This is a genomic window from Streptomyces sp. NPDC060049, assembly GCF_042736715.1.
Taxonomy (GTDB): domain Bacteria; phylum Actinomycetota; class Actinomycetes; order Streptomycetales; family Streptomycetaceae; genus Streptomyces.
Window position 1 is genome coordinate 114376 of record NZ_JBHWVV010000003.1, and the last position, 57671, is coordinate 172046.

Here is a 57671-nt window from a genome sequence, read left to right on the forward strand (position 1 = left end):
ACGAACGGCTTGAAGGTGGAGGCCACCTGGTAGTCGTGCCGGGTGGCGTTGTTGACGAACTGCTTGGTGTAGTCGATGCCGCCGTACATGGCGACGACCTTGCCGGTGGCCGGGTCGATGGAGACGGCGCCGGTGCGCACGACCCGGTCCGCCTTGCGCTTGCCGGGTTCGAGCTTGCCGACCACCTTGTCGTCGACGGCTTCGACGATGGCGTTCTGGCGGTCCTTGTCGATGGTCGTGGTGATGCGGTAGCCGCCCTCGGCGAGCGTCTTGTCGTCGAGGACCTCGTTCTCGACGATGTAGTCCTTGATGGCCTCCACGAGGTAGCCGCGCTGCCCCGACAGTCCGGAGGCCGGGCGGAACGTGCCGGGTTCGGGGAAGCGGACGGCGGGGCGTGCGGAGGCCGTCAGCCAGCCCTTCTTGACCATGCCGTCGAGTACGTAGTTCCAGCGGGCCAGGGCGCGTCCGCGGCCCTGGGGGTGGGCGACGACGTCGAAGACGCTGGGGGAGTTGAGGAGGGTGGCGAGGTAGGCGCCCTCGGCGGTGTCGAGCGTGCCGACGTCCTTGCCGTAGTACGCCTGGGAAGCGGCCTGGATGCCGTAGGCGTTGCGGCCGAAGTAGCTGGTGTTCAGGTATCCCTCGAGGATGTAGTTCTTCGACTTCTCGCGCCCGAGTTTGATCGCGATGAAGAACTCCTTCACCTTTCGCTTGATCGTCTGCTCCTGGCCCAGGTAGTAGTTCTTCACGTACTGCTGGGTGATGGTCGAACCGGACTGGGTGCCCTTGCCGGTCGCGGTGTTCCAGGCGGCGCGGAGCATCGCGGCGGGGTCCACGGCCCGTTCCGAGTAGAAGTCGCGGTCCTCGGCGGCCAGGACGGCCTCCTGGACGGTCCGGGGGATCTGGGAGAGCGGCACGTTGACGCGGTTGACCTCGCCGTCGCGGGCGAGTTGGGAGCCGTCGGCGTAGAGGTAGACGTTGGACTGCGCGACGGCCGCCGCGTTGGCGGGCGGGATGTCGACCAGCAGGTAGCCGGCGACGAGGGCGCCGCCGCACAGCAGGGCGAGCAGCAGGAAGCCGCCCAGGACCATGCGCCAGGTGGGGATGATCCGACGCCAACCGGTGTGCCTGCGCCCGGCCTTCTTCGCCGCCCTTGCCCGCCGCTTCTCCGCTTTCTCCGCCTTCCTCGTGTCCTTGGCGCTCGCCGCCGGTCCGGGCGGCGAGGCCGCGCCGGCCGCCCGGTGCCCGTCGGGGGCACCGGCGTTGTCGGGGGTGTCGGGATCGCGAGGAGTCCAGCCGGGGGGTGGTGACGGGTCGCTCATCTCCGGGACTCCTCGGCGCCGTACGAAATATCCACATCTGTACCTCATGCTGTCTACCCGATGGCCACCGGTTCCGCTCCGGACGGGCGTAAATCGTTCGCGCGGATCGCCCCTCCGCACTAAGCTCGCGCGCTTTGGCCGCCTAGGAACGAACGACGCAGCAACGGCGTGGGAAACGGAGTGGTGCGGTGCGTCAGACTCCGGCCCGGCGCACCGGGCTCTACGTGGCGGTCGCGGCAGGGGGCTTCCGCAGGTACGCCACCTATGGCACGGCGACCGCGGCCGGGGTGTTCACCAACACCGCCTTCGGTTTCATCCTCGCGTACACCTACATCGCGCTCTGGGACGAGCGGCCCGGCCTCGGCGGGTACGACCAGTCGCAGGCCCTCACCTTCATGTGGGTCAGCCAGGCGCTGCTCTCCGCCGGCGCGCTGATCGGCGGAGGCTTCCAGGAGGAGTTCCAGGAGCGGGTCCGTACGGGTGACATCGCCGTCGACCTGTACCGCCCGGCCGACCTGCAGATGTGGTGGCTCGCGGCCGACTTGGGCCGGGCGGGGTTCCAGCTCCTGGGCCGCGGGGTGGTCCCCCTGCTCGTGGGCGGACTGGCCTTCGACCTGGCGCTGCCCTCCGACCCGGTGCGCTGGCTGCTCTTCCTGACATCCGTGGCCCTCGGGCTGGTGGTGGGCTTCGGGCTGCGCTACCTGCTGGGGCTGGCGGCGTTCTGGCTGATGGACGGAGCGGGGATCAACATGATGGCCACGGTCGTCTCCATCTTCTTCTCCGGGATGCTGCTGCCGCTGACCGTGTTCCCGGGCGGCTTCGGGGAGTTCGTCCGCGTCCTGCCGTGGGCGGCCATGCTCCAGGTGCCGCTGGACGTCCTGCTCGGCGAGGGCGCGGGCGCCGGGAGCGCGGCGGGGGCGCTCGGTTTCCAGGCCGCCTGGGCGCTGGCCCTGCTGGGACTGGGCAGGGCGCTGCAGACGGCCGCGACGCGCAAGGTGGTGGTCCAGGGTGGCTGAGCGGCTGGCCGAGGCGATTCCCGTACGGGACCGGCCCGGGCGGGCGGCCGGGGTTCCCCGGCGCGGCCGGGCCGTGGAGGGCCTGCGCGGCTACGGCCTGATCGCCGCGATGTGGATCCGGTCGACGATGACGTACCGCACGTCCTTCTTCCTCTCCACCCTCGGGAACGCGGCGATCACCCTCCTGGACTTCGTCGCGATCTCCATCATGTTCTCCCACGTGGACGAGCTGGGCGGCTTCACGCTTCCCGAGATCGCCCTGCTGTACGGGTCCTGTTCGGCCTCCCTGGGCCTGGCCGACCTGCTGCTCGGCAACACCGACCGGGTCGGCAGCCGGATCCGCGACGGGTCGCTGGACACCATGCTGGTCCGCCCGGTCCCGCTGCTCGCCCAGGTCGCGGCCGACCGCTTCGCGCTGCGCCGGCTGGGACGGGTCGTACAGGGCCTCGCGGTGCTGGCGTGGGCGGTCGCGGAGCTGGACCACCTGCACTGGACGGCCGGGAAGGTGTTGCTCGTACCCGTGATGATCACCGCCGGGGCCGCGATCTTCGGAGCGGTGATGGTGGCCGGAGCGGCCTTCCAGTTCGTCGCGGGCGACGCGGCGGAGGTGCAGAACTCCTTCACCTACGGCGGCTGCACGATGCTCCAGTACCCGCCGACGGTCTTCGCGAAGGACCTGCTGCGCGGGGTGACCTTCATCGTCCCCCTCGCCTTCGTCAACTGGCTGCCCGCGCTGCGCGTGCTGGGCCGCCCCGATCCGCTGGGGCTGCCGGGGTGGGTGGCGTACGCGAGCCCGCTGGTGGCCTTCGCGGTGTTCGTCCCCGCGTCGCTGGCGTGGCGCGCGGGGGTCCGTTCGTACCGCAGCACGGGGAGCTGAGCCCACATGGCCGAAGCACTGATCTCGCTGGACGAGGTCGAGAAGGTCTTCGACGTACGGCGCCGCGTCGGACGGATGCGCCGGGAGAAACGGCAGGTGAGAGCCGTGGACGGGATCAGTTTCGAGGTGGCGCGCGGTGAGGTGGTCGGCTACATCGGGCCCAACGGCGCGGGCAAGTCGACCACCATCAAGATGTTGACCGGCATCCTCACCCCGAGCGGCGGCCGGCTGCGGGTCGCGGGCATCGACCCGGCGCGGGAGCGGATGCGCCTCGCCCACCGGATCGGCGTGGTGTTCGGGCAGCGCACGACCCTGTGGTGGGACCTGCCGCTGAAGGACTCGTACGGGCTGATGCGGCGGATGTACCGCATCCCGGCGGCGCGGTTCGCGCAGAACATGGAGCGCTGCGTGGACCGGCTCGACCTGGCCGAGCTGCTCGACGTACCGGTGCGCCAGCTCTCGCTGGGGCAGCGGATGCGCGGGGACATCGCGGCGGCGCTGCTGCACGACCCGGACGTGCTGTACCTGGACGAGCCGACGATCGGGCTGGACGTGGTCAGCAAGGCGAAGGTACGGGGCTTCCTGAGGCAGTTGAACGAGGAACTCGGGACCACGGTGCTGCTGACCACGCACGACCTCCAGGACATCGAGCAGCTGTGCGCGCGGGTGATGGTGATCGACCACGGGCGGCTCATGTACGACGGCTCGCTGGGCGGACTGCACACCGCGGGCGGGGCGGGGGAGAGCGAGCGGACGCTGGTGGTGGACCTGGAGCGGGAGCTCCCGCCGATCGAGGTGGCCGGGGCGCGGGTGGTCAAGGTGGAGGGGCCGCGGCAGTGGCTGGCGTTCCCGGCGCGTGCTTCGGCCGCTCCGCTGGTCGCGGCGGTGGCGGCGGAGTACCCGCTGATGGACCTGTCGGTGCGGGAGCCGGACATCGAGGACGTGATCGCGCGGATGTACGCGGGGCGGGGGTAGCTCGACGGGGAACGGGTGGGGCGTCGCGGGGCGGGCAGGCCGGGGACGGGTGCGGGGGGCGCGGGGCCGGGAAAAATCAGGGAGAACCCTGAGTCGGAGCCGGGTCCGGGCCATACAACTCTTACCGGCGACTGCTTAGGCTGATCCTCATGAGTGACGAGCGGCCTGAGAAGCCGTTGCCCCAGGAGCCGGTGCCGTCCGAGAAGCCGCTGCCGGATCTGAGGGCGTCGGACGCGGACCGCGAGCGCGTGGTGGACCGGCTGCGGGACGCCGTCGCCGAGGGCCGGCTCGACATGGACGAGTTCGAGGAGCGGCTGGAGGCGGCGTACAAGTCCCGCACGTACGCGGAACTGGAACCGCTCACCCGGGACCTGCCCGCCCTCGGCGCGACGGCCCCCGTGCCGGCCGCCCCGGTCGGGCTGACGAAGGCGGCGCCGGCGGGGTCGGAGTCCGCCTGGCCGGACCGGATCGTCGGCGGGGGAGGCGCGGCGGGCGGACCGGCCATGGCCGTCGCGGTCATGTCGGGCTTCCAGCGCAAGGGCAACTGGACCGTGCCCGCCCGTTTCCACGCGGTGGCGTTCTGGGGCGGCGGTGAGATAGACCTGCGCGAGGCGAACTTCGAGCGGCGCGAGGTCGTGATCAACTGCGTGGCCGTCATGGGCGGCATTCAGATCATCGTGCCGCCGGGCATCGAGGTCGACGTGCGCGGCATCGGCGTGATGGGCGGCTTCGACCAGCGCGACACCGCCGGTCCGGTGGAGCCGGGCGCTCCGAGGGTGGTCGTGACGGGCCTCGCCTTCTGGGGCGGCGTGGAGGTCAGGGTCAAGCGGCCGAAGCCGGCGTCGGTCTCGAAACCGAAGCGGCGCAAGGAGCTGTAGGCGCCGGCCGCGAGGAGCTCGCCGTACGGGTACGGCGCGCCGGGAACTCTCCGGGCCCGCCGGGAGTCGGATGCTTAGGCAGACAAAACCGGCGCCCGGGGGAAGGCAGGAGCACGTGGAGCAGGGCAGCACGACGACGGCGGCCAAGGCGGCGGGTACGTCGACCACGGCGCGGGGTGCGTTCGTGTTCAGCGAGGCGGACGAGGAGCGCGTGCGCGGCGTCCGACGGATGAAGCGGACCGCCACCGGCCTGCTGGTCCTGGTGGCACTGGTCTACGTCGCGGCGAAGTGGGCGGAGCGCGCCGGCGCGGGAGGCTGGGCCGGCTATGTCGCGGCCGCCGCCGAAGCGGGCATGGTCGGCGCGCTCGCGGACTGGTTCGCCGTCACCGCCCTCTTCCGGCGGCCGCTCGGCCTGCCCATCCCGCACACCGCGATCATCCCGACCAAGAAGGACCAGCTCGGCGTCTCCCTCGGGGAGTTCGTCGGAGAGAACTTCCTCTCCGCCGACGTGGTCAAGACCCGGCTCCACGCCCTCGGCATCGGCGGCCGGCTCGGCTCCTGGCTGGCCGAGCCCGCGCACGCCGACCGCGTCACGGCGGAGCTGGCCACCGCCCTGCGCGGGGCGCTGACGGTCCTGCGGGACTCCGACGTGCAGGCCGTCGTGGGCGAGGCGATCACCCGGCGGGCCGAGACGGCGGAGATCGCGCCGGGGATCGGCAAGACCCTGGAGAGGGTCGTCGCGGACGGCGGCCACCGCCGGGTCGTGGACCTCGTGTGCGCGCGGGCGCACGACTGGCTGGTCACGCACGCGGAGTCGGTGGAGGCGGCGGTACAGGGCGGGGCGCCCGGCTGGACCCCGCGGTTCGTGGACCGCAAGATCGGTGACCGCGTGTACAAGGAGCTGCTCCGCTTCGTCCAGGAAATGCGCGACATGCCGGAGCACCCGGCTCGCGGCGCGGTGGACCGGTTCCTCGCGGACTTCGCGGCCGACCTCCAGTCGGACACGGAGACCCGGGCGCGGGTGGAGCGGCTCAAGTCCGAGCTGCTGGCGCGCGACGAGGTGCAGGACGTGATCGCCTCCACCTGGACGGCGGTCCGCTCGATGATCATCTCGGCGGCGGAGGACGAGCAGAGCGCGCTGCGCCTGAGGGTGCGCTCCTCACTGATGTCGCTGGGGGCCAGGCTCGCCACGGACGGCAGGCTGCAGGACAAGGTGGAGGGCTGGATCGAGGGCGCGGTGGTCTATGTCGTCACCACCTACCGGACCGAGATCACCTCGCTGATCACGGACACGGTGGCGGGCTGGGACGCCGAGCACACCTCCCGCAAGATCGAGGCCCACATCGGCCGCGACCTCCAGTTCATCCGCATCAACGGCACGGTGGTCGGCGCGCTGGCGGGCCTGATGATCTACACCGTGTCGCAGGCGGCGGGCGGGTAGGCGCCGGCCATTGGGGGCGCCGCGACGGCTGGTGAGCCCCGCGGGGTCCGGCCGGGGCAGCTCCCCGCCGTGCCGCCGTGCCGACGCGCCGGGGGTCGCCGCCGTGCCGGGGCTGCCGGGTCCTGCGGGGGACGCCCGTCGTGCCGGTACGGCCGGGGCCTGCTGAGGGTCACCGCCGTACTGGCCCTGCCGGGTCCCGCGGGGGTCGCCGCCGCGCCGACGCGCCGGGGGGCGCCGTCGTGCCGGTACCGCCGGGTCCCGCTGGGTTCACGCCCCTGCCCGCCCGGGGGCATCGCCGTGCCGGGCCTGCCGGGGCTCACTGGTCCCGCGTCGGGTCAGCCGCGGTCGGCGACGGCCCAGGAGGCGGCGGCCACCACGCCCGCGGCCCCGAGGACGGCCGGCCACGCGCCGACCTTCTTCGCCAGCGGGTGCGCACCCGCGAAGCCGGCGAGGTAGAGCGCGCCGAGTCCGGCAGCGGCGGGGGCGCCGCCGCGCTTGTGCCACTCCCGCCCGGCCACGACGCCCGCGGCGCCGAGTACGACACCGCCGAGCGGCCGCTTCTTGGTCCACCGGGCGACGGCGTACCCGCCGACCAGACCGGCGGCCGCCACTACAGAACTCGGTACCCGCGCCATGCCCAACTCCCTCACGTCATCAGCTCGTACGTCCATACGCCGATACATCCCTACACCCACACCCGCACCCGCACGGACCCACACGCTCACGGGCCCGCACGTCCGCACGTCCGCACGCCCGCACGTCCATCCGTCCGCAGCCCGCAGGCCGCAGCCCGTGCCCGTGCCCGCGCCCGTGCCCGTGCCCGCGCAGGGTCACGCCTGCTCGCCCTACGAGGCTAACTCGGCCCCTTGGCCACCCGTCGGGCACCCATCCCGCCCAGCACCAGCACGGCCCCGCCGATCACCGGATCCGGTACCGCGTCCCGCACGCCGCGCGGCAGCGCCGCCACCACGCCCAGGACGAGGAGGAACGCGAGCCCGCACCCGGCGGTGGCCCGAAGCAGTCTGTCCACGCGCTGCTCAACGCGGCCACCCGGCCGCCCGACACGGACCGTGCCGAGGGGATTTGTCGCACACTCTCCGCATCCGTGCGATGTCTGCTAATGGAACCTGATGGGCATAAATTCAATCTCCCACCCAAAGGGGCAAACCACCTCAGCCCCTTGGAGCTCGCCCACCCCACCACTCCCCACACTTTCCGATCAACACCAGGAGCAAGGACATCGTGATCTGCTACGGACAGGCCGTCCTCGACCTCGCGGACGAACTGGTCGACGCCTACGCCGACGTCTTCTCCGCCCCGCCGTGGAACGAAGACGAAGAAACCATTCGTCAGTTCGCTGCCCGCCTCCCGGCCGACGCCCGGCGCCGTGGTTTCCGTACCGCCCTCGCCCAGTCCGCCACCGGCATCGACGGCTTCGCGACGGGCTGGATCACCCCGGCGGCCTTCCCGAAGAACCGCGCGTACGCCCAGGTCGCGGCGCAGCTCGGACCGGCCCGGGTGAAGGAGCTCCTGGCCGGAGCCCTGGAGATAGACGAACTGGCCGTACGTCCCTACGCCCGCGGCCGCGGCACCGGCCGGACCCTGCTCACCGAGATCACCACCGACGCCCCCGACCGCCGTGCGTGGCTGCTGACCAGCCGCCTGGCGAGGGACACGGTGGCCACGTACCGCCGCTTGGGCTGGCACGAGGTCCAGGCCCTGCCCGGCACGGAGACGGGCGTGATCGTCTTCCTGTCCCCGGACCACCCGAACCGGACGGCGTAGGCCGCCGCCACCGGATACCGCAAGGCCCGCCGTCCCCCCGGAGCCCGGCGGCTCTGCGGCACGCCCCAACCCACCCGGCACCTGCAGGCAACGGCTGTGCCCGTGCTGCCGCGGCACGGGGTCGAGCGCCGGCAGACCTCCGCCCCGCGACGGGCGGCCTGAGCCCGCCCGGCACCTGTAGGCGGCGGCTGTGCCCGTGCTGCCGCGACACGGGGTCGAGCGTCGGCAGACCTCCGCCCCGCGACGGGTCGCCCGGACCCGCTCGACACCTGTAGGCGACGGTTGTGCCCGTGCTGCCGCGGCACGGGGTCGAGCGTCGGCAGACCTCCGCCCCGCGACGGGTCGCCCGGACCCGCCCGGCACCTGTAGGCGACGGTTGTGCCCGTGCTGCCGCGACACGGGGTCGAGCACCGGCAGACCTCCGCCCCGCGACGGGTCGCCCGGACCCGCCCGGCACCTGTAGGCGGCGGCTGTGCCCGTGCTGCCGCGACACGGGGCCGAGCACCGGCAGACCTCCGCCCCGCGACGGGTCGCCCGATCACGGCCCGGGGCACCGCGGGCAATCCCAGAACACGCCCGGCCGGGGGAGTTCGGGCCGCGCGCCCGGGGCATACCGCGGCCATGAATCCCACCACGCGCACCACCCGCACCCCGCACTCGACGCACTCAACGCCCTCGACGCACTCCGCGAAGACCCCGCCCACCCCACCCGTAACGTGCACCACCCCCACGGCCCGGCCGATGCCCACGGCCGGCACCACACTCACGGCGCGCCCGGTTCCCAAGGCCGGCCCGACGCCCACGGCCCGCACCGCCGCCGTCACGACTCGTACCACCCCCACGCCCCCCACGCCCCCCAGGCCCCCCACCACCCGCACCGCGTCCACCGCCCGCCGCCAGCTCAACCTCGCCACGCGCCACCAGCTCACCACCCAGGCCGGCATCCCGCCGGGCACGATCACCTCGCGCACCCGCCCCGGCGGCCCCTGGCAGCGTCTGCTCCCCCGCGTCTACCTCCTTCAGACCGGGCCTCCCGACCACCGCCAACGTGCCCTCGCAGCCGTCCTCTACGCCGCCGAGCCCGCTTCGGACCCGCTCTCCGGCCAGACGGCCGCCCTCACCGGCGGCGCCGCCCTCGCCCTCCTCGGCATCCGCGAAGCCCCGTACACGCCTGCCGACGTCCTGATCCGCGCCCCGCGCCGGCTCGCCGGGTGTGCGCAGGTGCGCCCCGTACCCACCACCCGCTGGCCCCGCACCATCACGGTCTCCGGCGTCCCGACCACCCGACCGGTCCGCGCGGCCGCCGACTTCGCCGCCCGCTGCGAGGTTCCCGACCGGATCCGCTCGGTCCTCGCCCAGGTGGTCCAGTCCGGCTGGTGCCACCCGAACGACCTGCACGCCGAACTCCGCTCGGCCCGCCTCCTGCGCCGCCCCGCGATCCTGGAGGCGGCGGCGGAGCTGGTCGCCGGAGTCCGCTCGATCGCCGAGGCCCAGGCCCGCGACACCCTGACCGCCACCGACCTCCCGATCCCCCTGTGGAACGCCCGCCTCTACACCCCGGACGGCTCTTTCCTGGCGAGCCCGGACGCGTACTGGCCCGACGAGGGCGTGGCCCTGGAGATCGACTCGGCGGAGTACCACTACACGCGCGACTCCTGGCACGCCACCCTCCGCCGCCGCCTGCGCCTGGAAACCCACGGCATCCTGGTGGTCAGCGCCACCCCTTCGATGATTCGGGACACGCCGGCCGAAGTCCTGGCCGCCCTCCGCACCCTCCTCACCCTGACCACCCAACGCCCCACCCCACCCACGGCCCTCGCCCGCGGCCACGTTCAACTGGAGCTTCCCGTGCCGCGACAATGACAGCGTGGAAGCCCTTGAGAGCACTCCAGGCGACCGGGCTCGTATGAGCCGGCAGAAGAGCAAGAACACTGGGATCGAGATGACCTTGCGGCGTGCATTGCACGCGTCGGGGTTGCGGTACCGCGTGCATCGGCGACCGGTGATGGGAGTGCGGCGCGAGGCCGACCTCGTCTTCGGCCCTACGCGGGTCGCGGTCTTCGTCGATGGCTGTTTCTGGCACGGCTGCCCCGAACACGCGACGTGGCCGCGCCGGAACGCCGAGTTCTGGCGGGTCAAGATCGAGGGCAACAGGGCGCGAGACCGAGACACCGACGCCCGCCTCGCCGAGGCCGGCTGGTTGTCGCTCCGCGTTTGGGAACACGAGCGTCCGGAGGAGGCCGCCGCGCGCATCGCCGAGGTGGTCGAGAGGCGGCGGGTCGGTCGCGGGCCCGCCGCTCGGCGAGCCGACCGCACCCTCAATATTTGACATCTCCTGATACGTCAAAAATGGGCTGTTAGGGTGACCGTGACATACGCAGTCACCAGCCTGACCAGCGGAGGAAGACGTATGGAGCAGCCCGGTGAGGAGTTCGGCCCGTGGCTCTCGCGTCAGTTGAACCGCATGGACATGACGCAATCGGATCTTGGCGAACGGCTGGGGCTGACCAGGGCAGCCGTCTCTGCTTGGATCAATGGACGGGCCGAGCCGCGCGACGAGACCAAACGTGCCATCGCCGAGGTTTTCGGGACGGATGCAGCATCGGTGCGCAGTCGGACCACTGATGTGTCCCCCGGACAACCTCGCCGATGGCACCACCGTCAGGCTCATGCCGACGGAGGCCGTGAATACGGCAACGCAGCCACGTTCGCGTTCGACGCCGACATGTCCGTGCTGGCCAGGGAGGCCACCCAGAACTCTCTCGACGAGCGCCTCGATCCGAGTTCTCCCGTGCGGATGCTCTACACCCTGCACGAACTGAGCGGGGAGTTCCTGACGGATTTCTTGACCGCTCTCCGCTGGGATGATCTGCGGCCGCACTACGACCAAGCGGCGTCGGCCGAGCAGAAGGTGTCGAGGAGTCTGCGGGCCGCCCTGGACGAACTGGAGACGCGGAAGACCCTACTTCTGCTTCGAGTCGACGATTACAACGCCAATGGCCTCACCGGCCCCGAGTATCAGGACGGGCGCTTCGCCGCCGTCGTCAGGCGTCAGCTCGACAGCCACAAGGAGGCAGGCGGTCGGGCCGGTGGGTCGTACGGCCTGGGCAAGGCAACGCTGTGGGCCGCCAGCAGATTCGGCCTCGTGCTGATCAACTCCACACTCTCCGAGCCGCATGAGGGGCGCACGGAGCGACGCGTCATCGGTCGGTTGGATCTCCCTTGGAGGCAGGTCGGCGGGGAGTCCTTTGCCGGTCCGGCGTGGTTCGGTGAGCCCGACTCCGAGCCCGCTCACAAAGACGTGTCGCGTTCCTGGTGGGCGAGTGAGGACGTGGTCCGCAGTCTCCACCTTGAACGGCGAGACGGTACTCCGGGCACGTCGTTCCTCGTGGTGGGCGCCCACGATGCGTCAGGAGACGCCGAAGAGCTTCAGGATCTCCACGCGAAATTGGTTCGATCTCTCGGCGATGGTTTCTGGGCGGCCATGATCGGAGGGCGCGACGCGGGCCCTCTGCTCGACGTCCGTGTAAGTACCCTCCGCAACGGCCGCGTGGTCATGGGGGAAGAGCGCGTCGACCCGCATTCTCGGCACCCTGCCTTGAGCCGCGCCTTGCAGTCTCACCTCGACGGCAGCGTGGTCGACTCGCTCACCTCCGGGGACCAAGTGGCTCGGGTCGAGGTCCCGCTGATCGTGACGCCCCTCAAAGGCCGTGGGCGGGCTCGGGACAAGGGCAGGGAACACCGCGCCGTTCTATTGCTCACGCCGGCGGCCGATACGGACGAGAAGCACAGCCGCGTCGTGTGTATGCGTGGCAACCGCATGACCATCACGGAACACCGGCCGCGTGAGTTGCCACTCGGCACCACGCCGTTCCAAGCAGTCCTCCTCGCCGGCTACGCGACGGATCGCACGGGAGAGGACGTGGACCTCGCCGAGGCGTTCCTCCGGGCCTCGGAGCCACCCGAACACGACCGTTGGGACCGCACCGAAGAACTGACTTCCCTCTACGAGCGCGGTGCCGTCAGCCGGCTCAAGGAGTTTCGCGGTGACGTGGACAAGGCGGTACGAAGCCTTGTGGGGAGGCGGGACGTCAGCCGGGTCGGGGGTCCGGCCGCATTGAGGGACCTTTTGAAGCTTGCTGTGCCCGCAGCGGCGCAGCGCAGGACCCAGAGCTTCCCCTTGGTGGAGAGCGTCGACGCGCGGATCGTGGAATCCGGCGCCTGGAGCATGACCGTGGAAATCAAGCTGCCCGACGCGGAGGACTCCTGGCTGCTGACGCCGGTGGCGAAGTTCGACGTGCGTTCCGGGGGTAGGGCGGTCGTCGATTGGGCAGAGCTCGTCGCGGCCGTCGACTGCCGTGTGGAGAAGGGCGATCTGGTGGTCGATCCGGGCGTGCGCACCGCTGTGTTCCACGGTGTGACAGATCCACGAACCCATCCGGTGCACGGCGGTTTCGCACGCCTCGTGGTGGAAGTCCAGAAGGCTCGCGGGGGTACGAAGTGACTGCGGTGTTTCCCTATCCGACGGTCTTCGGAGACATCGCCCTGAAGGTCGTATCCGTCTCCGTCGACGGTGCGGAACTTCCGTACGCGATGATTTCCGCCTCGGACCGAGCGGTGGCCCTTCACCAGTCCGGGCGGGTCGAATGGGACCGCGCCCGGCTCCGGGTCGCCGTAACGGCTCCGAACGATGAACTGCTCGCGGGACCTTGGTCGGACGTTACTTTCCTTGCGGTGCTGTCGGAGAAGGCCACCAACACCCGGTCCACGACGGTCCTTGCGCGGGGTGCGGACGGAACCGTCCAGGGGACGGTCGAGCTGGATCGGGCGTGCCACGTCAATCGTGCGACGTTGAGCGTTCTCGTGGTGGCGACCGTTGCCGGCGTCCCGGGCCGCCTCGTGGGTGCTTCTGCGCAGGACTGGGTCGTCGACCTCAAGGCGTCGACCCCGGTGCGGCAGCGGGAGATCGACATCGTCGAAGTGGATTTCAAGGAAGGTCCACACGAGTGGTTGAGGCCGTACAAGGAATCCGCCTGGATCGTCGAGACGGCCGGGGACATCCCCACCGTCTACCTCAATACCGGTGCCGTAGAAGGATTGGTCGAGGCACTCGGCGGCACTGGTGGAAGCGCGGCGGTGAGGACCCTGCGCGACCTCACCGCAAGCCAAATCGCCCAGGACGCCTGGACGGCGATGTTCCACACCGCGATCAGCGACTTGGACGTCGACGAGGACGGGACCCCCTTGATGCCCACCGGTTGGCGAGAGGCGGTCCTGCGCGTGATGCTTCCCGACGTTCTCCCCGGGCGGCAGCTCACCGACTCCCTGTACGAGCTCACCGAACGGCGTACGAAGGGTCATGGATGGGCTGAGGTACAGACGGGTGTGCAGTTCGCGGCGGGTCGACGCAGCCGCAACACGAGGAATCTGACCAACGCGGTGCGTTCGGTACACGGTGAGGAAGAGACAGGAGCCTCCCGGTGAGTGGCATGAGTCGTCAGGAAGTTCCCCCGGTGCTCGGTCTCCTGTCCGATGCCGCAGTGGCCAAGCACCTGAGCCGCGCGGTGCAGACGGGGCAGGCGAAACCGCCGCAAGTGGCCCTGCGCAAAGCGTCCGAGGAACTCGCGTATGCCTGCCGGTGGCGTACGGCACCCGTACGCGATCTCGTGGATCAGGCGATGAGCCGCTACGACGGCAATCGCACGGCGGCGGACGGATGGCTGGCGCCTCGACTGCACGCGACGCTGCGCATGACGCGGGCGGAGGCCGCCGACAACCGTCTCTGGAACCACCTGGCCATGCTTGTGGCTCCGGACTACGTCGCGTGGAGACACCGGAGGTCGGACACCGATGCGGGTCGGGGGGCGGCGACCGTCACTCGCTTTTCCGGCCCGCACTACACGCAGGCCTTCTCGCGACTGTGGTGGGCGGCCGAACTCTTCCGGGACGGGGCGGATTACCGCCCCGTCGAGTTCGCCTGTCGCCTGCAGGACATACTCCAGACGACCATGCGCCTTGACGTCATTGATCACCGTCCCACGGCGCAAGCGATCTTGAAGGTTCTCGAGCAGCGCGTCTCGGCGGGCGCGCGTCGTCCGGGAGATCAGGTCAACGCCCTCTCGGCTGCGGTGAACGCGGCCGGCAGCACATTGGTGTACGAGGTGCTCGCCCCTGACGCAGGACCGGAGATCGACGCTCTCCGCGACTGGATCGACGAGTCGGAGCAGGCGGCGGCCGTTCCTTGGGAGCGGCTGCCCGAGGGGCCTGAGGACGGTACCGTGCGGCGGGCTTCCGTCGACGCATTGGTTCCGATCTTCGATCGACTCCTTGCCGAGGCCCCACTGCGAGACCGGGAGACGGGTAAGGAGCCCGAGGAGCCCGTCTCCTCGGGAGTAAGTCTGGCCAAGCCTTCGGACCGAATGTGAAACGCGATGCCGACGGGTCTCACATGCGAGGTGCCAGGTAGGTATGGATGGCTTTGGCCAGTGTGGAGCCGAGGCCTACGGGTACGGCATTGCCGATCTGGCGTGCGATCTGAACTTTCGTCCCGAACCACTTGAAGGTTTCGGGAAACCCTTGGATAAGGGCCGCCTCGTAGTGTGTGATGGGGCGGTCCTCCGTGGGATGGAGGTAGCGCCCCTTTTCCGGCTTGTAGAATTCGGTGCGAATGGTGACCGAGGGTGTGTGCTTGCGAAGACGCCCCATCACGTCTCCGGAGCCTGAATTGTGCTTGTCCCAGCTCTGTGTCGAGAGGTAGAACTCGGGTCCCTCGAGCTTCTCGTAGCCGTCCTCCGTGGAGAGGCAGATGCTCCCAGCCGGATCCAAGCGGTAAAAGACGCCCCGGAGATCGTTTCGATTCCCGTTTTCCGGAATTGCCATGTACCTCGCCCGAGAAAGATCCTCGGGATTACGGCCGAAGTGGAGATCCGTCGTGCGGTAATGCCCCGGAACGCCCTGGACGAGAGCGTTCCCACCTCGGGATCCGGGCATCTGCGTGAGCAGTGGGCGCTTCGCGGACCGGGTGAAAACTGTGGAAGCAGGCTCCCAGCGGGGCTTGATCGCGGAACCGTCGAACAGTGGTTCTTGCTTGGGGTCGGCACCGATCAGGCGCCCGTTCTTCGCGTGCGTCGGCTCGGGGTGCGTGAGCGGGGTTCCGAAATCCTTGTGCGTGCAGATCACGATCACGCGGCGCCGGGCTTGCGGCACCCCGTAGTCGGCCGCGTTCATCATCGCCGGCACCACGGTGTAGTCGTACAGAGGGTGTCCCGGTGTTTCGGAAGCCGTCCGAAGGTCGTCGAACTGGGGAGACTTCAGGAAGCGGTCCACATTCTCGATCACGAAAACCTTGGGGTGGACCCGCGCCACCACCTTGACGTATTCCTGCCACAGTTCGTTTCGCGGGTCGTCCGGGTTCTGCTTGCCGAGCCCGGAGAAGCCCTGGCACGGAGGCCCGCCCATGATCACGTCGACTTCCCCCTTGAAGGGGGTTGCGTCGAAGCTCGCGATGTCACCCGGGTACACGTGTGAACCACCGAAGTTGGCCGCGTAGGTCGAGGCCGCCGCTTCGTCGAACTCCACTGCCGCGACCGAAGTGAAGGGGCTCGCGCCGTTGGGCTTGTATCCGGCAAATCCGGCGGAAAACCCTCCAGCCCCGGCAAAAAGGTCCATAACCCGGATCGGTCCAGGCTGAGACGGCTGGGACTGGTTTTTGCTCATGAGGGTCAAGTGTAGTCACCGGTGTCACTCGTATCGCGGGGTTCTTCGATGGTCAGGCGCGCAACGCTGAGGCGATCGCAGCTCCGAGGGCGCGGCCAACGGGGGGCGGAGAAGCGTGCCCGATCTGGCGGTATCGAGCGGTCTTGCGGCCCGCGATTCGCCAGTCGGGCGGGAAGCCTTGCAACAGGGCCGCCTGGTCCACGGTCAGCGGCATCATTCCGGGTCGGCCGAGCGTCGGATCCCAATGGAAGTCCTCGGCGGGGACGTCGTCGGCAACGGTCGCGCCGTCGATGCCCATGCGCGCCCAGGCTCCCTTCGACCCCGTCGGACCCAGATCGGCGCCGCCCCGAGCCCAGGACCCACCCACCAGAGTGGGGGCGGGTCCATCGGCCTGCGCCGCCCAGCGGGCGGCATCGGGCCAGCCGCGCTCGGACATGGAATCGATCAGGGTCTCACCCACTGAGAGGTGCCTGTTCACGGTCGCCGGCGGCTGGACGAACGCATCCATGGCATCGCCTTTGAACGCGACGAGGATGCCCTGACGCCTGGTCTGGGGAACGCCGTAATCGGCCGCGTTGATCACGAACCACTTGTGCCGATAGCCGAGGTGGGACAGTTCCTCGGCCACGTAGACGCGGATCGCCTCATACGTCGACTTGGTCGCGAGATCAGGCACGTTCTCGACGAGCAAAGCCTTGGGCTGTACCCCGTGCAAGAGCATCATGGTCGCGCGGAGCAACTCGAGCTCTACCTCGCTGTCCCGTCGACCGACGGTGGCTGTGGCTTTCACACGGGGCAGGCCCGCGGACAGCAGGTCGACATCGTACGTCTGCTGGTGCTCGAAGGGGTCGAAGGCCAAGAGGTCCGTTTCCAGAACCTTCCAGTGAGGGCGGTTCCGCCTCAGCGTCTCGACCGACACATCGCGGTTGTCGAGAAGCAGCACCGGGTCGAATCCGGCCTGCTCGAGTCCCAGCGCGAGACCGCCCGCGCCCGAGCAGACGTCCAGGGAGCGCATTCGTTCCACTGGGTTCACGTACACCTCCTCCCGGCTTCTCATCTCGGCCCTTGCCGTCTACGCCCTGTCGATGATCGCACTGGCCTCCGAGGAGACCGTCGTGAACTGGACAACCCGGCCGTTGGCGCTCTGCGCCGTTGCCGGTGCGACGAAGGCGAAGCCCATGACGATCTTGTCTCCGTCGATGCGCCCCTCGGAGTCGATGGACTCGCGGTGATTTCGTTCGATCATTGGATAGAGGACGAGCGCACCTCGACGATCCGTGACGAGCCTCTCGGTCGCGCGGTCCCCGGAATCCGGCAGGGCGCCCGCGATCCGGTATGCGACCCCACGGTGCTTCCTGTCGCTGATGGCGCCGAAAAGAGGGTGCCGGTCCTTGCGACGGTCACGTGCGAACCAGGAGTAGCTCCGGCCGGCGACGCCCAACCGCAAGGTCTTGTTGTCGGCGGCCACGTGCTGAGGTGCGAGGACGAGCCAGTCGTCGATCTTTCCGGGGACGGCCTGAGTGATCTCTTCGAGGTATCGAAGGTGAGGAATGAAGGGATCGGAGGTCTCCCAACGCAGTTTCCTGAACACTGCCAGCAGCTTCTCCGCGGAAACGATGCCGCTCAGAGCCGGGAACCGATGTGTGGTCCCCTCTTCGGCGAAGTGGTAGGCGTACGTCGTCGGTACCGCGCCCAGAGACTCAAGAATCGGCAGCCACAGGGCCGTGTTTTCTCCCAGGCCCTTCTGGGGGTAAGCGGTGGGTTCTTCCCAGCGTCCCGCCGATCGTACGAGTTCGAGCTTGGCGTTGTACATCTTGTTGGGGCTCGTCGGCTTCAGCCACGGAGCATGCTGGGAGACGAGGGGAGGAATTTGATCGGGCGTGACCTGAGGGCGTCCGTCGACCATGACGGAATAGCGTTCCAGTTCCGATCGGAATGCTTCTTCGTCCCGGCAGATCGCTTGGAATCCATCGTAAAGATCGAACTCCGACCCCCCGATCGTCTCCTTCCGTCCGAGATACAGACGAACGAGGTCGCGATACCCCTTGCGGAATCCGAACCAGCGGCCCATCTGCATGAGGGTGGAAGCGTTTCCGGCCCTCCGGCGGAAAAAGGAGACGGTGAGTCCCTCGACTGTGAACCCCCGGGCGAGCTTTTGTCCTCCGATGAGGATCTTCCAGATCGGTCGCTTGTCGAAGTCTGCCTCGCCCGTCTCGAGATCGCGATCACCGTTCACGACGATGATCGGTCGTTCGTCACCCCCGATGCGGACGACCGCCGGACCCACGTAGGGAAGGAGCTCGTCGTACGAGGCGGGAACGGCATGTCCGTCGGAGCGGACCGCGGACACCAGGGAGACGTCGGTGTCGAACAGCCGGCGCAGTCGGGCGTGACCTTGGGGCCCCATGTAGCCGGATTCGTTCCACAGTCCGAGGACTCGATCGTGCAATGAGCGATGGACATCGGTCCGCACCGACTCGTGGATCAGCATCGTGTGATGCTGGAAGAACCCGTTCCCGAGGTCTCCCTTCTCCTCGCGATACAACTTCATCGCGGCAGTCAGGACGAACATGTCCATGGCCTGTTGCATGCACGTATCGTCGTCGGCGTCGTCGACGATGTCGCGTACGTGGGCCTTCTCGTTCGAGTTGGCGAAGGTTCGCTCGCCGTCCTCCAATACGGAATCGAGATCATGGAAGTCTCGAGCTCCCATGTACCCGTCGGGCCGGGGCAGGGAGATGATGAAATCCTTGGGGAAGATGTCCTCGGTATCGCTGGGGTCGACGAAGACGTTCGCGAACGGTGTCGCGGTGTAGCCCACGTACTGAGCCCTGGGCAGCATCTTCAAGAGCTTGGAGATTTGTTCGTTGATGGCGCTTCGCTGAGCTGCATCCGGCCTCGAGGTGTTGACGGATGCTTCGTCCGACTCGTCGTCGATGATCAGGACCGGGATCTCCGAGAGTGGTGTCCTGATCTTCCCGAGGTCTTTGACGAGCTTGGCCAATACGGTCTTGTTCTTCTTGACCACCATGAGGCTCGCGGACGAGCGGTGCAGGTTCTCCCGGTCGTACAACGGCCGCGCCGGCTCACGCTTCTCGAACTCAAGTGCGGTGATGCCTTGGAAGAGGCTTTTGTAGTCGTTCTTCCGAGTCGTCATGCGGACGATGTCAAAGGCTCCCAACGCCGATGGCATGCCGCCGAAGGTAATGAACTTGCCCGCCTTCCACGCCGGGTCGTCGGCGTAGTCCGACTCCATTTCGTCAGCGCCCCGCAGGATGTTCTCCCTGCCTACGAGCTCCATGTCGAGCCGGCGTTGCGTTTGGGCCCGCAACATGTTGAGCGTGCCGCCCAGGACGATCACCAGGCGATATCCGGCATCGACGGCCTTGGCCATGACTCCGGTGAAGTTGGCGGTCTTTCCTGACTGGACGTAACCGACGACGAGGCCCTTCGATTGGTAGACCTCTGCGTCCGTGGGATCGGCGAGCCGTTCGACGACTTGATCCGTCGCGACATCGAGGCCGGCGATGGCGTGTGCGGGCCAGCCCTTGTCGGCGAGGAGCTTGCGGTACGCCGGCCAGTAGTGAGGGCGGCTCCGCTGTGACTCAGGGGTGTACCAAGGCTTGAACTTCTCGCTGATCACGAGGGGACCGGCCGTCTTGGCGACGGGGATGAGCTCGTCGAGCAATTTGTGTGTCGCATCGTCCAGCTTGAGCAGTCGGTAGACCTCGGCGCGGCGCTCGTCCGTTCGCGGTGACGCGTCAGCCCAAGCGGGATGTTCCGCGTAGTCCCACTTGGTGAGCTGTCGGCGCCACAGCTCCACCAGCTGGTCGGTAGCTCTGGCCTCGCGCAGGGCGGCCTGAAAATCGCTTTCGGACGCAAAAACCTCGGCTTCCAGGGCCATGTCTTCGGCTTGATAGACCAGGGCGCGGGCCAGGTTCTTGGGCTTGCTGCCGTCGAGGTCCGCGAGCACGGCGCTGTGCAGTTCGAGCCTGAGGGTGTCGTTGCCTGTCATCGGGAATCCTCGTTCGTCACGGAAGACGGAAGTCTGTGAGATCGACCGGGGCTCCCGGCGCGGGGGGCAGGTGGTCGACGTGTATGCAGTAGTTGATCGAGGAGACGTGCTCCCTCACCGCAGCCGGAAGCATGTCCGTGGTCATTCTCGGCAGACGGTCGGCCGGAACGAACAGAGGCTCCGTGCGTAGGGTCCAACGTTCGTCGTCTTGCTCGCTCGGAGACCATCCCGCGGAACCGAGGGCGCTTTCGATGGACATCGCGGCGATACGGCCCGCGGCGCAGGCGTCGCGGAGGACCGCGGCGGCGGATTCACCGAGGGAGCGCCCGCCGATTCCTCCGCGCGTCAGCTGGAGCGAGGCGAACCAGAGCGGACGTCCCTCGGTTTCCTCGAGTTGCCTGACTCCGTGAACGGTGTGACGCCGCTCTTCGGACGTCGTCGTCTTCACCTCGATATCCGTCGCGGCGAGTCCGAAGTCGTGCTGCTCGCCCCGGGGCCCCGTCCAGGACCGGGCAGCGGCCTCCCAGCCGTGGGCACGGGCCACAGTCCGCAGAACGGCGAGTTCACCGTGCAGGCCGATGCGCTTCTCCAGGCCGAGTCCGCGAGGCCGATCGAGCAGTTCCCCCCAGGCGTGAATGGTTTCGTCGAGTGCCTGCTCCAGTGTGCGCTTGCCGGAGACGATTCGACCGGCCACGGCCATCAGGAGATCGTGGAAGTCACGCATGAGGGAAACCTGAGTGGTGGTGATTCGGGCCATGCGCGTGCCATGTTGGCTTATCTGGTCGATTGTCACGGCGGGCAGCACGGAACGTGGCGGCCTCTGATGGCGATCCAGTTCCACGGTGAGCGAGATGTCCCGACCGCTATGGCCGATCTCGTAGCGGACCAAACGCCGCGCTCCGGTGTCGGAGAGCCGATAGCTCGTGGCCTGTCCTGCGCCGAGGTAGTGCTCGACCGTCGACCAGCCGAGTTCCGGCGCGGTGGAACGGTCAGTCATCGTCGCCCATCCGTTCGAGCTCCACTCGGGCGGCGGCGACCAGAACGGACTGCCACAGATGCAGGTTGTCCTTCTCGCGGCTGCCGCTGTACTCCTTCTCGAACACCTGGTGGAGGAGGAGATAGACGAGAGCCTTGAGAGTCGGGGCGTCGTTCAGTCCACCGCGTCGCCCGCCCAGGATCGCCGTCCGGTAGTGCTGGTTGAGGACGATCGTGCGGTCCTCGCGGTCGATATCGAAGAAGACGCCGTTGTCCAGCTTCTGCCAACGGACCGAGATGGGTTCCTCGCCCGGAAGCAGGGGGAGCTCGTCCTCGATCGTCTCGCGTACGGTCGGGTCGAAACCCTTCCCCGGGCCGATGACCGGTTTCCGTGTGGTGCCCGCCCGCTTGCGCGCGTCCCGATAGACCGAGTCGGCCTCCGCCACGTACCCGGTGAATCGTCGACCCTCGGCGTCCACGGCTTCGTCCAAGGCGGCAATGAACTCGGGAGAGACCTCCACTCCCTCCTTCTTCACGGTGAGACGAAAGACGTCCGCTGTGTCGGCGGGGAGGTCGATCGCAACCCGTGCCAGCGACAAGTGCTGTTCAGGTTGGCGGAAATTGTTCCATCCGCCCGCCTGCACCAACCTGTTGTGGCGGTAGAAGTAGAACCCCTGGCGTTCGAGCCCGGTGCCCACGGCCTTGTACCCGTCCAGAGTCGATTTGGCCGGCCAGATGTGCGCGTCGAGTGACACTCGGGGGATCGAAGGGCAGTCGACGATGAAGCGGCGAGGATGGTCCGGGTGGCCGGACACCGGATACGCGAAGGGATCCAGCGGCTCGACGCCGAAATTCATGTACTCGGTTCCCGTGTTCACATCCTCGACTGCGATGGTGATGTTGAAGTCGTCCAGGGCCAGGAAGCGATGGAGATACAGACCGAGCTGGAGTCCGAGACGATTGATGGTGCGCAGCAGGTACCGGTTGGTCTGTCCGCCCCCGCCGTACCGGGGAAAGTCCTTCACTCCATCCCAGCGGATGACGGTTCCCTGCCAGATGATCGGCCGCTGCGAGTAGCGGTCGATCAGCGTCTGGGCATAGTCGCCCGCGACGATGTCGCACTCGTACCCGCTTACGGCTCGCTCCATGAGCCAGCGCCGCCCGACGGCCCTCGTCCGTCGTGTTTTGCTCACCACGGTCACCGCGGAGGCATGGCTCAAGGAGGCCGACTTCAATCCGGTGCCGAACATTCCCAGGGACTGCGCGTCGTATCCGCGGCGGCCGCCGACGGTCATGGCGACGTCGAGTTCCTCCTCGGTCATCCCCTTGCCGTCGTCGATGACCAGAAGGCTGACCAGGCGGTCCTCGTCACGCAAGAAGTGGATGACGACATCGCGCGCGCCGGCGTCGATGGAATTGTCGACAAGGTCGGCGATGGCGATCTCGAAGCCGTATCCCTGACTGCTGAGCGCTTCCATGTACCGGGAGTCCGGTGGGAGGTGCTTGCTTCCCGTCGTGGGTACATCGAACTGCCAGTCGTCGGTCATTTCCTGCCTTGGAGATTCGTCATGGGGAGTGACAAAGCGTAACGGCGGTCACGACCGATGGACAGGGGTCCCCATGGCCCGAAAGCACGGTTCGGCGAGGTGGTCAGCTCGCCCCGTGGCACTCCCCGTACGGCTTGCCCGATGTGCACCAGCACGGGGTCGTGGGCTGTGGGGGCCACGGGGTGGCCTTGCCTCTCGCCGCCAGGGTCGTGGCGTATTCGACCAGGAGGGACGGGGAGGACGGGGAGGTCTTCTCGGAGGCCGCGAAAGCCTCGTACGAGGGGACGCTCGCGGTGACGATGCCCAGGTTGGTGGTGCCCGAGGCGGCCAGGCTGCGCAGGGAGGCTTCGACCTGGGCCAGGTGGGCGTCGTGGGAGGGGTACTCCGCGGCCAGGGCGGGGTACGAGGTGAGGAGTTCCGCGAGCTCGCGCGCCGGCCAGTGGAGGATCGCCACCGGGAACGGGCGGGAGAGCGCGGCGCGGCGGTCGCCGAGTTCGGCGCGCAGACGGGCGATCTCGGCGCGCAGTTCGGCGGGGTCGTCGGAGCCGAGGGCCCAGATGCGCTTGGGGTCGTGGAGCTCGTCCAGCGGGATCGGGCCGATGTGACGGGTGTCCGCGACCATGTCCCAGTCGTCGTGCGGGAGTCCGAGGAGGCGGCGTACGCGGTGGCGGCCCGTGAGGAGCGCGGTGGTCGCCGGGGTGAGGGGGGCGTTGTCCGGGGCGAGGAGGGTCGCCGCCTCCGTGAAGCACTCGTGGGAGGCTTCCAGCTCGTCGTGGGCTTCGAGTGCTTCGGCGATGACTTCCCAGGGGGCGGGGTCCGAGGGGGCCGCCGCGCGGATGCCGGAGATCAGGGCGCGGGCCTCGGGCTCGTGTCCGTACTCCCAGAGGTTGGCCGCCTGGAGGGCCTTGATCAGGGAGGGGTCGGCCGGTGAGGCGGAGAGGAGCTGGTCGTACAGCGCGCTGGCACGCTCTCGCGCGTCGGCCAGTTCGAGGTGGGCCGCGGCCTGGAGGAGCAAGGGCTCCTGGTCCTCGGGGTAACGGGTCGCCGTGCGGATGAGGCGCTCGGCTTCGGCGATGTGCTCGGCAGGCGTGTCGGGGCGCATGGTTCACACCGTACTGCGGCTGGTCAGTTGACGGGGGAGGACTTAAGGTGCCGCCCGTGCGAGATCACGTGCGTGTCGTGGTGCAGGGGAAGGGCCGGCGGGCGGGCCGGGCCGGTCTCGCGGGGATCTTGTGGGCGGCGGGCGAACTGGCCGTCACCGTCGGCGTGGTGGTGTTGTTGCTGGTGGTGCACCAGGTGTGGTGGACCAACCGGCAGGCCCTGGCCGCCGCGCACGAGCGGGTCAAGGAGCTGGAGAGCGACTGGTCCGCCGCCCCTCCCGACTCCGACCCCGGTTCCGGTCCCGGTTCGGTCCCCGCCGAGGCTTCCGCGGGGCCTTCCGAGGAGCCCGCCGCTGCGTCCTCTCCCGAGGAGCGGCCCCCCGTCGCCCCCGCGCCGGGCGCCGCCAAGCCGGCGCCGCGGGAGTCCGCGTACGGCGTCCTGCGCATTCCCCGCCTCGGCGTCGCCGTGCCCATCGCCCAGGGGGTCGACAAGCGGTCGGTGCTGGACAAGGGGTACGCCGGGCACTACGCCGGGACCGCGCAGCCCGGGGCGCAGGGGAACTTCGCGCTCGCAGGGCACCGCAACACGCACGGGGAGCCCTTCCGCTACATCAACCGGCTGAAGGCGGGTGACGAGCTGATCGTCGACGTGCGCGGGCGCAGGTACGTGTACGTCGTCGGCAAGACGCTGGCGGAGACGAGCGAACGCGACACGGGGGTGATCGCGCCCGTCCCGCGCAGCATCGTCAAGCCGGACGCCGGCTACGGGGAGCCCGGCGCCTACATCACGCTCACCACCTGCACGCCCGAGTACACCTCCAAGTACCGGCTCGTGGTGTGGGGGACGCTCAAGTCGACGAGGTAGAGGTGCGGCACACCTCCCGAGTGGCGGGTTGGTGCTCACTGGGGATCGTGCTCACGCACGGCCGGACGGCCGGACGGCCGGACGACCTGACGAGGCGGTACGGGCCCGTGAGTCGCTGCCCGGGGGGATCTCGCGTCTGCCCCCGTTGTCGGTGGGGCGGGCTAGTATCGATCGCGAATACCTGATCTCGTACGGGCGTTCGTGCGCGGGAGTGGAAGGGGGGGTCTGCATGGCTGGAGAACGAAGCGGTGGCGGGACCTCGCCGTCCTTCTCGCTCTTCGCTGCCTGCTCTGCCTCCTCCGCCCTCACCCGGAGCGCGGGTTCGCGGATGATCGCCGTGCTGGTCCCGCTGATTCCGCTGGTGCTGCTCGGGGGAGTCCTCGGGCTGTTCGCCGGGGAGAGCGGGCTGGGCGCCGTGCTGGGCGTCCTCGCGGTCACCGTCGCCGCGGGCGCCGAGACCCTGGCCGCCGCCGCGCGTCTCGTCCGGCCGGTGCCGCCGCACCGAATACGCACCGCGATCCGTGATCGCGAGCAGCGCACGGCGTTCCTGCCGCAGCGCGATCCCGACGCCTCGGGCCGGTCGCGGCCCAGGGCGCCCGGCCGTCTCGTCCCGACGGCCGCGTAGGGGCGCGCAGTTCCTCTCGCCTTCCGCTGACTGATCACTGTCGTCGCCCCTCGCGGGTCGTCACGCCGAAAACGCATCTCTTTCGACGTTCGACGAGACCCTTCGGAGGGCCCGCGTGTCCGTTTTCACTCATCTTGTTGCCCAGCTGGGCCGGCTCCTGGAGCCGGTGCTGGCAGAGTCCGCGACCGCTGCCGCGATCGTGCTGTTCACCGTCCTCGTGCGGCTCGCGCTGCACCCGCTGAGCCGGGCCGCCTTCCGGGGGCAAACCCCGGCGGCGGGCTGCCTGCCCGTGCTGCTCCAACTGCCTGTCTTCTTCGTGATGTACCGGGCGTTCTCCTCGGCGGAGATCGGCGGCGCCGCCAACGAGCTGCTCGGGCACCGGCTGTTCGCCGCGCCGCTCGGGGACCGGTGGGGCGACGCGCTCGGGGAAGGCGGCCTGTTCGGGGCGCCGGGGCTGGTGTTCCTCGGGCTGTTCGCGGCCATCGGGGCGGTGGCCGCCTGGAGCGCGGCACGCGGACGCAAGGCCGCGGCGCTGACGGCTGCCGTGGGGGAGGATGCGCGTGGAGGAGCCGAGCCCGCCGCCGGGCGCCGCGCTGCCGGCAAGTCCGCTGCCGGGGGCCGTGGTGGGGGCGTGCCCGTCGGGGTGATGGCCGAGGTGAGCGCGGAGCAGCGCGAGGTCATGCGCAAGCTGGGCGGCGTCCTGCCCCTGCTGTCCTTCGGGACGTTGATCACCGCCGCTCTGGTGCCGCTCGCCGCCGGGCTGTACTTGGTCACCACCACTGCGTGGTCGGTGGCCGAGCGGGTCTGGCTCCAGCGCCGCAAGGAGAGGGCCGAGGCGAGGGCCGAGGCGAGGGCCGAGGAGGCCGAGGGCAAGGCCGCCGGAGCCGAGCGTTCCAGTCTGTGAACAGGGTCTTGCGGATTGAGTCGACTTCTTGGAGGATCAGCCAATCCTCCGATGGCCGCAACCCATCGGCCGGCCCGCGGCGTGCCCATGGGCCGACCACCCACGACCACGGGAGAATGCCCATGAAGCTGCTGCGTGTAGGACCCGTCGGGTCGGAGCGCCCCGCGCTGCTCGACCAGGACGGGACCCTGCGGGACCTTTCGGGCCTGATCACGGATGTGGACGGCGCGCTGCTCGCCGACGACTCCGTGCTGTCCCGGATACGGGACGCGGCCGGGTCCGGTGAGCTCCCGGCGCTCGACGCCGAGGGCCTTCGGATCGGGTCCGCCGTCGGCCGCATAGGCAAGGTCGTGGGCATCGGCCTGAACTACCACGGGCACGCGGCCGAGGTCGGCGCCGAGGCGCCGGCCGAGCCGATCCTGTTCCTCAAAGCTTCCGACACGGTGGTGGGCCCCGACGAGACCGTGCTGATCCCGCGCGGGAGCGTCAAGACCGACTGGGAGGCCGAGCTCGGCGTCGTCATCGGCAGCACCGCCCGCTACCTGGCCTCCGCCGAGGAGGGCCTCGCGCACGTCGGCGGATACGTACTGGTCAACGACGTGACCGAGCGCGCCTTCCAGAACGAGCGCGGCGGCACCTGGGACAAGGGCAAGAACTGCGAGACCTTCACGCCGCTGGGCCCCTGGCTGGTGACCGCGGACGAGATCCCGGACCCGCAGGCACTCGACGTCAAGCTGTGGGTCAACGGCGAGCTCAAGCAGGACGGTCATACCTCGGACCAGATCTTCCCGGTCGGCGAGGTCGTGCGGTACGTGAGCCAGTTCATGACCCTGTACCCGGGTGACGTCCTGATCACGGGCACCCCCGCCGGTGTGGCCGCGGGCCAGCCGGAGCCGAAGCCGTTCCTGCGGGCCGGTGACGTGGTGGAGCTGGAGATCGACGGCCTCGGCCGCCAGCGCCAGGAGTTCAAGAGCGCGTAGGCACGCGGCCCGCGCGCACGGGAGAGGCGGTGCCGTCGTCGACGGCGCCGCCTCTTTCCGTCAGTCCCTCTTCCCGTCTTCCCGTCAGCCCTGGCCGACCCGCACCGTCACCCCGTCCCGTGACGATCGCCGCGCCGCCTCCAGCACGTCCAGGCAGTGCGCCGCCTCGAGCGCCGTGACCGGCGCCGGGCCGCCGCCGCGCAGCGCCGCGGCAACTGCCGCGTAGTACGCCGGGTAGTCGCCCGGTGCCGTACGCACCGGCGTCCCGCCTCCGGTCAGCGGCGACTCCCCGGAGCCCAGCAGGCCCCACAGGTGCTCGGGCTCCTCGCCCCACGTGCGCCCGGGGTCGCCCGGCCGCATCCCCTCGCGCAGCGCGTTCTCCTGCGGGTCGAGCCCGTACTTGACGTAGCCCGCGCTGGAGCCGAGCACCCGGAACCGCGGACCCAGCTGGGCCGTGGTCGCGCTGACGTACAGGTGCGAGCGGACCCCGCTCGCGTGCGTGAGGGCGATGAAGGTGTCGTCGTCGGCTTCGGCGCCCGGGCGGCGTACGTCGGCCTCCGCGTAGACCCGTACGGCCGGGCCGAAGAGCACCAGCGCCTGGTCGACCACATGGCTCCCGAGGTCGTACAGCAGACCGCCGACCTCCTCCGGCGCGCCGGACTCGCGCCAGCCGCCCTTGAGCTGCGGGCGCCAGCGCTCGAAGCGGGACTCGAAGCGCTGGATCTCGCCGAGTTCGCCGTCGGCGAGGAGGCGGCGCAGGGTGAGGAAGTCGTTGTCCCAGCGGCGGTTCTGGAAGACGGACAGGAAGGTCCCGGTCCGCTCGGAGAGGGCGGCCAGCTCGCGCGCCTCGGCGGCGGTGGCGGCGAGCGGCTTGTCCACGACCACCGGGACGCCGGCGGTGAGGGCGGCGGTGGCGAGCGGGACGTGCGTCTTGTTGGGGGAGGCGATGACGACGAGGTCGAGGGCGGGGGACCGGTCGCCGCTCCACAGCTCGGCGGCGCTGCCTGCGATCCGGACGTCCGGGTAGGCCTCGCGCGCCTGGGCGGCGCGACCGGGGTCCGAGGTGACGACGGTGTCGAGGACGAGGCCGTCGGTCGCGGACACGAGGGGCGCGTGGAAGACGGAACCGGCCAGTCCGTAGCCGACGAGTCCGACGCGGAGGGGAGTGGCGGAGGCGGTGTCGTTCATGGCGAACACTTTGGCAACAGTGTTGCCTAAGTGCAAGGAGGGTGGACAATGACCAGGTGGACAGGGGTAGCGGGGGCAAAGGAAGCGGCGTGAACCTGCCGCTGCTGCGCGGGCACAACGACGCGCTCGTACTGGACCTGCTGCGCGCCGCCGGCCCGTCCGGCCTGGGCCGCGCGGACCTCGCGGGCCGTACGGGACTCACCCCGCAGGCCGTCAGCAAGATCACGGCACGGCTGCGGGACGAGGGGCTGGTGACCGACGCCGGACGCGAGGCCTCCACGGGCGGCAAGCCGCGCACGCTGCTGAAGCTGGTGCGGGAGGCGCGGTACGCGGTCGGGGTCCATCTCGATCGCGACGAGCTCACCGCGGTACGGGTGGACCTGGCCGGTCGCGTCGTCGCCGACTGGCGGGGCCCGTTGGACTTCGGAGCCGGTCCGGACGTCGTGGTGGAAGAGGCCGTACGGGCGGTCGCGCGGGTGTGCGGTGACGCGGGCGCGGGCGCGGGCGCGGGCGGGGTCGGGGTCGGGCCTGCCGGTGCCGGCCCCGGTGCCGGCGCGGCCGGCGGGCCGGTCCTCGGTGTCGGAGTGGCCGCGCCGGGGCCGCTGGACTGGCGGACCGGGGTGCTGGGACGGGTGACGGGCTACCCGCAATGGGAGGGCTTCCCGTTGGGGGAGGTGCTGCAAGGGCGGCTCGGGGTCCCCGTACGGGTCGACAAGGACACCAACGCGGGGGTGGCGGCAGCCGGGTTCGACGGAGCCGCTCCGGACGAGGCCGTGGCGTACGTACACGTGGGTACCGGACTGGGAGCGGGCCTCCGGCTGGGCGGCGCCGGCGGCGTCTACCGGGGTCGGCGCTCGGCGGCGGGGGAGTTCGGCCACCAGGTGCTGCGACTCGACGGGCCGCCCTGCCGCTGCGGGGGGCGCGGCTGCGCGGAGGTGCTGTGCCTGGACGCGGTGGCGGAGGACAGGGTCGAGGAAGCGGCACGGATCGTGGGGGAGGCTGCGGCGAACCTGGTCGCGCTGCTGGATGTGGACCGGGTGTTGCTCGGAGGGCGGGCGGTGGCGGCTGCGCCGGGGGTGTTCGTGGACGGCGTGCGGAGGGTGGTGGCGGCGAGGTCCCTGGGCGGGGGCGAGCTCGTCCGGGTCGGCCTCGCGGAGGCGGGTGTGGCGGAGGGGGCGGCGGAGCTGGTGCTCGCGCGGCTGTTCGGGCGCGGGGGCTGACCGCTGCGAGTCGGGTAGCGCTCGGGCCGGGCCGCGGCGGCGGGTGCGGACGGCCGGGCCATTGGCTGCGGGTGCGGACGGCCGGGCTGTGGCGGTGGGCGTCGCGGGCCGGGCCGGTGCTGCGATGGCGGGGAGGTGCCGACGGCCGGGCCGTGACCGCGGGTGTCGCGGGTCGGGTCGCTGCTGCGATGGCGCGGAGGTGCCGACGGCCGAGGCGTGGCTGCGGGCGTCGCCTGCCGGTCCGGTGCTGCGATGCTGCCGGTTGGTCCGGTGCTGCGATGCTGCCGGTCGGTCCGGTGCTGCGATGCTGCCTGCCGGTCCGGTGCTGCGATGCCGCCGGCCAGGCCGGGGCTGCGGGTGATATGAGGCGGCCTCGCCCCTGACCAGGCCGTGGCTGCGGGTGATGCGAGGCAGCCTGACCCCTGACCCCTGACCCCTGACCCTGGCCCCTGGCCCCTGACCCCTGACCCCTGGCCCCTGACCCTGACCCCTGACCCTGACCCCCTGACCGGCCCCCCAGTGCCATGGGATCGGCTGAATGGGGGGAAATCCGGAAAGATCGGGCGCGGCGCTGGACAGGGGGTCGCGGGGGCGTGGGAGGGTGCGGGCAGGGCCGGGGTGATTGTCACCTCGTCCGACTATCGTCCCGTCCGTCGGCGAGTAGCGAAGGTCTGCCATGCGACTGCGCGAAGCCCTAGCCCTCTCCGCCGTGCTCGCCGCCGTCACCGCGGCCGCCCCCACCGCGGCCGCGGACATCGGCAACGGGAGCGGGGCGCGCCCAGCCCCCGCGCTGCCCTCCCGGGTCGAAGCCGCCTGCGGCGACGGGAAGAGCACGCAGTTCCCCATCGGTGCGCGGATCCGGGGCGGCCCGGCCGTCTACCGGACCGGTGCCGACGCGCAGACCTGGTACCTCGACCTCACCAACACCACCGCCGGCGAGTGCACGGCCGTCCACCCCGTCGTCGTCTTCACCGACCAGGCCCGCGCCCTGCGACCCGCGCACTTCCGGATGGAGTTCGACGCACCGGGCGCACCGAGCGGCGCCTTCCCCGTCAGCCTCGAACACACCGACCGGGACGAGATCATCGCCGTCTTCGACGGAGGCGACGCCTTCTCCGGCTTCACCGTCGGCCCCGGCCGTACGGTGACCGTCACCGTCCGGCTCGCCTTCGCCCCCGGCACCCCGCACGGCGAGGCCCTGGCCGACGCCGCCCTCGTCCAGCGCAAGGGCGACGACGGCGACTGGGTCGGCGAGGCCGGCGGCTACCGCTTCGACATCGAGGGGCCCGACGCGGGCGAGAGCGGGGAAGCCGCGGCCCTGGCCCGTACCGGCGGCCCCGCCCGGCCGGCCTGGGTGTACGGGGCCGGCGCCGCGACCGCCCTGACCGGTGGCGGCGGACTCCTGCTCGGGGCCCGCCGGATGCGCAATGCGGGCCGCACCGCGAAAAACGCCCGGTCCGCCTCGTAGCCTGCCCCGCCGTCCGCCGTCCGCCGTCCGCCGTCCGCCGTCCGCCGTCCGCCGTCCGCCGTCCGCCGTCCGCAGCTCGCGGAACCTCGGGACGACGTCCGCCCGTTCGCGGGGTGGACGGCCGAGGCCGCGGACCGGCGCGGGCCGACGGCGTCGGCCGGGGCGACTCCGGCCGTTCCCCACCAGTCGTACGAAGCCCTGCCCCGGGCAAGCCTGACCCTCCGTCCGGAGCCCCGGGCGGCTTCGCGGGCCCGGTCGCACGAGCGCCCCGTACCGTACCCGGCCGTCCGTGATCCTTACCTCCCGTGATCCCTGCCTCCCGTGAACCCCGCCGTCCGCGCACACGGGCACGGGCGGGGTCACCGGAGGGGCCGGACGGGCCTTCGCCGCCGACGAGTTCCGGTGCCGAGGCCGGCGGGGCCAGCGGCGCGAGCCTTCGCTACGGCGGCAGCGACCGGTGCCGACCGTCGACGGCGTCAGGCTCGGCCGACCCGCCGTAGGGGCCGCTTGTCCGGGCCGTGGACGCCCTCCACCTCCACCGCCCGTCCCGGATAGGGTGGTACAGACCAGAGGCCCCAAAGGTCAGAGGCCCCGCAGAGCGGAGAACAGTCCCGTGGCAGAGCGCAAGCCGATCGAATCCTGGCTCACCGACATGGACGGGGTCCTCATTCACGAGGGCATTCCGATCCCCGGCGCCGACGCCTTCATCAACCGGCTGCGCGAGTCCGGCAAGCCCTTCCTGGTCCTGACCAACAACTCCATCTACACCCCGCGCGACCTCCAGGCCCGCCTCAGCAGGATGGGCCTGGAAGTCCCCGTCGAGAACATCTGGACTTCGGCGCTGGCCACCGCGAAGTTCCTCGACGACCAGCGCCCGGGCGGCACCGCGTACGTCATCGGCGAGGCGGGCCTGACCACCGCCCTGCACGACATCGGCTACATCCTGACCGACCACGAGCCGGACTACGTGGTCCTCGGCGAGACCCGCACCTACAGCTTCGAGGCCATGACGAAGGCGGTCCGCCTGATCAACGCGGGCGCGCGTTTCATCTGCACCAACCCGGACGAGACCGGGCCCTCCGCGGAGGGGCCGCTGCCCGCCACCGGCGCGGTCGCCGCGCTGATCACCAAGGCGACCGGCAAGCAGCCCTACTTCGCGGGCAAGCCCAATCCGCTGATGATGCGGACCGGCCTGAACGCGATCGGCGCGCACTCCCACAGCAGCGCGATGATCGGCGACCGGATGGACACCGACATCCTGGCGGGGCTCGAGGCGGGCATGCAGACCTTCCTCGTACTGACCGGCCTGACGTCCGTCGAGGACACCGAGAGGTTCCCCTACCGGCCGACCACGACGGTCGACTCGATCGCCGACCTGGTCGATCTGGTTTAGGTCGTACGGCTGACACGTACGGGCCAAGAGAGCGCCGCTCCGGATGCGGAGCGGCGCGCCGCGCGTGAATCTCCTTGGTGAGGAGGTTCACCATGCGCAGTGTCCTGACCGCTCTCCGTGTCACCGGGGTGGCCGTCGCCCTGACGGCCCTGTCCGCCGTGACCGCACCCGTCGCCTTCGCGGAGGAGCCGAAGCACGGCAGCGTCTCCGTCGATCCCAACCCGGCCGAGCCCGGGGCGCAGGTCAAACTGCGCGTCCGCGGCTGTGACGACGACTGGGCCATCGCCCAGTCCTCCGTCTTCGTCTCCGAGGTCCGGCTGTCCACCGGCCGCGACGACCGCCGCACCCTGTGGGGCGACGCGTTGATCCGCTCGTGGGCAGAGCCGGGTCGCCACGACATCCGCGTCAAGTGCGGCGGCCACGGCGACCGCGAGTGGGGTTCGATCGAGATCGAGCGCCGCCGCGAGCACCATCCCAATCCGCACCACACGCCGATCTGGCCGGTCCACGCGGGCGGCGGCGGCATGGCCGAGGAGCTCGCGGCGAAGTCGAAGGCGGTGGACGTGGCGAAGGCGGCGGACCGGGCCGGGAGCGGCGCCCGGGCGCAGGCCGCCGGCGCCGCACCGGCCGCCGCGGCGAAGAAGAGCCACGACGACGACGGCCCCGGCCTGCCTCACACGCTGATCGGCGCCGTGCTCGCCGCCGCGGCGACGCTGGCGGTCGCCGGCCGGGCGCTGACCCTGCGTCGCCGCCGCAGCGGCCAGTGAGCGGGTGAGCGGGTGAGCGCGTGAGCGGGGAGCCGAAGGGCTCCGGCGGCTCCCGGCTGCTGACCTTCGCCGCCTGGTCGGTGCTGGTGCTCGGCCTGTGGCTGTGGGGCCGCGAGATCACCGGGGTGTCGATACCCGTCCCCGGTCAGGCCGGCGGACCGGCCGTCCCCGGCCTGCCCGCGGCGCACGGCCCGATGGGGCCGGCCGCGCCCGCGCGGGTCGACGTGCCGTCCCTGGGCGTCCAGGCCCCGGTGATCACCCGGGACCTGGACGCCCAGGGGGCGATCGAGGCGCCCCCGTACGAGAACCCCGGCACCGTGGGCTGGTGGCGCGGCGGCGCCCAGCCGGGTGCGGCGGGGACGGCGCTGATGGTCGGACACGTGGACACGCAGTCGAAGCCGGCGGTGTTCTACGGCCTGAGCTCGGCGAAGCCGGGCGACAAGGTGCGCGTGGTGCGGGCGGACGGCTCCGTCGCCGAGTTCACGGTCGAGGACGTACGGGTCCACGACCGCGCGGGCTTCGACCCGGCGACGGCCTACGGCCCCAAGGTCCGCGGCCGCGCCGAGCTGAGGCTGGTGACCTGCGGTGGCGCGTACGACAAAGCGGCCAAGCAGTACACGGCGAACGTGGTGGTGTCGGCGTACCTGACGGGAGTCGGAGTCCGCCCGGGGGCGGCGGTGTAGGCCGGTCCGGTGCGCGCACACGAAGAAGCCCCTCGCGGTTTTCCCCGCGAGGGGCTTCTTTCGTCTGTGCGCCGCCAGGGACTCGAACCCCGGACCCGCTGATTAAGAGTCAGCTGCTCTAACCAACTGAGCTAGCGGCGCTTGGTGACAGGGAAAACTCTACCCCACCCGTGCCGGTGCTCGTGACAAGCTGCGCGCGTTCTGTCCGATTAACCCATGTTTGGGAGGTTTATCGTGCACGATATGTCTGGGTCAGGCCGGATCTGATGCCCCGCCAGATGCGGTCCCGGCCGCCGCCCAGTGGACGAGCAGGGGAGTGGACGGAACCGCATGACGATGCAGCCTCCGACGCACGTGGACGAAGCGACGCAGACAGCCACGGCCACGCCGGCGCCGATGCCGATGCCCGCCTTCGAGGAGTACGAGCCCGCCGGCGACTGCCCGTGCCGCGGCTGCGCCCAGCGCCGGCGCACGCTCGCCCGCTCCCGGGCCATACCGCTGCGTGACGGCGGCCACCCCGCCGCGCGCGGAGCCCGCCGGGCGCTGGTCCTGGCCACCGCCGCGGGGGTGGTCCTCGGCGGCGGCGGAGCGGCGGCCGCGGTGACCACACCGGGCCCCGGCGGCACGGTGGCGCTGGACGACCCGGGCTCGCCGCAGGGCGACCGGGCACCGCTGCACGGACCGAAGAAGGGCAAGCCCGCCAAACCGGCCGGCCGACCCGGAGCGCCCTCGGCGGTGAAGCGCGTCGACCGGGCGACGATCGTCAACCGGGCGAAGCTGTGGCTGGACGCGCAGGTCCCCTACAGCATGTCCGAGTACTGGTCGGACGGTTACCGCCAGGACTGCTCCGGCTACGTCTCCATGGCCTGGAACCTCGGCACGAACGAGTGGACCGGCAGCCTCGACAAGTTCGCGACCCGGATCACGAAGGAAGAGCTGCTCCCCGGGGACATGCTGCTCTTCCACAATCCGGCCGACCCCAACAAGGGCTCGCACGTGGTGCTCTTCGGCGGCTGGGCGGACGAGACGCGGACGCATTACGTCGCCTACGAGCAGACGCGGCCGACGACACGGCGCCAGGCCACGCCCTACGGCTACTGGAACAACTCCGTGAAGTACGTCCCGTACCGGTTCAACGGGGTGCCGGGCGGAGTCGTTCCCGCCCCCCCGGCCGGCGACCCCCCCGCCGGCGACCCGCCGGCGCCGGGCGGCACGCCCGCCGTCTCCGCGACCTTCCCCGGGGCGTCGAAGTTCGGGCCGGGCGCGAACAACGCCTACGTCGCCCAGCTCGGCCGGATGCTCTCCGACCGGGGCGGCCTCCGCTTCTACCCGCAGGGCGTCAGCACCCGGTGGACCGACTCCGACCGGCAGGCGACCCAGGCCTTCCAGCGCGCCCAGGGCTGGACGGGCGCCGAGGCCGACGGCATCCCCGGCGCGCAGACCTGGCGGCTGCTCGCCCAGAACCAGGGCAAGGACATCCCGCCGACGGCGGGCGTACGGGGCCCGGCGGGCAAACCCGCCTACCCGGGAGCCGCGACGTTCCGTCGGGGCGTCTCCCACCCGTCCATCACCGCCCTCGGCCGCCAGTTGGTGAAGAAGGGCTTCGGCAAGAACTACACGTCCGGGCCGGGCCCCCGCTGGGGCGAGACCGACCGCCGCAACGTCGAGGCCTTCCAACGCGCCCAAGGCTGGCGCGGCGCCGAGGCCGACGGCTATCCGGGCCCGGAAACCTGGCGCCGGCTGTTCGCATGACGGAGGCAACGATGTACCCCACGCGCACCACCTCGACCACGGGCACCTTCCACATCCCCCCACGCCCGGCCCCGACCCCGGCCCCGTCCGACCGCACCGCCACCGAGTGGTCCGCCCCGACGTCCTGGCCGGCGCCCCCGACACCACCCGCCGCCCACCAGGTCACGCCCCCCGGCCCCGTCCCGGCCACGGCCGACGACCACCCGGCACGGACGTGGGCCCGTGCCCGAGACCCGCAGGGCCCGGCCGCGGCGGACATCACGCACGGGCACCCCGTCACCGAGGCTGCCGTGGCCGCCGTGGCCGCGCACCGCGAAGCGGGCGGCCCGGTCGCGGCGCAGGCCCCGCGGAGCGACGTACCAGCCGCGGAGGCGACCCGGTCGACGCAGGCAAGCACCGAGGGCAGGGACCCGCAGGGTCACCTCCCCGCAGGCGCCCCGCACGGGCGGGCGGCCACCGAGCCGGCGCCGGGCTCCGTGCGCGTAGGCCACGCGGGCCGGGACGCCGACGGGCCGGCCGCGGCCGTTGGCGCGGGCGACGGCGTACTCGGCGTACTCGACGTACCCGGTGTGGGCGCGGGCCGGCCCACGGAGGCCCCGGTCGGTCGGCGGGACGCCGACGGGCCGATCGCGGTCGACTGCGTATCCGGTGCATCCGGTGCATCCGGCGCGGACGCGAGTATGGCGGGGCAGGTGCGCGCAGAAGGCCGGGACGCGGGCGGTCCGGTGGCGTCGGGTGCCGGGCACGGGCGACCCTCGTGGGCGGCGGAGGCCGCGCGCCGCGACGTACCGGCGGCACGGGTGGACATCCCGCACCCGCAGGAGGAGTCGGCCCACGCCGCCGCCGGCCTTCGGTCGCGGCACCCCGGCGCCGAAACCGCCCGCCCCCACCCGCAGGACTCGGACCGCCCCCACCCGCGGGACACTGCCCGGCCCCCCGCCCCGCCGGTCACCGGACCGGCCTGGCAGCGCCCCGGCGCGGGGGCCGCCCGGCAGGATGACCTGCCCGTCGGGGCTCCCGCCCCCGAGCCCGCCGCCCACCCGTCCGCCGCGGCGGACCGCGTACCGCCGCCCGGGGCATCCGGGGCCGGCCGACAGTCGGGCCACGGCGGTCCGTCCGCCGCGCACGACCTGACGGTGCCGGCGCCGTCACCGGCACCGGTCGGCGGCGGAGCCGAACCGGCCGGTGCCACCACCGCGCCGCCCGCGCGGGCCGAGTACCGGCCCGCCGCCGCGCACACGTCCTCCGGCGAGCCCCAGGGCGACGACGCCTTCGCGCGGCAGCCCAGCCCGGCGCCCGGACCCGGCTTCCCGGACGTGGTGGCTCGGGCGGAGCACGGCTTCGCGGACGGGGAGCACGGCTTCCCGGACGTGGTGGCTCGGGCGGAGCGCGGCTTCGCGGACGAGGAGCGCGGCTTCCCGGACGTGGCGGCTCGGGCGGAGCACGGCTTCGCGGACGGGGAGCGCGGCTTCCCGGGCCCGGAGGCGTGGGCCGAGCACGGCTCCGCCGGTGACGAGCCCGGTGTCCAAGGCGCGGCAGCACGCGCCGACTTCCGCTCCGTCGCCGCGGATCCTGCCTCGCGTGCCGTAGCCGCCTCGCGGCGGCCCGAGCCGCCCGTGGGGGCGGACCACGCCCGTGTGTCCGGGCCCGACCCGGAGGGAGCGCGCGGCGGTGAGCGCGCCGCGCAGGATCCGGAGTGGCCGGTGCTGGTGCCCGTGCCCGCCGGGGAGCCGGACGCTGCCGTGCCGGCGCGAGGTGGGTTCCGCAACGCCGACGCCGACGCCGACGCCCGCGTCGGCGAGTCGGCCGATGCGGACGCCGGCTCCGTTCCCGGGTCCGGGCTTCGGGCCCGTGCGGGCGGTGATCCGGCCGACCGGGCCTACGTGCGGGACCAGTTCCGGTCCGTGCCCGTGCCCGCCGGAGCAGTCCGGGAACCGGTCGGCGCGGGCGGTATGCCGGCCCCGGACCGGAGCCAGGGCGCCGCCCACGGTGGACACGGCCGTTCGGGCAGCGCAGCTGACGGCGCTCCGCCGCGTGGTGCCGCCGGGCTCGTCTTCGACATCGAAGCGGGGCGTCCGGCCGACTCCTACGCCGGTCCCGCCGAGCAGCCCGCCGTGCCGGACCGCAAGGCCGCCGGTGCCTCGGGGCTCGCCTCCCCGGGCCGTCGCGACGGCGAGCCGCCCGCCGGGCCGGACCGCGGCCGGACCGATGCCGTTGCCCCGGGCCGTCGCGACGGCGAACAGCCCGCCGGGCCGGACCGCAAGGCCGCCGGTGCCGTTGCCCCGGGGCTCGCCTCCCCGGGCCGTCGCGACGGTGAACAGCCCGCCGGGCCGGACCGCGGCCGGACCGATGCCGTTGCCCCGGGGCTCGCCGCCCCGGGCCGTCGCGACGGCGAGCAGCCCGCCGGGCCGGCCACGCGCGAGGGTCAGGCCGCCGCCGCCGGCGGTCCCTCGGCCGCGGCCGAGGCCGAGGACGCCGCCCCCGGGTCACGGCGCGGAGCGGACGCGGAGTCCGCGTACGGTGCCGGTGCCGGTGCCCCGGAGTCTTCCCGGACCGTACCGGGGCCCGGGCACGCGCCCGGGGCCGCTGAGGTCGTCGCGCGGGCCGTGGCGCGGATGGACGACGATACGCAGGACCTGCCCCGGGTCGCGGCGGTCCGCGGGGTCGCGGTGAGCCAGGTGCCGGTGCACCTGCCGTTCCGGGGCGCCGCCCAGCCGCAGGCGCCGCGAGGGCTCGGGGCGACCCGCGCCGGGGCTCCGGCCCGAGCGGGTGTCGCGGCCGCCCGGTCCGCGCCCGGCCGCCGCGTACCGCGCGGGGACGACCGGCTCCGCGAGCACCGCGGCCCGGTGCTGCCGGGCTGGATCGGCGTGGCCGTCGGCGCCCTCGCCTTGGCCGGCTGCGTCGGCGTGCTCTGGCGGGCCGGGGCCGTCCCCGACGCCCTCGCCCTGGCGTTCGGCGCGGAGCCCCGCCCCTATCGCGGTCTGCAGGCCCGGTTCTGGCCCCCGCTCGCCTTCCTCGGCGTCGTCGTCCTGCTCGCCCTCGGTGGACTGGGTAGGAGCCGGGCCGGCCACGCCTGGGTGCTCACGCTCTTCGGCCGTTACCGGGGCACCGTACGCCGCTCCGGCCTGACCTGGATCAGCCCCCTGCTCCTGCGCCGGCGGGTCGACGTACGGCTTCGGCACTGGCGCAGCGATCCGATGCCCGCCGTCGATTCGGGCGGCCTGGCCCTCCAAGTCGTCGTCCAGGTCGTCTGGCAGGTCAAGGACACCGCCCGCGCGACCCTGGCCGTCGCGGACCACGTCGACTACCTCGCCGAGCAGGTCGAATCGGCCATGGCCCGCGTCCTGTCGCAGCTGCCCGCCGACGCCTTCCACGAGGACGCCCCGACCCTGCGCGACGCCGAAGCCGTCGGTGACGCGCTGACCCGGATGCTGGCGGCCGAGACGGAGGCGGTCGGCGTGGAGGTGTTCTCGGCGCAGCCGACCCGGATCGAGTACGCCCCCGAGGTCGCGGACGCCATGCGGCGGCGCCGGGTCGCGGCGATCGACGCCAAGCACCGTGACACGGTCCTGACCTCGGTGGTCGACGCGGTGGACGACACCGTCCACCGCCTCACCTCGCGCGGGCTCGTGGAGCTCGACGACTACGAGCGCAAGGCGCTGGTGAAGGACCTGACCGTCGCCTTCTACACGGGCCGCGCGGAGTAGGGGACCCTGCGGCCGCCTCGGCCGCGCCACGGGAACGGGTGGATCCGGGTCGGACCGGTCCACCCGTTCTTCCGTTGGTATGGACATGGCCAACTCCCGTCAATACTGTGGGACTTGGTCTAGACCTAAGAGTTTCGCGAACGGACCGTGCCGGTGACCGCCGCCGGCCCGGTCCATCCCCACGCGTGCGCACGCTCTCCCCGGACATCCCCCCACGTTCAAGGAGCATCATGCGTTCCTTCCGCATGCCCAGATCCCAGCAGGCCGCCGCGACCGCCGTCGGCCTCGGCGTCGTCGCCGCCCTCGCGCTCGTCACGGCCCCCACCGCGACCGGCCACGGCTACACCGACACCCCCATCAGCCGCCAGAAGCTCTGCGCCAACAAGACCGTCGCCGACTGCGGCCCGATCCAGTGGGAGCCCCAGAGCGTCGAGGGCCCCAAGGGCTTCCCGGCGGCCGGCCCCGCCGACGGCCGCATATGTTCGGCCAACCACACGGAGTTCGCGCAGCTCGACGACCCGCGCGGCGGCGCCTGGCCCGCCACCCCCGTGACCAGCGGGCAGAGCTACGGCTTCCGCTGGCAGTTCACCGCGAACCACTCGACCACCGACTTCCGGTACTACGTCACGAAGAACGGCTGGAACCCGAACAAGCCCCTGACCCGTGCCGACCTCGATCCGCAGCCCTTCCTCACGGTCGCCTACAACGGCGCCCGGCCCGCCATGACCACCGTCCACCAGGGCGCCATGCCGAGCGGCAAGACCGGCCGGCACCTGATCCTCGCCGTCTGGACGGTCAACGACACGGTGAACGCCTTCTACTCCTGCTCGGACGTCCAGTTCTGACCGCCGGCCCCCGGGCCCGCCGGTGCGGCGTTCAATTCTGACGAAACGTCAGCTATCCTCCGGCGGCATGCGGACGACGACACCCGAAACCGTCGCGGAGCTCATCGCGCGCCAATGGGGCGACCACCGGGCCGGCCTGAAGCACGCCGACGGCGTACTCAGCCACCACCGGACCGCCCGGGAGGCCGCGGCGCGCGCCGCGCTCCTCGTCGACCTGCTGCCGCCGGGGGCGGAGCCGCACATCGGGGTGCTGCTCGACAACACCCCCGAGTTCCCCTTCTGGCTCGGCGCGGCGGCCCTCGCCGGGGCCGCCGTAGCCGGGATCAACCCCACCCGGCGCGGTCCCGAGCTCGCCCGCGACATCCTCCACACCGACTGCCGGATCCTGGTCACCGAGCGCACCCACCTGCCACTGCTGCGCGGCCTCGACCTACCGGGCGTGCGGCTCCTGGTCACGGACACCGAGGAGTACGAAACCCTGCTCGCCCCCTACGCCGGCGCGAAGCCCGGCGAGGCCGTCCTCGGCGCGGGCCCCGGCCCGGCCTCCCGGCTGCTCCTCTACTTCACCTCCGGCTCCACCGGCGCCCCCAAGGCCGCGATCTGCACGCAGGGCCGGCTCGCCGGCGCCGGAGCCTCGCTCGCCCGGCACTTTTCGGTCACCCCGGACGACGTCCACTACGTCTGCATGCCCCTCTTCCACGGCAACGCCGTCATCGCCGACTGGCTGCCGGCCCTCGCCGGCGGGGCCGCCGTGGCGCTGCGCCGCCGCTTCTCGGCCTCCGCGTTCCTGGACGACGTACGGACCTACGGGGCGACGTACTTCACCTACGTCGGCCGTGCCGTCCAGTACCTCCTCGCCACCCCGCCGCGCCCCGACGACCGTACGCACACCCTGCGCCTCGGTTTCGGCACCGAGGCCGGCGCGGTCGACGCGGCGCGCTTCGCCGAACGCTTCGGGGTCCGGCTCGTCGAGGGCTACGGGGCCACCGAGGGCGGCGCCTCCGTCCAGCGCACCCCGGACACCCCGCCCGGAGCCCTCGGCCGCGCGGGCGCGGGCGACGACCTCGCCGTGATCGACCCGCGGACGGGCCGGGAGTGCCCGCCGGCCGCCCTGGACGCGCAGGGCCGGCTCCTCAACGGCTCCGAGGCCATCGGCGAGCTGGTCAACAAGGGCCGCAGCCTCTTCGAGGGCTACTGGCGCAACCCCGACGCGGAGGCGGCCCGCACCCGCGACGGCTGGTACTGGACCGGCGACCTCTTCTTCCGCGACGCGGACGGCTTCCTCTACTTCGCGGGGCGCACGGACGACCGCCTGCGCGTCGACAGCGAGAACCTGGCGGCGGCGGTGATCGAGAACATCCTCGCCCGCTGGGCCCGGGCCGCCGCGGTCGCCGTGTACGCCGTACCGGACGCGGTGGCGGGCGACCAGGTCATGGCGGCCGTCGCCCTGCGGGAGGGGGCCGTCTTCTCGCCGGAGGGCTTCGGGGCCTTCCTCGGCGTCCAGCCGGACCTCGGCACGAAAATGGCCCCGCGCTACGTACGGATCGTCGGCGCCATGCCGACCACGGCGACGAACAAGGTCCACCGCGTCTCCCTGCGCCGCGAGGGCTTCGACACCCCGGACCCGGTCTGGTGGCGCCCGCCGGGCGAGAGCGCCTACCGGCTCCTGGGCCAGGCCGACCTGGCGGCCCTCCTGGCCTCCTACGAGGCCCAGGGACGGGCCGAACTACTGGGCCGCTAGGCCGTCCCTTTCGGACCTCGTCGGGCCCGCGGTCCCTTGGTTTTGAGCACCCCGGAGGACCGGGTAGTATTTTCTCTGTCAGCAGGCGCCGCTAGCTCAGTTGGTTAGAGCAGCTGACTCTTAATCAGCGGGTCCGGGGTTCGAGTCCCTGGCGGCGCACCTGTCCTTCGGGCGGTTTCCGGTTCACCGGGAACCGCCCGAAGTGTTTTCCGGGCCGGGTCAGGACCCGGGCGCGCCCATGCTGCGGCTCGCCCCGTCGCCCCGCCGCTCAAAGGGTGAGCGACAGCAGCAGCGGCGCGGCCTTCCGGTTCAGGGCGTCGGCCGCGGCCCGCAGCCGGTGGGCGTGCTCGACCGGCAGTGACAGGGCCAGGCAGCCCACCGAGGCTCCGGCGGTGATCGGGACGGCCGCGCAGACCGTGCCCACCGCGTACTCCTGGAGGTCGAGGACGGGCACCGTGGCCGGCTGGCTGTCGAGCTTCGAGAAGAGGATCCGCTCGTTCACGATCGTCTTCGACGTCAGCCGGGCGATCTTGTGCCGGGAGAGGTGGTCGCGCCGCCCGTTCTGGTCGAGCTGGGTCAGCAGGCACTTGCCCACCGCGCTGGCGTGCGCCGCCGAGCGGAAGTCGACCCACTCGTGCACCTTCGGAGTGCGCGGGCTGTCCGCGAACTGCGTGATGCGCACTTCGCCGTCCACGTACCGGCTGATGTAGACCGCCGCCCCCACGGAGTCCCGCAGCCGGTCCAGGGTCTCCTGGAGCTTGTCCTGCAGGGCTTGCTTGCGGTCCACACCGGAGCCGAGCAGGACGAGGGAGTCCCCTATGGCGTAGGCGCCGTCGGACACCTGCAGGACATATCCCTCCCGGCGCAGCATGAGGAGCATCGGCGCGAGATGGACCGCGGGCAGGCCGGTCTCACGCGCGATCTGTACATCGGTCACGCCGCCGGTATGGCGGGCGACCGTTTCGAGTACGCGCAGGGCGTACTGCACCGAGTGGAACGGCGCGGTCGGCTCGGGCTTCAGCGCCACGGTTTCCCCCTAGCAGGTTGTTACCGCTTGCCTTAACACGATAGCCATCAAGAGGCCCATGTGGAGCGTCTGTTGATGAGATTGATGGCTCAATCACACCGCTCTGCCTGGATCTACTCCTCTGGCATATGCCAAGGTCACGAGCGGTGTCCGACTGCGCCGGGAATGCCCGCCCCGCCCCCACCGTTCGGATTCTTCGTACGGACGGGCGAAGTGGAGCGGGAGCGACGATGAGTGACACCGGAGACGCGGGTCGACAGGAGAGCCGCACGCGGGACGGGGCCGCGGCCGCCCCCCGGGACCGCTCCGGCGGGGCGATCCACGGGACCGCGCACGGCCGGGCCCCGGTCCCGCTCTCGGTGCTCGACCTCGTCACCGTGGGCGCCGGCAGCACCGCCCACGCCTCCCTGCGCACCAGCGTCGACATGGCCCGCCTCGCCGAGGCGCGCGGCTACCACCGCCACTGGGTCGCCGAGCACCACTCCATGCCCGGCGTGGCCAGCTCCTCGCCGGCCGTGATCCTCGCCCACCTCGCCGCCCACACCTCCCGGATCCGACTCGGCTCGGGAGGGGTCATGCTGCCCAACCACGCCCCGCTCGCTATCGCGGAGCAGTTCGGCACCCTGGAGGCCCTCGCGCCGGGCCGGATCGACCTCGGCCTCGGACGCGCGCCCGGCACCGACGGGCACACGGCCGCCGCGCTGCGCGGGCCCGGGCGCCGGGACGAGGCCGTGGACGAGTTCCCGAGCCGGCTCGCGGAGCTGATCCGCTTCCTCGACGACGACTTCCCCGACGGGCACCCGTACGCCCGCGTGCACGCCGTCCCGGGGCCCGTGCAGGGCCCCGCGGGACGGCCGCCGGTGTGGCTGCTGGGCTCCTCGGGCTTCAGCGCGCGGCTGGCCGGCGCGCTCGGGCTGCCCTTCGCCTACGCGCACCACTTCTCCCCGGCCGGAACCCTGCCCGCCCTCGACCTCTACCGGGAGTCCTTCCGGCCCTCGGCCGTCCTGGACGCCCCGTACGCCCTCATCGGGGTCGCGGCCCTGGCCGCGGACTCGGCCGTCGAGGCGCGCGCGCAGGTGCTGACGGGCGCCCTGTCGATGCTGCGGCTGCGCAGCGGCCGCCCCGGGCTGGTCCCGACGCCCGAGGAGGCGGCGGCGTACCCGTACACGCCGCTGGAGCGGGAGTTCGTGGACGACCGGCTCACCAGCGTGGTCCACGGGACCCCGGACGAAGTGCGTGCCGGGCTCGACGACCTGGCGGCGCGGACCGGCGCCGACGAGCTGATGCTGACGGCCAACGCCCATGGCGGGGAGGCGAGGTTGCGCTCGTACGGGCTCGTCGCAGATGCGTACGGGATGCCGGGGGAGGACCCCGAGCGGCTCTGATCGCAGACGAACGGGGTTTGGCTGGTTTGTTGCCGAAACCTTGCGCGGGGATAGCTGAAGGCAACCTTAAGTCGCTCGTCACCCTGGGTGGCGAGCGATTTTTGGTGCGCCCTCAAGTCCCTGACGTGGGGATCTGGCCGGTGAGTGGTCTAGTCCTTCTTTGGTCCAAACCATTGACTCGGGCCCGGAGTGATCGCTATCACTACTCCCACCCGAACTCTTGCCCTCACCTCCCACCCCCCGGAGGCAGTTCATGCACATCCGTAAACCCCTCATCGCGGCCGCCGCCACGGCCGCGCTGGCAGCCGGAGCGATGGCCACCTTCGCGGGGCTCGGCACCGCCTCGGCGGCCGAATCGTCGACCACGGCCGCGGCCGGCAGCGTCAAGATCGCCTACTACGACCAGTGGAGCGTGTACGGGAGCGCCTTCTATCCCAAGCACCTCGACACCCGTGGCATAGCGAGCAAGCTCGATGTCATCAACTACTCCTTCGGCAACATCCACCCCACCAACCTCACCTGTTTCGAGGCGAACAAGGCGGCGGGTGACGACAACAACCCCAACGCCGGTGACGGTGCGGGCGATTCGTACGCCGACTACCAGAAGTCCTTCAGCGCGGCCGACAGCGTCAGCGGGGTCGCCGACAAGTGGGACCAGCCGATCGTCGGCGTCTTCAACCAGTTCAAGCAGCTGAAGGCCAAGTACCCGAACCTGAAGATCAACATCTCGATCGGCGGCTGGACGTACTCCAAGTACTTCAGCGACGCGGCGAAGACGGACGCGAGCCGCAAGAAGCTCGTCTCCTCCTGCATCGACCAGTACATCAAGGGCAACCTGCCGGTCGAGGGCGGCTACGGCGGCGCGGGCAGCGCGGCGGGCATCTTCGACGGCATCGACATCGACTGGGAGTACCCGGGCTCCTCCGGCGGCCACCTCGGCAACCACTACGCCCCCGAGGACAAGCAGAACTTCACGCTCCTGCTCAAGGAGTTCCGCGAGCAGCTCGACGCCTACGGCACGGCCAACGGCGGCAAGAAGTACCTGCTGACCTCGGCCCTCCCGGCCGGCCAGGACAAGATCAAGTACATCGAGACGGACAAGATCGGCGCGTACCTCGACTACGCGAACATCATGACGTACGACATGCACGGCTCCTGGGACGGCGACGGACCGACCTACCACCAGTCCCCGCTGTTGAACTCGGCGGCCGACCCGACCGACCCGATCGCTCCGGGCACCCAGAAGTACGGCATCAAGAACGCCATCGACTCCTGGATCGACGGCAACGCGGCCTACGGCATCGCCGGCGGCTTCCCCGCCAACAAGCTGACCCTGGGCTACGAGTTCTACTACCGCGGCTGGAAGGGCGTCCCCGCCGGGACCACCAACGGCCTCGCCCAGACGGCGACCGGCCCCTCGGGGGCCCGGCCCACCAGCCAGCAGGCCGGCATCGCCAACTACAAGGAGCTCGGCGGCATCGTCGACAACCCGGCGACCACCTTCTGGGACGACCAGGCCAAGGCCTCGTACTTCTACAAGGACGGCGAGTTCTTCACCGGCCTCAACCAGAAGTCCATCCAGGCCCGGGTCGACTACGGCAAGCAGCGCGGCCTGGCCGGCGCGATGATGTACTCCCTGCTCGGCCTGGACAACAACGCCACGCTGCTGAACCAGATCTCGGACTCCCTCGGCGGCACCACCCAGCCGCCGACCACGCCTCCGACGACCCCGCCCACGACGCCTCCGACCACCCCGCCGACCACGCCTCCGACGACGCCGCCCACCACGGGCTGCACCGCTCCGGCCTACGTCGCGGGCACCGTCTACACCGGCGGCAACGAGGTCTCGCACAACGGCCACAAGTGGAAGGCCCAGTGGTGGACGCAGAACGAGGTGCCCGGCACCACCGGTGAATGGGGTGTCTGGAAGGACCTCGGCGCCTGCTGATCTCCCCCCACCCCGCGCCGAGCGCCGGCCGCCCCCGCCCCTTTCCCGGGGGCGGGGGCGGCCGTGTCCCTGCGCCGGCTCAAAAACCGGGCGGGCGGGCGGCGATCATCTCGGCGATCAGCTCCGGCGCCACCGCCCGGGAGTACAGCCAGCCCTGGCCCGTGTCGCAGCCGACCCGGCGCAGCCGGGCCGCCTGGCCGGCCGTCTCCACGCACTCCGCCGTCACCGTCAGGCCCAGCCGGTGCGCGAGCTGCACCAGGGCCTCGACGATCGTCTCGTCCGCCGGGTTCGGATGGGAGCCCTCGTCGTAGCGGAAGCCCCGGACGAAGGAGCCGTCCAGCTTCAGCACCGAGACCGGCAGCCGGCTGAGGTAGGCGAGGTTGGAGTACCCGGTGCCGAAGTCGTCGATGGCGATGCGCACCCCCATGTCGCTCAGCGCCTGCAAGGCCTGCAGCGGACGCCCCGCCGAGCCCATCACGGCCGACTCCGTGAGTTCCAGCTGCAACAGCTGGGGGGCCAGGCCGGTCTCGGCGAGGATCCCGGCCACGTCGCCCACCAGGTCGGAGTCCCAGACCTGGCGCACCGCCACGTTGACGGACACGAAGACGGGGGAGTCGCTGGGCTGCTCGATCTGCCAGCGCCGCGCCTGCCGGCACGCCGTGCGCAGCACCCACCGGCCCAACTGGACGATGGAGCCGTCCTCTTCGGCGATCGCGATGAACCGATTCGGCGTCAGCGTGCCGAACTGCGGGTGGTTCCAGCGCACCAGGGCCTCCACCCCGCGCACGACGCCGCTCTCCAGGTCCACCAGCGGCTGGTACTCCAGCGCGAACTCGCCCCGCTCCACGGCCGGTCGCAAGGTCGAGGACAGGGCCTGGCGGGTCATGCGGTGTGCGTTGCGCTCCGGGTCGAAGAGCGTCCAGCGGGCCTTGCCGTCGGCCTTGGCCCAGTACAGCGTGGTGTCCGCGGCCTGCATCAGCCCGGTCGCCGACGTGCCGGCGGCCGCCCGCTCCACCACTCCGATCGACGCGGACACCGACAGCCGCTGCCCGGCCAGGTCGAACGGCTCCTGTACGGCGGCCAGCACGCTCCGCGCCAGGTCGGCGAGCTCCTCGGTGCCGGTGGAGTCCTCGACCAGCAGGGCGAACTCGTCCCCGCCGAGCCGGGCCACGAGGTGCCCGCCGGCGCGACCGTAGCCGGACTGGTCGGCGCAGCGGGTCAGCCGGGCGGCGACGGCGGTCAGCAGCCGGTCGCCGACCCGGTGGCCGAGGGTGTCGTTGACCGCCTTGAACCCGTCGAGGTCCAGGTAGCACAGCCCGATCCGGCCGGTGCCGCCCTGTTCGTACGAGGAGGCCTCCAGGGCGGCGGACAGCCGCTCGAAGAACAGCGCCCTGTTGGGCAGCCGGGTCACGGGGTCGTGCATCTGGAGGTGGCGCAGCCGGGCCTGGAGGTCGCGCCGGTCGCTGATGTCGGCGACGGACAGCAGGACGTCGCCGGTCCCTGCGACCGGCCCGAGGGTGACCTCGGTCCACAGCGAGTGCCCGTCGGGGTGCTTGAGCCGGCGGGTGCAGCGCAGCCGGGCCTGGCGGCCGCGCAGCACCTCCTGGTAGGCCTGCCAGGTGCGCGCCTCGGAGGCCAGGTCCACCAGGTCGGCGGCGGACTGTCCGGCGAGGTCGGGCTGCTCGGCGCCGAGCAGCCCGGCGAGGGCCGGGTTGGCCCGTACGACGTGGCCGGAGCGGTCGATGACGGCCAAGGCGAGGTGGGCCGCGTCGAAGACGGCCAGGTAGTCGGCCCGGCAGTCGGCCGGCCGGTCGACCGGGTGGTCGTGCGGTGCGGGCTCGGCGCGGTCCGGGGCGGTTGTCGCCGCCGGTCCTGAGTGACGCTGCGTCATGGCCGATCGGATGCTGTCGGCCGCCGAACCGGTTCCTTCTGAGGTTCCGCTCACCGTTGGCTCCCGCAGTGCGTGTGAGTGTCCGTGCAGGAAAGTGTGCCGATCATAGAGGCTGCCGGACGGCCCTATCCAGCGGCGTCGCCGTTTGGGACGCGGGAGTTCAGTGTGATGACGGTTCGTCGACGTGAAGGCATGTGATCGTTTCCGCACGGCTGTGAGCAAGAGGTGGCCGACACTGCTCTGACCTGATCGATCGTGACGTTCTGTAGGCGGTCGCGTGAACCCCCGCGTCACCGGCTTGCCCTAGCGCTCACTCGTGTGGGGCAGCGGAACAGGGCATTCATCAGACAATCGCCCCAAGGTGGATGAAGAGGTACCAATCCACCACCGGGAGGTCGATGTGCCGCGACAGGAGACACCCGGGGGAGTGGACCGCTCCCACATGCGCACCACGGCTGCGGCGCTCACTTCCCTGACCGCACTCGCCGCGATGTCGCTCGTCGCGGGACCGGCGGTCGCCGCCCCCGGAGCCGGACCCTGCGCGCTGACCCGTACCGCGGCCCACCACTCCCTGGGCCTGGACAGCTGGAACGGCGCCTACCCCAGGCCCGAGCGCACCCTCGACGCCGTCATGGTCTTCCTCTCCTTCCCGGACCACCGCACCACCCTGACGACCGGGCAACTCACCGAGGACTACTTCCCCGCGACCAGCGACTTCTTCGAGCAGGCCTCCTACGGCCGCTTCCGGCTGGTGCCGCACCCGCAGAAGCGGTGGATCAAGATGCCCAAGCCGTCCACCGCCTACGGGATACGGCGCGACTGGGCCCCCGCGGACCGGGCCGCCTACCTGCGCGACGCCGTCGCCACCGCCGATCCGGAGGTGGACTTCGCCAAGTACGCCATCGTGTACTTCGTCGCCGACCCGGACGCCCCCGGCGTCGACTCGGACGCCACGAAGGTCGTCAACTTCGACCGTCCGATCAGCGCGGACGGTACGGAGCTGCGGCGCATCGTGACCGTTTTCGAGAAGCACCCGCCGGACCGCAACGTACTGGCCCACGAGACCGGGCACGTCTTCGACCTCCCCGACCTCTATCACCGGCCGTCGGACGGCAAGGGCGACTGGGACACACACGTCGGGGACTGGGACGTCATGGGCAGCCAGTTCGGCATGGCCCCGGACCTCTTCGCCTGGCAGAAGTGGAAGCTGGGCTGGCTGGACGCCTCCCAGGTCGACTGCGTTCCCTCGGGCTCCTCCCTGCACACCCTCCAGCCGCTCTCCGACGTCCCGCTCCCGGGCGGCACGGGCGGCACCCGGCTCGCGGTGATCCGCACCGGCCCCGGCAGTGCCATCGCGGTCGAGGCGCGGGGCTCCGCCGGCAACGACGGGGACACCTGCACCGAGGGCGTGCTCGTCTACCGGGTCCGCAACGAGGCGGCGTCGGGCGGCGGGCCGATCGAGGTCGTGGACGCCCATCCGGACACCGAGGCGTGCTGGGACCGGTCCGTGTACCCGCCGCTGGCGGACGCGCCCATCGAGGTGGGGGAGACCTTCACGGTGCCGGGCGAGCGGATCACCGTCGAGGTGGCGGACCGGACGCAGTCGGGCGCGTACACGGTGAAGATCACCACCTAGTGCTGAGACCCGCCTCCTGCGGGCACACGAAAAGGACCCCCACTCGCGTGGGGGTCCTTCTCCGTCTGTGCGCCGCCAGGGACTCGAACCCCGGACCCGCTGATTAAGAGTCAGCTGCTCTAACCAACTGAGCTAGCGGCGCTTGGTGACGAGGAAGACATTAGCACCCCGACCGGCGATCGGAAAAATCGATATCCGCAGCTCGGGTGGCACGGACGAACGCCCACAGCAGGGCCTCCGGTCCGGGCAGCCAGGGCGCCTCGGTACCGGGGGCCACGAGCCACCGGGACGGCCCGGAACCGCCGACCAGAGCAGGCACGGTGACGGCGTCGCCGCGGCCGTGGCAGAGCGGGGCGGGGGCGGGCGCGCTCCACTCCTCCCAGGCGAGCAGGGCGGGGAGCCGGTGGGCGGTGCCGGGGGACGCGAAGAGCAGTGTCCGGCCCCGGTGCACCGCGGCCGGACCGGAGCCGGGGCCCTCCGCCCAGAGAAGGTCGAGCATCCGGCGCCCGAGGACGAGCGGGACGTTGACGACGTCGAAGGCGGTACCGCAGGGCAGCACGGCGGGTGCGGTGGGCCGGGCCTGCCAGGCGTTCAGGGTGCCGCGGGGGTGGGCGGACGCCGAGGCGAGCCAGGCGGCGCCGGCCGCGGTGACATGGGTCGCGCAGGCGGTCGTCCGCACGTCGGAGGCGGGACAGCCGGTCAGGGTCGTCATACGCCAAGATCTACCGGCTGTAGCGGTTCGATCTCGGCGAGTTACGGAAACCCGGGACAGGCCGGGTGTCACTGGGGTATGTTGCGCGCCGCATATGCCAGCGGTCAGACCGCCGGGCCGGCCGACGGCCCTGTCGCGCCCGGTCCGGCCGCTGCGACGACCCGTTCCCGCCCCGGGGGCTCAGAGCGTCCCGGGGGGCTCAGAGCGTCCCGGGAGCCGCGCCGCGCAGCAGGGACTCCCCGAACTCGATCATCTTGAGCGCGTAGTCCTCGGTCCACTCCGCCTGCTCCGCGATCGCCTCCGCCGACAGGCGGTCGAAGCGGCGCGGATCCGCCAGCTGGGCCGCCGCCACCGCCTGGAACTCCACCGCCCGCTCCTGCGCCGCCCGGAAGGCCAGGGTCAGCTCCGTCGCCCGGACCAGCAGCTCCCGCGGGTCGTCGATGGATTCGAGGTCGAAGAAGTGCTCGGGGTCGGTGACGGTCTCCGACGGCTCGAAGAGCAGCTGCGCGGGCCGCGGCTTCCGCTCGGTCCGCTCGGGCTCTGCCATGCGTGTCCTCCTGCTGCGCGTACGAAAGCTTCCGGGCCACCGTCCATTGTCCAACGTCGCGCAAGAGGACCCGCAGGGCGACCGCGCGCACGCGGCCCCGCCGCGCTCGCCGGCGCCGCCACCTTCATCGCCACCTCCGCCGGCGGCCCGCGGTCTCAGGGCCCGGGAGCCCTCGGTCGGGACCAGGCCCGTGGTGCCCGCCACCACCGGGGATGCGGCGGGCGGCATACCGGCGCCCCCGGTCGGCCGAGGCGCTCCGCCCCCGCCTCGGCGCGAGCGCACTCCCGCTGCGGACCGTCCCTTCATCCCTAGCCCGCCGAGGACCGCGGGCCTCAGACCCGTCAGGCCACCCGGTGTTCCGCCAGGTGCGTCAGCTGGGAGTGATTTGCCTCCTGATCCTCAGAACACAAGATCACCATGTAGCGTCTTCGGGTGCAGTGGGGACTACGCAGCGAGTAACGACATGTCGTACCGGCCGTCACCGGGTGCTCGTGTCCTGAAGATGCGGCGCATCAGCCGAGACTCTGAGGACAGTTCTGCTCTGGCGCGTCAGGCAGAAGCCCTGGACCGCGCAGCCGCTGAGGGCCGGTTCGATGTCGTGGGGGATGTAGAGGACTCCTTCATCTCGGGCGCCGTCCGTCCCGAGAAGCGGCCTGGACTCGGCAGGTGGATGCGTGAACCGCTCTGGTACGAGTGGGACGCGATCATGGTCACTTCCCTGGACCGCATTACTCGGAACCAGACGCATTGGGAGATGTTCGCCGACAAGTGCTACCAGGACGGCAAGGACGTCGTCTGCCTCGATGACCCGGCCTTGGACATCACTCCTGGCAATGGCCGGATGATCGCTTACATCAAGGCGACGCAAGCGCAGGAGTACCGGGAAGCCATCGTGCAGAAGCGCCGGAACCAGACTCAGTACTACCGCGATGAATGCCTATGGGGTGGCGGGACTTGGCCCTTCGGCTATCGGCCGGTCCTCACGGAATATGAGGGCCGGCAGCGCTACAAGCTGCTCGTCGACCGCGTGACGGGCCCTCTGATCCGTGAGGCCTATGAGCGAATCGCGGAGCAGGGGTGGTCCATGAGTCGCCTCTGTCAGGACTGGAACGAGCGTGGCGTCCTCACGTCGCAGGACTACCAGCGGAGCGCCAATGCAGACGAGCGGAAGGCCGGGGTCGCGACGGCCGTCAAGGGAACCAAGTGGACCGCCTCCACCTTGGGGAAGATACTGAAGAAGCCGATCCTCAAGGGGATCGCCATGCACAAAGGTGAGCCTCTTCTTCGCGACGGAGTTCCCGTTCGATGGGCTGATCCCATCCTCGGCGATGAGGAGTTCGAAAAGTTGCAGGCGGCGGTAACGGCGCTAGGTCAACACCGCGCTGGAATCAAGTCCAATGCATCGCCCATGGCAGGCGTGCTCTACTGCCAGTGTGGCAGGAAAATGTACGAGAACAGCTCGATCGGGAAGCTGAACACGGGAGAGGCGCGGCACCATAAGTATTTTCGCTGCTCTTCCTGGTCCAACGGCAGGGCATGTGACTTCTCCGTCTCCTGGCCTCAGGATCGGGTGTACGCAACGGCGGAACATGCATTCCTCGTCAAGCTAGGTGGCGAAGAAATCACCGAGCGCCAGTACATTCCGGGAAGGGACAGCAGGAAGCAGATCAAGGAGCTTGAGCGCGCCATCGACAATCTGTCGCAATCAGTTGCCCTGGCCAGTTCTCCTGCGGTGGTAGCCTCGCTGACCGGCGCAATGGAGCGGCATGCAGCCAACCTTGCGGAGCTGGTGGCTCAACCCTTCGTTCCTGGTCGGTGGGAGGTCACTGGCACCGGTCGGACCTACGCCGAGAAGTGGTCTGCAATGACAGGATGGAAGGAGCGGGGGCCCTTCCTTCGTCAGGCCGGCTTTCGGCTCTTCATCTGGGGCCGCCCCGGTACGAAGGGGCCGGACATGGCTATCTATGTCATCTCTCCGAATGACGTCGCCGAGAAGGCGAGTGATGCCTTGGCGGGATCTGTTGAGTCGAGCGATGAAAAAGGGTGGAACCTTGAAGCTCTGAAAATATTCAAGGAGGCTCTGGAGGTAGGGATCGACCAGTTGAGGTTCATGCCTCTCAAGTAAGACCACGGTCCTCTATTAGGTAGGGGGCTTTGGTGTCGATTACTACCCTCTAAGGACAAGCAGCAAGAGGTATGGCCGCTGCTGAGGTCATCTGCTTACGGCCGCCATGAGACGCGGTGGTTGGACCAGAAATCCCACGTGGTCATCATTGCCTCCCAGCCGTCCGGGAATTTCACCGTCACGCCCAGCTGGACCGGCTCCGTCGAGGGGTGGTCGTCCAGCAGTTCCGCGATGCCCGCCCGGGCCACCACCACGCAGGCGTGCCGGTGCCGCGAGGCCAGTACGCACAGCCGGCCGGTCTCCAGGTGGAAGGCGGTCGCGTCCGGGCGGCCGGACAGGGGGTGGAGGACCACGGTGAGGTCGTACTCGCGGCCCTGGAGCCGGTTCGCGGTGTCCACGGTGACCCCGGTCACCCCGAGGGCGGCCAGAGCCGCGCGGACCGCCGACGCCTGGTCGCGGTGGGCCGTGCCCACCGCGACCCGGTCGGCCGTCAGCGGCGACGGGCCGCCGGACCGCTCGTCCACCGTCACCGCGCCACGGTCCAGCGCCCGGCGGACCACCAGGGCCACGGCCCGCACCGCCTCCGGGTCGGTCCGGGGGGTGTGCCGGGCCGGCAGCTCCAGCAGCCCCCAGCCCGACTCCGCCGCCTCGTCCAGCACCCGGTCGGGGCCCGAGCCGTCGCCCGTGACCCCGTAGGACAGCCGCCGCTCGCCGGGGCCCGTACCGCTGCGGAACGGCGTGTACGGGTAGAAGGCGCGGGAGACCAGCGGCGCGGCCGAGGCCGGCAGCCGCCACGACACCGGCAGGCGGTGCTGCGGCAGGGTCGGGTTGTGGGCGAGCAGGGTGCTGACCGCCGAGGCGGAGGGGTCGTAGGACAGCCCCGCCCACTGCTCGGCGCCGACCACGCTGAAGGGGTCCAGCTGCCCCGGGTCGCCCACGAACAGCGCCCGGTCGAACAGCCCGGCCACCGCCAGCAGCGCGTCGGAGCGCATCTGGTACGCCTCGTCCACGATGGCGTGCTCCCAGGGCTCCACGTCCTTGACCCACGCCCACTTGGCCGCCGTGGAGAGGGTGACCGGCAGCCCGGCGAGGTCCGCGGGCTTCGCCGAGAGGACCACCGAGTCCAGCTCGCGAAGAGCCGGATCGTAGGCGTCCGCGTCGCTGCTGTGCAGCCGGCCCATCTTCAGCTCGGGATCCTTCTCGTGCAGCCGCAGTACGAGGTCGTCGACCTGCGCGTTGGTCTGCGCGACCACCATCAGCCGGCGCCCGGCGGCCGCCAGTTCGCGGGCGGCGCGCACCACCAGTGTGGACTTGCCGGCGCCGGGCGGGGAGTCGACGACCACGCCCCGGGCCTTGCCGTGCAGCGTGTCGTGGAGGATGGCCGCGACGGCCCGCTCGGCCGCGGTGCCCGGATCGAAACTCACAGGAGGTCCTCGTCGGTCACGGGGTCGGGCAGCGGCAGCGTGGTGGCCGGGCCCGTCAGGTGGGCGGGCGGACCGCCGTGGGTCCACGGGGTCTGCTCGGGGTCCGGCAGCTTCGGGCCGCCGCGCGAGTCGTGCTCGAACAGCGTCCAGCAGACCCGGTCGCCCTTCTCCGGCACCGAACCCGGCTCCGGGTCCTTGCCGCGGCCCATCTTGTCGAGGAGGCGCAGCACGAGCCGGCCGTCCTCCTCCCAGCGCACGAACCGGGCGCTCTGGGGACGCCCGTCCAGCGAGCGGTACACCTTCGCGCCGCCGCCCCCGCCTGCGCCGTCGGTGAGCTGGGGCCGGTCCTCCGTGGCCACCGTCACCAGCGGACGCGGGCTCGGCCGCTTCGACTCCGTCCACTCCATGACCACTTCGACGACCTCGCCCGCGAAGGCCTCGCCCGCGAGCCGCCTGCCCGCCATCACCAGCGGGTCGTCCAGCGACTCCTGCGCATCGAGCCTGACCTGTTCGGTCTCCCGCCTCGCGAGCTTGCGCGCCGCCGTCACCGCGTCGTCGCGGCGCGGCTGCGGTGCCTCGCCGGCCCGCACCCGGTCCCGGTGCCCGGTGTACGACCACCGGTCGCCCGTCCAGCGGTCCTCGGTCCGCTCCCCGGCGGGCAGTTCGCGCAGCAGGCCGACGGCCTGCCACACCGCGTGCCAGGTGCTCTCCATCTGGGTCTCGACCAGCCGCCGCACGGCGAGCTCGGCGGACCGTGCCCCCTCGCCCCCGCCCGGCCGCCCGGCCGCCCGCGCCGCGTCGTACCTCGTGATCGCCGGGGCCAGCAGCTTGTTGTCGAAGGCCGGATCGGTGGCCGGGCCGGCCGGGGGGACCAGCAACTGGCCGTCCGCGCCCCGGCCGAGCTCCGCCCGCAGTGCCCGCTCGGCGCCGGACTCGCCCGGTGGAGGGTCGATCCACTCCAGCAGTGCCCGCAGGTGCTGGTCCTCGAGGTTGCTCTGGCCGCTCGCCCAGTGCCGTGCCAGCAGGTCCGTCGCCGACAGCAGCATCGACGAACCCGGTACCCGCGAGCGCTCCGCGAAGTGCGTGAACCAGCGCCCCAGCAGGGGTACGCGCGCGGGCGCCGGATACGGGTTCTCCGGGTCCTCCTCGGCGGTCCGGCGAAACCGCATCGACCGCCCCAGCAGCCGTACGTACTCCACGCCCGCGCGGCTCGGCACGATCAGCTGCGGCGCGTCGACGCACAGCTCGGCCTCCACCTTGACCCGCTTGCCCGTCTCCGGGTCGGTCTCGGTGTGCTGGGCCGGCTCGACGTCGTCCGCGTACGCGTCGATGTACGGGACGACGTGCCCGGCGAGCTCCGCCAGGAACTCCCACCGCAGGTCGCGGTCGCGCGGCTGCGGTATGACGAGGACGTGCGGATCGTCGGGGTCGGTGCCGAACATCGCGCCGAGCGGAGCCCCGGCCTCGCCCGCCGTCGTCAGCGGTACGAACACCAGCGGGCGCCCGCTCAGATGCCGGTGCCGTACGGTCGCCAGGGCCTGGGCCCGGCCCGCCCGGACGGCCTCCAGTCGGGCCAGGGTGGTCAGCAGGCTCATGCGGCGCCCTCCGGGCGGGTGCGGGCGGGGGCCTGCTCCAGCGCCTCGGAGCGCAGCCGGGCGGCGTACCGGAGGGCGGCCGCGGTCGGGTCTTCGGCGTCGGCGTCGGGGCCCGCGGCGGGGCGCGGGACCGCGGGAGCACCGCACCCGGCGGCCGCCGCGAGGGCGGCCTCGACGGTGGTCAGCGCGCCCAGCTCGCCCCGGACGGAGCGGCCCAGCGCGGTCACCTCGCCGGCCCCGCGCGCCCGGTCGCGGCAGTGGAAGGCCAGCTCGCAGGCGGCCAGGCACTCGGGGGCGTAGGCGGCGGACACGGCCGAGACGGCCTCGGTCAGTTCCTCGGCGGAGCGCGCCGGGTCGAAGCTGAGGCCCTCGGGCAGGGCGCCGGCCAGCTCCTCGACCCGGGTGAGGCGCTCCAGCTGGCGCCGGGTCACGGCGCGCTCGCGGCGGATGTCGACGGCGGCGGCGGTGGGCAGGTTGGAGAAGTCCTTGGGGCAGACGAGCAGCACGGTGTGCCCGACCTCGGCGCCGGCCAGCTTGGCGGCGGTCGTCTCCAGGGCCAGCACGTACACGGCGGCCTGGCGGGCGGCGGCGCCCACCTTGGCCGCGTCGGCGGATCCGTCGATCATCGGGAAGGACTTGATCTCCACGACGGTCCAGCGGCCGTCGGGGTGCACGACGACGGCGTCCGGTTCCAGATAGGCGGGGGAGCCGGCCACCTCCAGGGCGAGCATGGGGTGGTCGAGCAGGGTCCAGGCGCCGGCGGCGGTCGCGTCCCGCAGGGCGAGCGCGGTGCGGGCGGCGCGGCCCTGCGGCCCGGCGGCGGTGAGGTCGGGCACGAGGGCGTCCGGTCCGGGCGGTTCGGCCGCGCCGCGCGGCCCCGCGCCGATGTGCTCGTGCACGAGCCGCAGGAGCTCGGCTCCGCCGTCGCCCTTGACCTTGGCCTCGAAGGAGTTGCCGCGCACGATGGCGAACTGCGACTGCCCGAAGGCGGCGGGCGAGCCGAGGGCCGCCGCGAGGGCGGTCTTGTCCACGCCGGCGCCGTCGAGCAGGGCGCGTCTGCCGCAGCCCGGGTTGGCGGCGAGCGCCGCCAGTGCGCGGGCGTCGAGCGGGCGGGGCGGGACGGCGGGGCCGCGCAGGTCAGCGAGCCGCTGCCGCAGTGTCCTCGGGGGCCGGGTCGTCGGCTGCGAGGTCTTCGGCGGCTGACCGCTGGACGGGTAGGAGCTCACCCGCGGAAGTGTCCCATCCGCCACTGACAATCGTGGACTTACCGCGGAAACCGGCGCTCCGGCCGGTGGGCGGGGCGGACAGGGCGGGCAGGGCGCGGGCCGCGAGGAAGCCGGCGCCCATGACGGCGGCCCCGGCGACGGCGTCGAGGAAGTAGTGGTTGGCCGTGCCCATGACGACGAGGGCGGTGACGGCGGGGTAGGCGGCGCCCACCGCCCGCACCAGCGGCCGGCGCCCGCATCGCCACAGCAGGGTCCCGCACCACAGGGCCCAGCCCACGTGCAGGCTGGGCATGGCGGCGAACTGGTTGGTGAAGGAGCCGAGCCCGCGCGGGGCGCTCGCCTCGCCGCCCCACCAGCCGTAACCGCTGTAGCG

General features: G+C 71.5%; 45 protein-coding genes, 3 tRNA genes and 1 pseudogene (2 of these 49 only partly in view). 29 read left to right on the top strand and 20 right to left on the bottom strand.

Annotation, left to right across the window (positions count from 1 at the left end; all coding sequences use genetic code 11):
- Positions 1-1319 carry the 5' portion of a transglycosylase domain-containing protein gene (locus ACFWBY_RS05815; protein WP_385334313.1) on the bottom strand. The gene continues 1159 nt to the left of window position 1, outside the view, so 1319 of the gene's 2478 nt are visible here — the first part of the coding sequence; it begins with the start codon at positions 1317-1319; its stop codon lies beyond the left edge, outside the window.
- A gap of 188 nt (positions 1320-1507) precedes the next feature.
- Here ACFWBY_RS05815 and ACFWBY_RS05820 point away from each other — a divergent pair, with 188 nt between their 5' ends.
- The 5 genes from ACFWBY_RS05820 (at position 1508) to ACFWBY_RS05840 (ending at position 6506) form a co-directional block, all read left to right on the top strand.
- Positions 1508-2335 carry an ABC transporter permease gene (locus ACFWBY_RS05820; RefSeq protein WP_385334315.1) on the top strand — a complete coding sequence of 276 codons (828 nt, stop codon included), beginning with the start codon at positions 1508-1510 and terminating at the stop codon, positions 2333-2335.
- 4 nt (positions 2336-2339) lie between these two features.
- A complete protein-coding gene (locus ACFWBY_RS05825) occupies positions 2340-3212 on the top strand; it encodes an ABC transporter permease (protein ID WP_385334465.1) in 873 nt (290 codons plus the stop codon).
- Between the two features lie 6 nt (positions 3213-3218).
- Positions 3219-4187: an ATP-binding cassette domain-containing protein gene (locus tag ACFWBY_RS05830; RefSeq protein ID WP_385334317.1), complete on the top strand. Its 969-nt coding sequence runs from the start codon at positions 3219-3221 to the stop codon at positions 4185-4187.
- 149 nt (positions 4188-4336) lie between these two features.
- Entirely contained in the window at positions 4337-5065 is a 729-nt protein-coding gene (locus ACFWBY_RS05835) for a DUF1707 domain-containing protein (RefSeq protein WP_385334319.1), read from the top strand.
- Between the two features lie 70 nt (positions 5066-5135).
- Entirely contained in the window at positions 5136-6506 is a 1371-nt protein-coding gene (locus tag ACFWBY_RS05840) for a DUF445 domain-containing protein (RefSeq protein WP_385334321.1), read from the top strand.
- A 335-nt stretch (positions 6507-6841) separates the two neighbouring features.
- On the opposite strand, the gene ACFWBY_RS05845 is transcribed toward ACFWBY_RS05840, so the two are convergent.
- Entirely contained in the window at positions 6842-7141 is a 300-nt protein-coding gene (locus tag ACFWBY_RS05845; protein ID WP_385334322.1) for a hypothetical protein, read from the bottom strand.
- A gap of 218 nt (positions 7142-7359) precedes the next feature.
- Positions 7360-7536: a hypothetical protein gene (locus tag ACFWBY_RS05850; RefSeq protein ID WP_385334324.1), complete on the bottom strand. Its 177-nt coding sequence runs from the start codon at positions 7534-7536 to the stop codon at positions 7360-7362.
- Between the two features lie 212 nt (positions 7537-7748).
- Here ACFWBY_RS05850 and ACFWBY_RS05855 point away from each other — a divergent pair, with 212 nt between their 5' ends.
- The 6 genes from ACFWBY_RS05855 to ACFWBY_RS05880 all read left to right on the top strand — a co-directional run bounded on the left by ACFWBY_RS05855 (position 7749) and on the right by ACFWBY_RS05880 (position 14716).
- Positions 7749-8291, top strand: a complete 543-nt coding sequence (locus ACFWBY_RS05855) for a GNAT family N-acetyltransferase (protein ID WP_385334326.1) — start codon at positions 7749-7751, stop codon at positions 8289-8291.
- Positions 8292-8912: 621 nt separating this feature from the next.
- Positions 8913-10154, top strand: coding sequence for a hypothetical protein (locus ACFWBY_RS05860; RefSeq protein ID WP_385334328.1), 1242 nt, complete (start codon positions 8913-8915; stop codon positions 10152-10154).
- A gap of 43 nt (positions 10155-10197) precedes the next feature.
- Positions 10198-10620, top strand: coding sequence for a very short patch repair endonuclease (locus ACFWBY_RS05865; protein ID WP_385334330.1), 423 nt, complete (start codon positions 10198-10200; stop codon positions 10618-10620).
- 81 nt (positions 10621-10701) lie between these two features.
- Entirely contained in the window at positions 10702-12795 is a 2094-nt protein-coding gene (locus tag ACFWBY_RS05870; RefSeq protein WP_385334332.1) for a helix-turn-helix domain-containing protein, read from the top strand.
- Positions 12792-13775, top strand: a complete 984-nt coding sequence (locus ACFWBY_RS05875) for a hypothetical protein (protein WP_385334334.1) — start codon at positions 12792-12794, stop codon at positions 13773-13775. The genes ACFWBY_RS05870 and ACFWBY_RS05875 overlap by 4 nt, the downstream gene beginning before the upstream one ends.
- A gap of 5 nt (positions 13776-13780) precedes the next feature.
- On the top strand, positions 13781-14716 hold the full coding sequence (locus tag ACFWBY_RS05880; RefSeq protein ID WP_385334467.1) for a DUF6339 family protein: 936 nt from the start codon (positions 13781-13783) through the stop codon (positions 14714-14716).
- Between the two features lie 19 nt (positions 14717-14735).
- Here ACFWBY_RS05880 and ACFWBY_RS05885 read toward each other — a convergent pair whose 3' ends face one another.
- The 6 genes from ACFWBY_RS05885 to ACFWBY_RS05910 all read right to left on the bottom strand — a co-directional run bounded on the left by ACFWBY_RS05885 (position 14736) and on the right by ACFWBY_RS05910 (position 23646).
- Positions 14736-16007, bottom strand: coding sequence for a DNA cytosine methyltransferase (locus ACFWBY_RS05885; RefSeq protein ID WP_385334336.1), 1272 nt, complete (start codon positions 16005-16007; stop codon positions 14736-14738).
- Positions 16008-16059: 52 nt separating this feature from the next.
- Positions 16060-17022 carry a DNA cytosine methyltransferase gene (locus ACFWBY_RS05890; protein ID WP_385334470.1) on the bottom strand — a complete coding sequence of 321 codons (963 nt, stop codon included), beginning with the start codon at positions 17020-17022 and terminating at the stop codon, positions 16060-16062.
- 57 nt (positions 17023-17079) lie between these two features.
- The gene (locus tag ACFWBY_RS05895) at positions 17080-20022 is read right to left on the bottom strand and encodes a Z1 domain-containing protein (RefSeq protein ID WP_385334337.1); all 2943 of its coding nucleotides are present in this window, start codon (positions 20020-20022) and stop codon (positions 17080-17082) included.
- Positions 20023-20038: 16 nt separating this feature from the next.
- On the bottom strand, positions 20039-21019 hold the full coding sequence (locus ACFWBY_RS05900; protein ID WP_385334339.1) for a PD-(D/E)XK motif protein: 981 nt from the start codon (positions 21017-21019) through the stop codon (positions 20039-20041).
- Positions 21012-22544 carry an ATP-binding protein gene (locus ACFWBY_RS05905; protein WP_385334341.1) on the bottom strand — a complete coding sequence of 511 codons (1533 nt, stop codon included), beginning with the start codon at positions 22542-22544 and terminating at the stop codon, positions 21012-21014. Before ACFWBY_RS05905 ends, ACFWBY_RS05900 begins: the two co-directional genes overlap by 8 nt.
- A gap of 103 nt (positions 22545-22647) precedes the next feature.
- Positions 22648-23646 carry an SEC-C metal-binding domain-containing protein gene (locus tag ACFWBY_RS05910; RefSeq protein ID WP_385334343.1) on the bottom strand — a complete coding sequence of 333 codons (999 nt, stop codon included), beginning with the start codon at positions 23644-23646 and terminating at the stop codon, positions 22648-22650.
- Between the two features lie 56 nt (positions 23647-23702).
- Between ACFWBY_RS05910 and ACFWBY_RS05915 the strand changes: the two genes are divergently transcribed.
- The 4 genes from ACFWBY_RS05915 to ACFWBY_RS05930 all read left to right on the top strand — a co-directional run bounded on the left by ACFWBY_RS05915 (position 23703) and on the right by ACFWBY_RS05930 (position 27018).
- Positions 23703-24509, top strand: coding sequence for a class E sortase (locus ACFWBY_RS05915; RefSeq protein WP_385334345.1), 807 nt, complete (start codon positions 23703-23705; stop codon positions 24507-24509).
- A gap of 328 nt (positions 24510-24837) precedes the next feature.
- Entirely contained in the window at positions 24838-25134 is a 297-nt protein-coding gene (locus ACFWBY_RS05920) for a DUF6412 domain-containing protein (RefSeq protein WP_385334472.1), read from the top strand.
- 115 nt (positions 25135-25249) lie between these two features.
- Positions 25250-26038, top strand: coding sequence for a YidC/Oxa1 family membrane protein insertase (locus ACFWBY_RS05925; protein ID WP_385334347.1), 789 nt, complete (start codon positions 25250-25252; stop codon positions 26036-26038).
- Positions 26039-26160: 122 nt separating this feature from the next.
- Positions 26161-27018 carry a fumarylacetoacetate hydrolase family protein gene (locus ACFWBY_RS05930; RefSeq protein ID WP_385334349.1) on the top strand — a complete coding sequence of 286 codons (858 nt, stop codon included), beginning with the start codon at positions 26161-26163 and terminating at the stop codon, positions 27016-27018.
- 84 nt (positions 27019-27102) lie between these two features.
- On the opposite strand, the gene ACFWBY_RS05935 is transcribed toward ACFWBY_RS05930, so the two are convergent.
- The gene (locus ACFWBY_RS05935) at positions 27103-28206 is read right to left on the bottom strand and encodes a Gfo/Idh/MocA family oxidoreductase (RefSeq protein WP_385334351.1); all 1104 of its coding nucleotides are present in this window, start codon (positions 28204-28206) and stop codon (positions 27103-27105) included.
- 89 nt (positions 28207-28295) lie between these two features.
- Between ACFWBY_RS05935 and ACFWBY_RS05940 the strand changes: the two genes are divergently transcribed.
- From ACFWBY_RS05940 to ACFWBY_RS05960, 5 genes are all read left to right on the top strand, one after another.
- Complete coding sequence (locus tag ACFWBY_RS05940) at positions 28296-29426, top strand: ROK family protein (protein WP_385334353.1); 1131 nt, start codon at positions 28296-28298, stop codon at positions 29424-29426.
- A 676-nt stretch (positions 29427-30102) separates the two neighbouring features.
- Positions 30103-30894, top strand: a complete 792-nt coding sequence (locus ACFWBY_RS05945; protein WP_385334355.1) for a hypothetical protein — start codon at positions 30103-30105, stop codon at positions 30892-30894.
- A gap of 613 nt (positions 30895-31507) precedes the next feature.
- The gene (locus tag ACFWBY_RS05950; RefSeq protein WP_385334357.1) at positions 31508-32287 is read left to right on the top strand and encodes an HAD-IIA family hydrolase; all 780 of its coding nucleotides are present in this window, start codon (positions 31508-31510) and stop codon (positions 32285-32287) included.
- 92 nt (positions 32288-32379) lie between these two features.
- Entirely contained in the window at positions 32380-33054 is a 675-nt protein-coding gene (locus ACFWBY_RS05955) for a hypothetical protein (RefSeq protein WP_385334359.1), read from the top strand.
- A gap of 20 nt (positions 33055-33074) precedes the next feature.
- Positions 33075-33737 (top strand): class F sortase, encoded by a 663-nt coding sequence (locus ACFWBY_RS05960; RefSeq protein ID WP_385334361.1) that lies wholly within the window; start codon positions 33075-33077, stop codon positions 33735-33737.
- A 67-nt stretch (positions 33738-33804) separates the two neighbouring features.
- Here the strand turns inward: ACFWBY_RS05960 and ACFWBY_RS05965 are convergent.
- Positions 33805-33878 (bottom strand) — tRNA-Lys (locus ACFWBY_RS05965).
- Between the two features lie 255 nt (positions 33879-34133).
- Here ACFWBY_RS05965 and ACFWBY_RS05970 point away from each other — a divergent pair.
- The 5 genes from ACFWBY_RS05970 (at position 34134) to ACFWBY_RS05990 (ending at position 41941) form a co-directional block, all read left to right on the top strand.
- A complete protein-coding gene (locus ACFWBY_RS05970) occupies positions 34134-35489 on the top strand; it encodes a peptidoglycan-binding protein (RefSeq protein ID WP_385334474.1) in 1356 nt (451 codons plus the stop codon).
- An 11-nt stretch (positions 35490-35500) separates the two neighbouring features.
- Positions 35501-39196 carry an SPFH domain-containing protein gene (locus ACFWBY_RS05975; protein ID WP_385334363.1) on the top strand — a complete coding sequence of 1232 codons (3696 nt, stop codon included), beginning with the start codon at positions 35501-35503 and terminating at the stop codon, positions 39194-39196.
- Between the two features lie 230 nt (positions 39197-39426).
- Entirely contained in the window at positions 39427-40041 is a 615-nt protein-coding gene (locus ACFWBY_RS05980) for a lytic polysaccharide monooxygenase (RefSeq protein WP_385334365.1), read from the top strand.
- A gap of 67 nt (positions 40042-40108) precedes the next feature.
- A complete protein-coding gene (locus ACFWBY_RS05985) occupies positions 40109-41782 on the top strand; it encodes an AMP-binding protein (RefSeq protein ID WP_385334367.1) in 1674 nt (557 codons plus the stop codon).
- Positions 41783-41867: 85 nt separating this feature from the next.
- Positions 41868-41941 (top strand) — tRNA-Lys (locus tag ACFWBY_RS05990).
- A 109-nt stretch (positions 41942-42050) separates the two neighbouring features.
- On the opposite strand, the gene ACFWBY_RS05995 is transcribed toward ACFWBY_RS05990, so the two are convergent.
- Complete coding sequence (locus ACFWBY_RS05995; RefSeq protein WP_385334369.1) at positions 42051-42809, bottom strand: IclR family transcriptional regulator; 759 nt, start codon at positions 42807-42809, stop codon at positions 42051-42053.
- 230 nt (positions 42810-43039) lie between these two features.
- On the opposite strand from ACFWBY_RS05995, the gene ACFWBY_RS06000 reads away from it, so the two are divergent.
- Positions 43040-44194, top strand: a complete 1155-nt coding sequence (locus ACFWBY_RS06000; RefSeq protein ID WP_385334371.1) for an LLM class flavin-dependent oxidoreductase — start codon at positions 43040-43042, stop codon at positions 44192-44194.
- Between the two features lie 253 nt (positions 44195-44447).
- Positions 44448-46142: a glycosyl hydrolase family 18 protein gene (locus ACFWBY_RS06005; RefSeq protein ID WP_385334373.1), complete on the top strand. Its 1695-nt coding sequence runs from the start codon at positions 44448-44450 to the stop codon at positions 46140-46142.
- Positions 46143-46221: 79 nt separating this feature from the next.
- On the opposite strand, the gene ACFWBY_RS06010 is transcribed toward ACFWBY_RS06005, so the two are convergent.
- A complete protein-coding gene (locus ACFWBY_RS06010) occupies positions 46222-48033 on the bottom strand; it encodes a putative bifunctional diguanylate cyclase/phosphodiesterase (RefSeq protein ID WP_385334375.1) in 1812 nt (603 codons plus the stop codon).
- A 442-nt stretch (positions 48034-48475) separates the two neighbouring features.
- Here ACFWBY_RS06010 and ACFWBY_RS06015 point away from each other — a divergent pair, with 442 nt between their 5' ends.
- Positions 48476-49669, top strand: coding sequence for a M6 family metalloprotease domain-containing protein (locus tag ACFWBY_RS06015; RefSeq protein WP_385334377.1), 1194 nt, complete (start codon positions 48476-48478; stop codon positions 49667-49669).
- 68 nt (positions 49670-49737) lie between these two features.
- Here ACFWBY_RS06015 and ACFWBY_RS06020 read toward each other — a convergent pair.
- From ACFWBY_RS06020 to ACFWBY_RS06030, 3 genes and pseudogenes are all read right to left on the bottom strand, one after another.
- Positions 49738-49811: transfer RNA gene (locus tag ACFWBY_RS06020), tRNA-Lys, on the bottom strand.
- Positions 49802-50381: pseudogene (locus ACFWBY_RS06025) on the bottom strand (bifunctional DNA primase/polymerase). Before ACFWBY_RS06025 ends, ACFWBY_RS06020 begins: the two are co-directional and overlap by 10 nt.
- Before the next feature lie 199 nt (positions 50382-50580).
- Positions 50581-50928, bottom strand: a complete 348-nt coding sequence (locus ACFWBY_RS06030) for a hypothetical protein (RefSeq protein ID WP_385334379.1) — start codon at positions 50926-50928, stop codon at positions 50581-50583.
- Between the two features lie 502 nt (positions 50929-51430).
- On the opposite strand from ACFWBY_RS06030, the gene ACFWBY_RS06035 reads away from it, so the two are divergent.
- On the top strand, positions 51431-53053 hold the full coding sequence (locus ACFWBY_RS06035; RefSeq protein WP_385334381.1) for a recombinase family protein: 1623 nt from the start codon (positions 51431-51433) through the stop codon (positions 53051-53053).
- Positions 53054-53148: 95 nt separating this feature from the next.
- Here ACFWBY_RS06035 and ACFWBY_RS06040 read toward each other — a convergent pair whose 3' ends face one another.
- The 4 genes in view from ACFWBY_RS06040 to ACFWBY_RS06055 are tightly spaced (each overlapping or abutting the next) and all read right to left on the bottom strand, a layout consistent with a single transcriptional unit that may run on beyond the window.
- Positions 53149-54477: an AAA domain-containing protein gene (locus ACFWBY_RS06040; RefSeq protein ID WP_385334383.1), complete on the bottom strand. Its 1329-nt coding sequence runs from the start codon at positions 54475-54477 to the stop codon at positions 53149-53151.
- Entirely contained in the window at positions 54474-56072 is a 1599-nt protein-coding gene (locus ACFWBY_RS06045) for a hypothetical protein (RefSeq protein ID WP_385334385.1), read from the bottom strand. The genes ACFWBY_RS06040 and ACFWBY_RS06045 overlap by 4 nt, the downstream gene beginning before the upstream one ends.
- Complete coding sequence (locus ACFWBY_RS06050; RefSeq protein ID WP_385334387.1) at positions 56069-57298, bottom strand: hypothetical protein; 1230 nt, start codon at positions 57296-57298, stop codon at positions 56069-56071. Before ACFWBY_RS06050 ends, ACFWBY_RS06045 begins: the two co-directional genes overlap by 4 nt.
- A protein-coding gene (locus ACFWBY_RS06055) for a phosphatase PAP2 family protein (protein WP_385334389.1) crosses the window boundary here: on the bottom strand, positions 57210-57671 show its 3' portion. The gene runs 423 nt beyond the window's last position; the window shows 462 of its 885 coding nt (coding positions 424-885); the start codon falls outside the window, past its right edge — the gene reads right to left on this strand; it ends in the stop codon at positions 57210-57212. The genes ACFWBY_RS06050 and ACFWBY_RS06055 overlap by 89 nt, the downstream gene beginning before the upstream one ends.

Bases quoted from the DNA above. Each gene is read 5' to 3' on its own strand.
- ACFWBY_RS05830 (WP_385334317.1), top strand. From the start codon at position 3,219: ATGGCCGAAGCACTGATCTCGCTGGACGAGGTCGAGAAGGTCTTCGAC.
- ACFWBY_RS05835 (WP_385334319.1), top strand. From the start codon at position 4,337: ATGAGTGACGAGCGGCCTGAGAAGCCGTTGCCCCAGGAGCCGGTGCCG.
- ACFWBY_RS05840 (WP_385334321.1), top strand. From the start codon at position 5,136: ATGCTTAGGCAGACAAAACCGGCGCCCGGGGGAAGGCAGGAGCACGTG.
- ACFWBY_RS05845 (WP_385334322.1), bottom strand. From the start codon at position 7,141: ATGGCGCGGGTACCGAGTTCTGTAGTGGCGGCCGCCGGTCTGGTCGGC.
- ACFWBY_RS05860 (WP_385334328.1), top strand. From the start codon at position 8,913: ATGAATCCCACCACGCGCACCACCCGCACCCCGCACTCGACGCACTCA.
- ACFWBY_RS05865 (WP_385334330.1), top strand. From the start codon at position 10,198: ATGAGCCGGCAGAAGAGCAAGAACACTGGGATCGAGATGACCTTGCGG.
- ACFWBY_RS05870 (WP_385334332.1), top strand. From the start codon at position 10,702: ATGGAGCAGCCCGGTGAGGAGTTCGGCCCGTGGCTCTCGCGTCAGTTG.
- ACFWBY_RS05880 (WP_385334467.1), top strand. From the start codon at position 13,781: ATGAGTCGTCAGGAAGTTCCCCCGGTGCTCGGTCTCCTGTCCGATGCC.
- ACFWBY_RS05885 (WP_385334336.1), bottom strand. From the start codon at position 16,007: ATGAGCAAAAACCAGTCCCAGCCGTCTCAGCCTGGACCGATCCGGGTT.
- ACFWBY_RS05890 (WP_385334470.1), bottom strand. From the start codon at position 17,022: ATGCGCTCCCTGGACGTCTGCTCGGGCGCGGGCGGTCTCGCGCTGGGA.
- ACFWBY_RS05895 (WP_385334337.1), bottom strand. From the start codon at position 20,022: ATGACAGGCAACGACACCCTCAGGCTCGAACTGCACAGCGCCGTGCTC.
- ACFWBY_RS05900 (WP_385334339.1), bottom strand. From the start codon at position 21,019: ATGACTGACCGTTCCACCGCGCCGGAACTCGGCTGGTCGACGGTCGAG.
- ACFWBY_RS05905 (WP_385334341.1), bottom strand. From the start codon at position 22,544: ATGACCGACGACTGGCAGTTCGATGTACCCACGACGGGAAGCAAGCAC.
- ACFWBY_RS05910 (WP_385334343.1), bottom strand. From the start codon at position 23,646: ATGCGCCCCGACACGCCTGCCGAGCACATCGCCGAAGCCGAGCGCCTC.
- ACFWBY_RS05920 (WP_385334472.1), top strand. From the start codon at position 24,838: ATGATCGCCGTGCTGGTCCCGCTGATTCCGCTGGTGCTGCTCGGGGGA.
- ACFWBY_RS05930 (WP_385334349.1), top strand. From the start codon at position 26,161: ATGAAGCTGCTGCGTGTAGGACCCGTCGGGTCGGAGCGCCCCGCGCTG.
- ACFWBY_RS05935 (WP_385334351.1), bottom strand. From the start codon at position 28,206: ATGAACGACACCGCCTCCGCCACTCCCCTCCGCGTCGGACTCGTCGGC.
- ACFWBY_RS05945 (WP_385334355.1), top strand. From the start codon at position 30,103: ATGCGACTGCGCGAAGCCCTAGCCCTCTCCGCCGTGCTCGCCGCCGTC.
- ACFWBY_RS05955 (WP_385334359.1), top strand. From the start codon at position 32,380: ATGCGCAGTGTCCTGACCGCTCTCCGTGTCACCGGGGTGGCCGTCGCC.
- ACFWBY_RS05970 (WP_385334474.1), top strand. From the start codon at position 34,134: ATGCCGATGCCCGCCTTCGAGGAGTACGAGCCCGCCGGCGACTGCCCG.
- ACFWBY_RS05975 (WP_385334363.1), top strand. From the start codon at position 35,501: ATGTACCCCACGCGCACCACCTCGACCACGGGCACCTTCCACATCCCC.
- ACFWBY_RS05980 (WP_385334365.1), top strand. From the start codon at position 39,427: ATGCGTTCCTTCCGCATGCCCAGATCCCAGCAGGCCGCCGCGACCGCC.
- ACFWBY_RS05985 (WP_385334367.1), top strand. From the start codon at position 40,109: ATGCGGACGACGACACCCGAAACCGTCGCGGAGCTCATCGCGCGCCAA.
- ACFWBY_RS06000 (WP_385334371.1), top strand. From the start codon at position 43,040: ATGAGTGACACCGGAGACGCGGGTCGACAGGAGAGCCGCACGCGGGAC.
- ACFWBY_RS06005 (WP_385334373.1), top strand. From the start codon at position 44,448: ATGCACATCCGTAAACCCCTCATCGCGGCCGCCGCCACGGCCGCGCTG.
- ACFWBY_RS06010 (WP_385334375.1), bottom strand. From the start codon at position 48,033: ATGACGCAGCGTCACTCAGGACCGGCGGCGACAACCGCCCCGGACCGC.
- ACFWBY_RS06015 (WP_385334377.1), top strand. From the start codon at position 48,476: ATGCGCACCACGGCTGCGGCGCTCACTTCCCTGACCGCACTCGCCGCG.
- ACFWBY_RS06030 (WP_385334379.1), bottom strand. From the start codon at position 50,928: ATGGCAGAGCCCGAGCGGACCGAGCGGAAGCCGCGGCCCGCGCAGCTG.
- ACFWBY_RS06035 (WP_385334381.1), top strand. From the start codon at position 51,431: ATGCGGCGCATCAGCCGAGACTCTGAGGACAGTTCTGCTCTGGCGCGT.
- ACFWBY_RS06045 (WP_385334385.1), bottom strand. From the start codon at position 56,072: ATGAGCCTGCTGACCACCCTGGCCCGACTGGAGGCCGTCCGGGCGGGC.